This window comes from Massilia sp. TSP1-1-2 (assembly GCF_049896185.1).
Classification (GTDB): domain Bacteria; phylum Pseudomonadota; class Gammaproteobacteria; order Burkholderiales; family Burkholderiaceae_D; genus Telluria_A.
The window spans coordinates 56,320-100,457 of the sequence record NZ_JAFCTU010000021.1; the positions used below are offsets into that span (position 1 = coordinate 56,320).

Genomic DNA, 44,138 nt, shown 5'->3' on the forward strand with positions numbered 1-44,138 from the left:
AGGTCAGGTATTCGCCCATGGGTGCACTAAGTGAGATTTGCTGAAGTAGCTTGCGGTAGTTGCCGAAAGCGTTCACTTCTAGCAGGTCCATGAAGGCCGCCCCCGCAAATGGACCCCAACCGTTGCCGGCAAAGCCTGGAAGAGCGGCGACGACGATTTCCGACAACGCGAGCGTGACGCGCTGGCGCAGGGTGTCGTGCGAGCTGAGCAGTTTGCGCCATTGGCAGGCATCGGCGCCTGCGTCCGTGAAAGCATTGGCCGGCGCCGCATAGCCACCCGCCATCAGCCAGTCCCAGCGCGAGCGGCTGGCCGGCAGCGCGAACTGCTCGTCCAGCCAGCCAGCGTAGCCGAGCGACTGCACCATGGCGATCTGCTCGCGCGTGGCGCCCATCGATGCTTGCGCCAGGAAGCGTGCGGCGTGCTCCGGGGTAACGCTCTCGCGCACCACGGGCGGCGCTGCGGCCCCCGGTGCGGCGCCGCCGCCGCCGCCGCCGCAAGCGGACAGCAGGGCGCCGGTCAACAATGCAGCGGTGGGAACGGCGGCGGGAACGGCACTGTCGGCAGGGCGCTCGGCCAGGTCTTGGCTAGTGGTAATCATCATCAACTCCATCCCAAAAAAAACGTTTCTGTGGATTGATGGTCAATGATTTCCTGGCAACGACCTTTGTGCCATTCGTGAAGTTCGCGTTCAATTGACGATAATCAAGATCGTCACTTCGTAGCCATGCGGACACTTTGCGTATTGGCAAAACTTGCCGGCGAAAAAAAAGCTCACGGCAGTGAGCTTTTTTCCTGCGCCGCGTCACGCCCCTCAGAACGCGGCGCGCAGCCCCAGGTCCAGATGATGGACGTTGGTGGTATTTTCCTTGCGCGACGCATCGGCGTACAGGTAAGTGCGCTTGGATAGCGGATACTCGTAGCCGATCGACAATTGCCGGGTGGCCGAGACGCCCTCCGGCTCCTTGCGCCCGTAGCCGATCAACAACGTGCCGTTGACGATGGTGTAATTGGCGCCCACCACCCAGGCCTTGGTCATTTCATTGGCTGCGATGGTGTGGCCGCGGTCCTGGTGGCTGTAGATGGCCATCAGCTTGAGTGCGGCGAACGGCTTGACCGAGGCGGCGGCCGACCACAGTTCGGACTCGATGGCGTTGCGTTCCACCCCCAGCATGGCGCCCATGTTGCCGCTCTTGTAGGTGGCCGAGATCGAGAACGGATTGGCCGAGGCCGAACTGTTGGCGCCGTATTGGGGCAGCAAGGCCGTGCCGCGCCCGATGATCTGGGCGCCGCCGTTCGCTTCCTTGGCGCCCACCGTGGCGTTGAACTGGAAGCCGCCGAATTCGGGCGTGTTGTACCAGGCCGCGTTCGCGATGCGATTGAAGGAGTTGCCGGCGGCGTCCAGCGGCTGCACGGTGTAGCCCGCCACGGCCACGTCGGTGTAAAAGCCGGCCGGCGACGGCGTGCCGTGGAAGGGCTCGAAGGCAATCACCGACTCCATGTACGAGGTGGTGCCGCGCCCGATGCGCAGCGTGCCGAAGCCGCCCTGCAGGCCGACCCGGCTCTGGCCCTGGAACAGGGGGCGCACGCCGCTTTCCAGCGTGCCGGTGTCCGGCTCGTAGCGAATTTCCAGGTGGACCAGCGCTTTCAAGCCCCCGCCGAGTTCCTCCACGCCGCGAAAACCGAGCGTATTGGCGTCGCGCTTGCCGACGGCGGTGCTGCTGCCGGTCCGCTTGATCAGGCCGGCGTCCACGGCGCCATAGAGGGTAACGTTGGACTGGGCCTGGGCGCTGAGCGCAAACGCGCTCGCCAAGCTGACTGCCAGAAGTGATGTTTTCATGCGCGTCAATCGCCTCTTGTGTGGTTAACCGATGGGAAATAAGTACGGTCCAGCACATAGGAAGTTATTGGAAAGCACAGGCAGGCGGCGAGATTCGACCGCTTCTTTGATTTACCTCAAGGGGAGGTGATCGCAGGGATGGCTTGACTGTCTTTTTCTTGCAAGAAATGATTGGGCGGCATGCGCGGCAGTGTCAGCGTGAAGCAGGTGCCGGCCAGCAGGCTCGAGCCTAGGCTGATGCGACCGCCATGGGCGGCCACGATTTCGCGCGTGATGTACAGGCCGAGGCCGAGGTTGTCGTTGCCGGCATGGTTGCGCTCGCTGATCGGGCGCATCGCAAAGCGCTGGGCCGGCTCGAACACGGTGCGCATGCTGGCCACATCCATCACCGGGCCCATGTTGCGCACCGAAATGACGATCTGCGCGCCGCCATGCACGCTGACCGACACCGGCTCGCCGTCGGCGCCATGCTCGACGGCGTTGCCCAGCAAGTTCGACAGCGCCTGGTTGATGCGCGAGCGGTCCCACACCACGTCCAGGTCGCCGTCCTGCACCAGGTCGATGCGGCGCTCGGGATGAAAGGCGCGCATTTCATCGACCACCAGCATGCATTGCTCGCCCAGCGCATATGGCGCCGGCTTGATCGGAATGCCGTCGCCCAGGTGGCTGGTGGAAAAATCGAGCAGGTCGCCCACCAGTTCGTTGACCCGGTTGGTGCTGGCGAAAATGCTCTTGGCAACGATCTGCTGACGCTCGGTCAGCGCTTCGTCCTGCAGCAGGATTTGCGCACCCATGCTGATCGCCCCCAGGGGATTGCGCACGTCGTGGCCGAGGATGGCCAGGAACACGCTTTGCGATTCGCGCAGCATGCGCGAGTAACGGCCCACCGATTCGGTGAGCGACTGGTCGATCGCTTCGTTAAAGCGCAGCATGTCCTCGACTTCATGGTCGTCGGCGGCAGCGCTCCTATGTTGCCACAAGCGCAACACGCTGGCGCGCACGGCGCGGTATTCGGCCACCAGCTCTTCGATCGCAAAACCGGAATTCATGCGTTCCGAAGCGTGAATTTCCGCAGCCGTATCTTCGCTCACGGCGGGCGCTTTGCCCTGCGACTTGTCGATGCTGTCGCGTTCGCCCTGGTAGGTGTCGAGGTCGGTGCAAATGACCAGCAGCATTTGCTGGGCATGGTCGCGCAACTGCAGCTTGCTCGACGCGCGCATGGGATTGAGCGTGAGGGCGAAGTTTTCCCACTCCTGCAAAATGAGTTCCATGTGTTCACGGATAAATATGGATAGACGCACGGTAATTCTTTCTGGGACAAGCGGGGAGGGCGACGCGGGCATCGACCTGCTAAGCAGCGGGAGGGGATCGGGAAACGATGAGGTGTTGCCGCAGCATACGCTATTCCCGTGCATATGGCACGTGAGCAATAAAAACGTACGACAATGCTGAATAAGAGTCATACTGAAAGACAATTAGTGGTTGATTATTTATTAATGGAAATTACATGAGCACAGACGAGTGCGCCGCACTGCGGGCGAAAATCGCCGGGCTCGAGCAACAACTGGCGCTGCTGCAGGCCGGTTCGCCAGGCGCCGCCCCGCAACAGGATGCTTTCCTGTCGCTACTGACGCACGAGTTGCGCAATCCGCTCGCGCCCATCATCATGGCCAGCAGCATGCTGGCCAAACTGCCGGGCGCCACGCCCGAACTGCTCAAGCTGCAAGCGATCATCGCGCGCCAGGCCGCGCACCTGTCCGGCGTACTCGACGAGCTGCTCGACACCGCCCGCCTGCAGCGCGGCGACGGTGGCGTCTCTTCCGCCGTCCCGGCCACGTTGCCGCTGTGCCGCCCGCTGGCGGCAAGCGGGGCCAAGGCGCGCCGCATCTTGCTCATTGAAGACAACCGCGACGCCAGCGACACGCTGCGCATGCTGCTGGCCGCCGAAGGCCACCACGTCACCGTCGCGTTCGACGGCATTGCCGGGCTGGGGCTGGCGCGGGCGCAAAGCTTTGATGTGCTGGTGTGCGACATCGGCCTGCCCGGCATGGACGGGCTCGAACTGATCGGCCAGCTGCGCCGTTCGCTGGGCATGCCGATTCCGTTCGCGATCGCCATTTCGGGCTTTGGCCGCACGGCCGACCGCGAACGGGCCATCGGCGCCGGCTTCGGCCATTATTTCGTCAAGCCGGTCGACGTCGCGGCCTTGCTGGCGCTGGTCGCCTCCGACGCGGTCACGGGCTTTATCGCGGCCAGCCAACGCCGCTAGTGTCCTGAGTTGGAAGTTCGTTGTATAAATATTCCGACAATCCCCACGATGCTGCGTCAAAAATGCTCGCAAGGCCCCGGCCTTGCTCCGCTTTTGTTCCTTGCCTCATGGCGATTTCGGAACATTTATAAACAACGAACTTCCAACTCAGGACACTCGCTGCGCTCGGGCACCGGCTGACGCGCCGCACCGGCGTTTCCTGCTGGATTTGCCGATGGCGAGCGGCCTGTCACGCGTCAAAAAGCGAGCCCGGCAGTGGGACTAAGGTAGGAATCGCAGCCGCTATTGTCGCGGCGGTTCTCGCCGGGAGTGCCCCATGAAAACGTTTGCCATCCGCTGTGTGCTCGCTGCCTGCGCCACCTTGCTGTGTGCCTGCCAGCGCACAGCCGAGGCGCCGCTGCCGCACGTGGAACAATTGAACCGGCTAAGCGGCCCCACGCGCGACCTGGCGATCGAACTGCGCGAAGGCACCAATATGGCCGCCTCGCCTTCGCCCGACGGCAAGCAGGTGGTGTTCAGCATGCAAGGGGCGCTGTGGGTGATGCCTATCGCCGGCGGCAATGCGCAGCGTATCACTGGCTGGGAGCTGGAGCCGACCTGGCCGGTCTGGTCGCCCGACGGCAAGACCATCGCCTTCCAGAACTACGCGGCCGACGGCAACTATCACCTGTGGACGATTACCCCGGACGGGCGCTCGGCGAGCGAACTGACCAGCGGACGTGGGACGACCGCGAACCGGCCTGGTTGCCCGACGGCAGCGCCCTGGTGTTCGCGTCGGACCGCGGCAATGACCAGCAATACAAGATCTGGCGCCTGACGCTCGATGGCATGGCGCTGGTGCAGCTTACCGAGGGCAAGGGCGCCGAAAGCCAGCCGGCCGTGTCGCCCGACGGCAAGCGCCTGGCGTGGACCGACAGCGCGCGTATTTACACGCAAGCGTTGACCCCGGGCGCCGCGCCGGTGGCGGTGGCGCCCGGTTCGGCCTCGGCCTGGACCCCGAACAGCAAAACGCTGGCCTACCAGAATTTGGCCGGCCAGCTCACGCTTGGCAACCGCGAAGTGACCGTCAACGAAGACATGTTCCCGTTCCCGGTGCGCTTTTTGCCCGACGGGCGCTTCTTGTACACCGCTGACGGCAAGATCCGCCTGCGCCGGGGTGACGCCAGCGACCCGGTCGACCTGGGTTTCGAGGCCACCATGCTGGTGCGCCGGCCAGGTCCGGCGCGCGCGCGCGAACGCGGTTTTGGCAACCGCTCGGCGCGCCCGGTGCTGGGCATCAGCGCGCCGGCGCTTTCGCCGGACGGCACCCGCATCGCCTTTGTCGCCCTCAACGACGTGTGGGTGATGGCGCTCGGCCAAACGCCGCAGCGGCTCACGCACGACCTTGACCGCGACGCCGGCGTGCAGTGGACTAGCGACGGCGGCGCCGTGTATTTTGCCTCGGAACGGGCCAATGGCGGGCGCTTTGCCATCGACCGGATCGACCTGGTGACGCGCGCGCGCACGCGCCTGGCCGCAGTGCCTGGCCAATCGATGGGACACCCCAAAATGTCGCCCTCGGGCCGCTACATCGCCTACACGGGCGAGGCCGGGCAGCTAGCGCTGTGGGACCTGGCCGGGGCGAGCTCGGTGCAGATCGCCGCGGGCGCGGGCAGCGAAGTGAGTGCGCCGTCCTGGAGCGCGGACGAACGGCACGTGATGGTGGTTGCCAACGAGCGCGTCAACAACCGCTTTCGCGAAGGCTACAACAAGCTGCGCGTGAGCGACATTGTCACCGGCGAGCAGCGTTTTTACGCCGTCGGTCCGGCCCCGCGCCAGGTGTCCGAGCGCGACGAGGGCGCCGCCGTGCTCGCCCCTGATGGCCGCCAGGTCGCCTTTATTATGGACTCGGTGCTGTACGTGATGCCGCTCAACGCCGACGCTTCGCCGGCCGGCGCGCCGCGCCAGCTCACCACGGAAACTGCCGACCTGCCATCGTTTTCCGGCGACGGCGCCACCATCTTGTACAAGGCCGCCGACCAGCTCAAGCTGATTGCCGCCGCCGGCGGGCCGGCGCGCCAGGTGCACCAGGTGCACGTTAACCTGGCGTGGACCCAGGCCGCGCCAACGGGCACCTTGCTCATTCGCGCCGGCGCGCTGTGGGATGGCGTCTCGCCGGTGCTGCGGCGCGACGTCGACATTCTGGTCACGGGCAACCGCATCGTGTGGGTGCGCGCGCACCAAGACGGGGCCGAGACGGCGGCGGCGCGTTTCATCGACGCCTCGCAGCTCACCGTGCTGCCGGGCCTGTGGGACAGCAGCGTGCTGCCGGCCGACCGCTTCGGCCCGGCCGCCGCCGCCATGCTCGCCTACGGCGTCACTTCGGCGCTGTCGTCCGGCGGCCCGCTGCACCAGGGCGTGGAACTGCGCGAGGCGCTCGAGGCGGGCGACATGGTCGGCCCGCGCCTGTTCGCCGCGACTGCGCTCTTGGGCGGCAACCGCGTGCTCGAGCTCCACGCGCGCAGCCTGCGCACGAGCGCGGTGGCCGACCTTGAAATTGCCAAGGCGCGCCGCATGGGCGTGGACTTCATGGCGGCCGACGCGCGCGCGCCGGTGGCGCTGATGAACCGCATCGCGCAAGGGGCGCTGGCGCTGGGCGTGCAGTCGGGCGCGGGGGCGGCCGCGCCGGCCCTGATCGCCGGCATCGGCGGCGCCGCGCCGTTGCCGGGCGGGCAGCGCCTCGGCTACGACTGGTCGCGCTCGGTGCTGATGGGGATCGGCTACCAGGATGCGCACACCCTGTACGGCAACGGCGAATTGCGCCTGACCGACACGCTGGCGGCGACCGGCGCGCTGCTCGCCTACGACCCGGCCTTGATGCTCGATCCGCGCATGCTGCTCGCGCCGCCCGACTTCGCCGCCGCCATGCGCACTGCGCGCACGCCGGGCGCCGCCGTCATGGCCGCGATCCGGCGCGACGCCCAGCAGCAGGCCCGGGTGATCGCGGCCGGGGCCTTGGTCAGCAACGGCAGCGCCGGGCCGCCCGGCGCGCCGGGCATTTCGCTGCACCTGAACTTGCGCGCAGCCGGCATGGCGATGACGCGCCACCAGGCGCTGCAGACGGTGACGATCAACGCAGCGCGGCACGCGCGGGTCGGGCAAGACCTGGGTTCGGTCGAGGCGGGCAAGCTGGCCGACCTGGTGCTTGTGCGCGGCAATCCCCTGCAAGACCTGACTGCGGCGGCCAACGTCGAATACGTGATCAAGAACGGCAATGTCTTTACCCAGGCGCAGATCGTGGCGCCATTCCGGATGCCGCCCTGCGCCGACCAGGCGGGCGCTTGTGGCCCGTCGGACGAATAGGAGAGCAGCATGGATCGCCTTGTGAATTGCCCGGTCAGCCGGCGCGTGCGCCTTGCCGCCGGCGCACTGTGCACCTCGCTGCTGACTGCGTGCGTGCTTTACCTGCCGCCGCGCCCGCGCCCGGAACCGGATCTGTCCGCCCATGCCGACGTGTTGCTCGCTACCGAACGCGGCATGCGCAGCGTCGTGTTCGACGCCCACCATGGCTACCTGTCGCTGTCCAATACTACTGGCGGCCCCAGCCTGGTCCTGCGCACCGGTTCCATGGTCAACCGCTTTTCAACCTGGTTGCCGCTCGACCTGGAGCAATGCGCCCTGGGCCCGGCGCGCGGCGGTGAAGCGCTGCGCGCGCCGGCGCTGGCGCGCGTGGACGGCAAAATCTTCCTGTTCCAGAGCACGCCCGGCAGCGCCAAGGAGCATTCGCTGTGCCAGTTCGAGCACGCCATGGAATGGTTCGCCCCGCGCGACGAGGCGCTGCGCGTGTGCACCGGCCTGTACTGCGAACGGCTGTGGATGACGGACCTGCAGTCCCATCGCGGGCAATTGCTGTCGAATGCCGGGGGCGGAATTAATCTGCTGGCCAGCGCCGACGACGCTCGCCACTGGCGCGCGCTGCTGGGCAGCGTGGACCACGACGCCTGCCCGCATTCGGCCTGGCGCATTGTCGGCAACCGGCTGCTCACCGGCGGCGCCTGTCCGGGCGAGGGCGCCTTCCTGCGCGCCTACGCACTGGCGCCGGACGGCGTGAATTTGGCGTCGACCGAACCGCTGCCGATGGCGCTGCCGGCGCTGGAAAACCGGCGCGTGCACTTCATTGGCGAGGCGGGAGGGCGGGTCTTCGCCGGGGTCGAGGGCGGCTTGCTGCGCAGTCTGGACGGAGCGCGCTCGTTCCAGTTCGTGCTGGGCCAGCTGGAGGCGAGCGGCCAGCCGACCATTCTCAGCCTGCTGGCGCTGCGCAACCGGCCCGGGATCGTGCTGGCAACCGGTTTTGTCCAGGCCAGCGGCAAGCCTTTTCTGGCGCTCTCGCGCGACGGCGGCGCGCGCTGGACCGATGTCAGCGCCAGCCTGCCCGGCTACGAGCGCGCCCGCTTCGAAGGCAGTACACGGCTCACGTCGCTAGTGCAGGACCGGCTGGGACGAATTGTCCTGACACTGAATCTGGATCAGGATGCGCGTGGGCGCCTGGTGCTGCTGACGCTGGGAGGGGTAGACTGAACCGGGAATGCAGGAAGGCGGCGATTTTTTCCTGGGTCGCGGCCAGGTAGGGAATGGTCATGTGGTCCGAGCCGGGCACGATTTCGTCGAGGTGCAGGCGGCCGAGCTGGGCGACCAGCAGATCGGTGTGCGAATGGGGCACCACGTCGTCGCTGGCGGCGCGCAGCACATAGGTGGGCGCGGTGAGCGAAGGGGCGTACTTGACCGACTCGAACCGGTGCCGCAGCACGTATTCGACCGGCACCGCGCGGAATTTGCGCTTGGCAATGGCCAGGATCGAATCGTAGGGCGTGATCAACACCAGCGAATGGACGGGACGCTCGAGCGCCACCTGCACCGCCACGCCGGAACCGAGACTGCGCCCGACCACGGCCACGCGAGCGGCGTCCACGTGGTGGCGCTCGGCCAGCCAGTCGAACAGCAGGCGCCCGTCTTCGACCATGTGCTGCTCGGCCGGGTCGCCCTGGGAGGCGCCGTAGCCGCGGTAATTCACGGCCAGTACCGCCATGCCAGGGAACATGCTGGCCGCGTCGCGCACCACCCACGACACTTCTTCGGAGCGCCCGCCAAAGTAGACCACGGCCGGATGGGGCCCGACCACCTGGGGCGTCATCAGCCAGCCGGACAGCTTGGTGCCGTCGTTGGCGCGCAAAACAATCGGGCGCGTCCGATGGCCGCTGCTGCGCGGCTTGTCCACCTCGCGCTTGAGCGTGGGATTGAACACCAGCCGGCGCTGGCTGGCGGCAATGGCGGCAGTCATGCCCAGCCAGATCAGGCTGAGCGCACCCGCGACACCGGCAACTTTTTTCGAATTATTCATATGTGCAACTTTAACCCTCATGAACCCAGCACTATATGCGCAGGTTCATCCAAACGCCAACTCGTGCGTTAGCCTGCATCAGGCGCCGTGCTGGGAACAGGGGTGATATCTTGCTGCCAGCACAGCGTGGTTTCTTCCGCCACCCGATGGCGCAAGCGGCCCCATGGACAAATTTGATGCACATCAACGGAATATTGCCTTGTTCCGTCTACGCTGCACCACCAATCACACAAACAGGGTGAGACCCGCATGAGCGTAAGAAACCTGGAGCGCCTGTTCGCGCCCGCTTCGGTAGCCATCATCGGCGCCTCCGAACGGCACGGCAGCGTGGGCGCGACCGTGCTGCGCAATGTGCTGGCCGGTGCGTTCAAGGGGCCGGTGTACGCGGTCAACCCTAAGCACGCGTCGCTGGCGGGCATGGAATGCTACGCCAGCGTGGCCGCGCTGCCCGAGGCGCCCGATCTGGCCCTCATCTGCACTCCGCCGGCCAGCGTGCCGGCGCTGATCCACCAGCTGGGCGAAAAAGGCACGCGCGCGGCCGTCGTGCTCACGGCCGGGCTGGGGCAGTTGCATGACGAGCAGGGCGCAACGCTCAGGCAAGCCATGCTCGACGCGGCGCGCCCGTTCGTGCTGCGCATCCTGGGGCCGAACTGCGTGGGCATGCTGGTGCCGGCCATCGGCCTGAACGCCAGTTTCGCCCACACCAATGCGCTGCCGGGAAAAATCGCCTTTGTATCGCAGTCGGGCGCCCTGGTGACGGGCGTGCTGGACTGGGCCAATTCGCGCCACATCGGCTTTTCCAAGTTCATTTCGCTGGGCGAGGGCGCCGACGTCGATTTTGGCGACGTGCTCGACTACCTGGCCAGCGACCCGCACACCAGCGCCATCCTGATGTACATGGAAGACTTGCGCCACGCGCGCAAATTCATGTCGGCGGCGCGCGCGGCGGCGCGCGGCAAACCGGTGCTGATCTTGAAAGCGGGCCGCATGGCCGAAGGCGCCAAGGCGGCCGCTTCGCACACCGGGGCCCTGGCCGGCGCCGACGACGTCTACGACGCCGCCATCCGGCGCGCCGGCATGCTGCGCGTGCTCACCACCGAAGACTTGTTTGCCGCGGTCGAAACGCTGGCCCATGCGCGGCCCCTGTTCGGCGAGCGCCTGACCATCATGACCAACGGCGGCGGCCCGGGCGTGATGGCAACCGATGCGCTGGTGGCCAGCGGCGGCAGCATGGCGGTGCTGTCCGCTGACACCTTGCGCAAACTGGACGCCGTGCTGCCTGCCACCTGGTCGCACGCCAACCCGGTTGACATCATCGGCGACGCGCCGGCCGAACGCTATGCGCGCACGCTCGCCCTTTTGCAGGACGATCCGCAGTCCGACGCCATCCTGTTCATCCACGCGCCCACCGCCATCGTGCCCAGCGCCGACATTGCGCGCGCGCTCGCGCCGATTGCCAAGGCGGCGTCGCGCAACATCCTGTCGTGCTGGCTGGGCGGCGACGCGGTGGCCGAAGCGCGCCAGATCTTCGCCGACGCCGGCCTGCCCACTTTTGGCACGCCCGAAGAAGCGGTGAATGCGTATTTACAGATCGTCAATTTCCGGCGCAATCAAGATTTGCTGATGCAGGTGCCTCCCAGCGCCTGCGGCAGCTTCGTTGCCGACCGCGCCAAGGCCGCTGCCATCGTGGGGGGCGTGTTGCAAGCGGGGCGCGACATGCTCACCGAACCGGAAGCGAAAGCTTTGCTGTCGGCCTATGGCATTGCCGTTGTCGCCACCCGCACCGCGGGCAGCGTGGACGATGCCGTAGCCGCCGCCGGCGAGATCGGTTTTCCCGTCGCCGTCAAGATCCTCTCGCCCGACATCAGCCACAAGACCGATGTCGGCGGCGTGGCGCTCGACCTGGACAGCGTGGCGGCGGTGCGCGCGGCTGCCACCAGCATGCTGCGCCGCGTGGCCGAGCTCAGGCCTGGCGCGCGCATCGATGGTTTTTCGGTGCAGCAGATGGCGCGCCGGCCCGACGCCCAGGAACTGATCATCGGCGTGGCTCTCGACCCCGTATTCGGGCCGGTGCTGCTGTTCGGGCAGGGCGGCATCGCGGTCGAAGTGATGGACGACCACGCCGTGGCGCTGCCGCCGCTCAACGTGGTGCTGGCGCGCGACATGATCTCGCGCACGCGCGTGGCCAAGCTGCTGGCCGGCTACCGCAACCGAGCGCCGGCCGACATGGACGCTATCATTCACGTGCTGATGCAGGTCTCGCAAATGGTGGCCGACCTGCCTGAACTTGTTGAACTGGACATCAATCCGCTGCTGGCCGACAGCGCCGGCGCCATCGTGCTCGACGCGCGCGTGCGGGTGGTGCGTGCAGACAAATCGGCCAGCACGATGGACCGCCTGGCGATCCGGCCTTACCCGCGCGAACTCGAAGAGACCATCGAATGGGATGGCACGGCGCTGCTGCTGCGCCCAATCCGCCCGGAGGACGGTCCGGCGCACGTGGCGTTCTTCGACGCGCTCGAGGCGGACGACGTGCGCTACCGGATGTTCGTGCGCGTGCGCGAACTGCAGCCCTCGCAGCTGGCGCGCTTCACGCAGATCGATTACGACCGCGAAATGGCCTTTATTGCAACCCGGCCCGGTGCCAACGGCGCGCCCGAAACCATCGGCGTGGCGCGCGTGGTGGCCGACCCGGACAATGTCGAGGCAGAATTCGCCGTCACGGTGCGCTCGGACCTGAAGGGGCATGGGCTGGGCCAGATGCTGATGGAAAAGCTGATTGCCTACTGCCGGCAAAGGGGTACGCGCGCCATCGTGGGCGAGGCGCTGCCGCAAAATACGCGCGTGATCCGGCTGGTGAAAAAGCTTGGTTTTATGGTCACGCAAAACCCGGCGGACGACACGCTGCATTTGCGCCTGCCGCTGGAGTAGGGTTTAATGTGGGCTTAATTAGGACATACGCAGGGCTTACGCAGGGCTTACATAGGGCTTACGTAGGGCTTACATAGGGCTTACATGGGCATTACGCAGGGCTTACATAGGCATTACGCAGCCCTTACCTGAAGCTTACCTGCAGCGATCTCCCGGCGTCCTGCCGTTTTTGATGCACGTCAAGGATTTTTGAGGTCCTGATCCATACACTCGCTGGATGTTAGATCAGGAGCATCACCCCATGCATGCAAGTTTAATACCCGCAGCTACCTCGCGTCCGCTCGAGTTCGACCCGGTCCTCATTCGCAAACTGGCCAAATCCGGGCCGCGCTATAGCTCCTATCCGACTGCGGACCGCTTCACCGACGCCTTTACCTACCGCGACTACCTGCAGGCGGTGGCCAGCCTGCGCATGCGCGGCAGCGACAAGCCGCTCTCGCTGTACCTGCACATTCCCTTTTGCGACACCGTCTGCTATTACTGCGCCTGCAACAAGATCGTCACCAAGAACCGCGACAAGGCGGCCGTCTACCTCAGCTACCTGAAACGCGAAATCGACATGCAGGGGCGCCTGTTCGGCGGCATGAACCATGTCGAGCAGCTGCACTTTGGCGGCGGCACGCCGACCTACCTGTCGGACGCGCAAATGGAGGAGTTGATGCTGCACCTGCGCCGCTGCTTCCAGTTCGCCCCTGACGAGGTAGGCGAATATGCCATTGAAGTCGATCCGCGCACCGTGTCGGCCGAGCGCGTGCACAGCCTGCGCCGCCAGGGCTTCAATCGCATCAGCCTGGGCGTGCAGGATTACGACGAACAGGTGCAGGTGGCCGTCAACCGCGTCCAGCCGGAGCACGAAACGCAAGCCATCATCGACGCCGCCCGCGCCGCCGGCTTTCGCTCGGTGAGCATTGACCTGATCTACGGCTTGCCGAAACAGGACCTGGCGACGATGGCGCAAACGCTGGCCAAGGTCATCAAGGCGGCGCCCGACCGCATCGCCGTCTACAATTATGCCCACCTGCCGCACCTGTTCAAGCCGCAGCGGCGCATCATCGAGGCCGATTTGCCCAGCGCCGAGACGCGCCTGGCCATGCTGGGCCTGTGCATAGCGACGCTGGGCGCCGCCGGCTACACCTACATCGGCATGGACCACTTCGCCCGTCCCGACGACGACCTTGCCATCGCCCAGAAGCAGGGGCGGCTGCACCGCAATTTCCAGGGCTACTCGACCCACGCCGACATGGATCTGGTCTCGTGCGGCGTGTCGGCCATCAGTTCCGTGGCGGCCACTTACAGCCAGAACGTCAAGACGCTGGACGCCTACTACGACCTGATCGACCGCAACGAACTGCCGATCGAGCGCGGCATTCGCCTGAACATGGACGACGCGCTGCGGCGCACTATCATTCAGATGCTGATGTGCCAGTTCGAGCTGTCGATTTCCGCCATCGAGATGGCGTACCCGATCGTGTTCGCCGATTATTTTGCCGCCGAGCTCACGCAACTGGCGGCGCTCGAGGAGGACGGACTGGTCACGCTGGAGCCGGAGTGGCTCAGCGTCACGGCGCGCGGGCGCATCCTGATTCGCAATGTGTGCATGGTGTTCGACCGCTATTTGTCCACCGGCGCGGCCGGCGGCGCTGGCACCGGCCCGACGCCGGCGCGCCACTCGCGCACCATCTGAGATGGACTTGAACCTGTTTCCCGTGTTTGTCGTCGGCCTGGCCGGCAGCCTGCATTGCGTGGGCATGTGCGGCGGGATCGTGAGCGCGTTTTCGATGGCGCCGGCCGGCCGCAGCGCGTTTCCCGTGGCCGTGGTCACGCAGGCGGCTCCGCGCGCAGCCGACAGCGCGTTGCGCATGGCCGCCTACAACACGGGGCGCATCGCCAGCTATGCGGCGGCCGGGGCGATTGCCGGCGGCCTGGCCGGCGGCGCGCGGACGCTGGCCGGACTGGAAGCGTGGCAAACGCTGGCTTATTGGTTCGCCAACGCCATGCTGGTGCTGCTCGGCCTGTACCTGACGGGCGCCTGGGCCGGTCTGGCGCGCCTCGAACAGCTCGGACAGGGACTATGGCGCAAGCTGCGCCCCTTGATGGGCAAGCTGCTGCCGATCGATAGCCCGTTCAAGATGCTGGCGCTGGGCGCCTTGTGGGGCTGGCTGCCGTGCGGGATGGTCTACAGCGTGCTGCTGACCGCCATGCTGGCCGGTTCCGCCCCGGCCGGCGCCGCCGTGATGCTCGCCTTTGGCCTGGGCACCTTGCCCATGCTGCTGGCGCTGGGCGCGGCGGGCGCGCGTTTGCAGCGCGCCTTGCAGAACAAACATGCCAGGGCTGCGGGCGGGCTGCTGGTGCTCGCCTTTGGCCTGCTCGGCATGCTGCGCGCCGCCGGCGGCGTCTCGCACGGCTGGCTGGACGCCCTTTGCCTGAGCGGGGCGGGCGCATGAACGCGGTGCTGGCGCCGCAGGCGTGCTTTCATTGCGGCCTGCCGTCGCCCGCCGGCAGCACCTGGGCGGTGCGTATCGACGGCGCACTGCAGCCGATGTGCTGCCCCGGCTGCGCGGCGGTCGCGCAGGGAATTGTCGACGCCGGCTTTGCCGACTACTACAGCACCCGCAGCGAGTTTGGCGCCAACAGCGCCGCCGCCAGCCTGATCCCGCCGCAGCTGGCCCTGTACGACGCCGACCCGCGTCTGGCCGAGGGCGGCGACGCCGTATTCTCGGTCGAGGGCATCCGCTGCGCGGCCTGCATCTGGCTCATCGAGCGGCGCATGGCGCGCGTGCCGGGCGTGCTTGGCGCCGACATGAATGTGGCCACCGAGCGCTTGCACGTGCGCTGGGACGGCGCGCAATGCAAACCGAGCGACATCATCAGTTCCCTGCGCGCGATCGGCTACATCGCCTATCCGTATGCAGCGCAGCGCCAGGGCGCGCAGCGCGAGCGCGCGCGCAAAAAGCTGTTTCGCCAGCTGTTCGTGGCCGGCCTGTCAATGATGCAGGTGATGATGTACGCGCTGCCGGCCTATATCGCCGCCGACGGCACCATGGACGCGGGCATGGACGCGCTGATGCGCTGGGCCTCGCTGGTGTTGACCATGCCGGCGCTGCTGTATTCGGCCCAGCCCTTTTTTGCCGGCGCCTGGGCCAGCCTGCGCCAGCGCATGCCGGGCATGGACGTGCCGGTTGCGCTGGGCATCGGCGCGGCCGCCGTCGCCAGCGTCGTGGCCACCGTGCGCGGGCAGGGCGAGGTCTATTTCGATTCGGTCACGATGTTCATCTTCCTGCTGCTGGCCAGCCGCTACCTGGAGCAGCAGGCGCGCCGCAAGGCTTCGCGCGCGCTCGAGCAACTGCAGCACGCCTTGCCCGCGTCGGCCATGCGCCTGGCCGGCTGGCCGGCCTCGCGCCAGGGCCAGCTGGTGGCCGCCAGCGCGCTGTGCGAAGGCGACTTGATCATGGTCGCGCCGGGCGAGCCGGTGGCGGCCGACGGCGTCATCGTCGACGGCGCCACCGAACTGGATCTGGCCCTGCTGACCGGCGAAAGCCGCGCCCAGCCGCGCGCCGCGGGTGCCGAGGTGCCCGGCGGCGCCGTCAATACGGCGCAGCCGATCGTGGTGCGCATCACGCGCGCGGCGGCCGACAGCACCCTGGCCCGCCTGGTCCAGCTGGTCGAAGGCGCGGGCGCGGGCAAGCCGCAGCTGGCGCTGTGGGCCGACCGCATCGCCGCCTGGTTCGTGGCCGCGCTGCTGCTGCTGGCCGTGGTGGTCTTCGTCGCTTGGCAAGTGATCGAGCCGGCGCGCGCCTGGGAAGTGGCGATCGCGGTGCTGGTGGTGTCGTGCCCGTGCGCGCTGTCGCTGGCCACGCCAAGCGCGCTGGCCGCGGCCACCGACCTGCTGGTCGGGCGCGGCGTGCTGATCGTCAAGGCGCACGTGCTCGAGACGCTGCACCGCGCCACCCACGTCATCTTCGACAAGACCGGCACGCTGACCGAAGGGCGCCCGGTGCTGCGCCGTGTGGCCGTGTTTGGCGCCTGCGACGCGGCGCGCTGCCTGGAACTGGCCGCGGCGCTGGAAGCTGGCAGCATTCATCCATTGGCCGCGGCCTTGCGCCGCGCCGCCGGGCAGGGCGATCTGCAGGCCGGGTCGCTGCTCAATGTGCCGGGGCAGGGGGTCTCGGGCGTGATCGAAGGCGTGGCCTACCGCCTTGGGAGCGCCGTATTTGCGGGCGGCGACGACCTCGCGTTCGCAGGGCCCGGCGACGCCAGCAGCGTGTTTTTGGGCACCGGCGCGGGCGCGGGTACTGTGCTGCTGGCGCGCTTTGACGTGGCCGACGCGCTGCGCGCGGACGCCGCCGGCGTCGTGCGCGCATGCCAGGCGCGCGGCCAGCGCGTCATTCTCCTGAGCGGCGACCAGCAGGCCGTGGCCGACAGCGTGGCGCGCCAGCTCGGCATCGACACCGCGCTCGGGGGCCAGCTGCCGGATCAAAAGTTAGCGTACGTACGCGCCTTGCAGGAGCGCGGCAGCGTGGTGGCCATGGTTGGCGACGGCATCAACGACGCCGCCGTGCTGTCGGCGGCCGATGTCTCGGTTGCGATGGGCGGCGGGGCCGCGCTGGCGCAGCTGCACGCCGACTGCGTGCTGCTGTCAAACCGCCTGGGGAGCCTGGATGACGCGGCCAGGGTGTCCGCGCGCGCGTTGCGCGTGATCCGCCAGAACCTGCTGTGGGCCACGCTGTACAATGCGTTGGCGATTCCGGCGGCGGCCTTCGGCCTGCTCAACCCGTGGCTGTGCGCGGTGGGCATGTCGGCCAGTTCGGCCCTGGTCGTCATCAACGCGCTGCGCCTGCGGCGCTGGAAGGATTGACATGGAAGCCTTGTACTTGCTGGTCCCCTTGAGCGTGATCATTGTCGCCTTTGCGGTCTGGATTTTTTTCGGCGCGGCCGACAGCGGCCAGTTCGACGACCTCGATGGTCCGGCCCTGCGCATCCTGCACGACGACGATCTTTGATCATCTGGCCGTTTTTGATTCACATCAAGGATTTATTGTCTCCAGAAAACTACTCTTCTGCTGTCATCGGAGTATTTATCAGGAGAGCGTTTTGGACAAAGCTTTAAATTACAACAACAAGGTCGTCAGGCAGTTCACGATTGCGACCGTCGTCTGGGGCGTGATCGGCATGCTGGCGGGGGTGTTCATCGCCGCCCAGCTGGCCTGGCCAGCCCTCAATTTCAACATCCCATGGCTGAGCTACGGACGCTTGCGTCCGCTGCATACGAACGCGGTCATTTTCGCCTTCGGTATCAACGGCCTGTTTGCCACGTCCTACTATGTAGTGCAGCGCACCAGCCAGGTGCGCCTGTTTTCGGACGCGCTGTCCGCCTTTACCTTCTGGGGCTGGCAGGCGGTGCTGGTGCTGGCCACCATCACGCTGCCGATGGGTTTCACGCGCGGCAAGGAGTACGCCGAGCTTGAGTGGCCGATCGCGCTCTTGATCACGGTGGTCTGGGTCACCTACGCGGTGGTGTTCTTCGGCACCCTCATCAAGCGCAAGGTCAAGCACATCTACGTGGCCAACTGGTTCTTCGGCGCCTACATCATCGCCGTGGCTCTGCTGCACGTGGTCAATGGCGCCTCGATGCCCGTCACGTTCTGGAAGTCGTACTCGGCCTACGCCGGCGTGCAGGACGCGATGATCCAGTGGTGGTACGGCCACAATGCGGTCGGCTTCATCCTGACCGCCGGCTATCTGGGCATGGTCTACTACTTCATTCCCAAGCAGGCCGAGCGTCCGGTGTACTCGTATCGCCTCTCGATCGTCCACTTCTGGGCGCTGATCTTTACCTACATGTGGGCCGGCCCCCACCACCTGCATTACACCGCGCTGCCCGACTGGACCCAGTCGATCGGCATGGTGTTTTCGCTCATCTTGCTGGCGCCTTCGTGGGGCGGCATGATCAACGGGATGATGACGCTGTCGGGCGCCTGGCACAAGCTGCGCACCGATCCGATCCTCAAATTCATGATCGTTTCGCTCTCGTTCTACGGCATGGCAACCTTTGAAGGCCCGATGATGTCGATCAAGACCATCAACGCACTGTCGCACTACACCGACTGGGGCATCGCCCACGTTCATGGCGGCGCGCTCGGCTGGGTGGGCTTCATCACGATGGGTTCGATCTACTATCTGATCCCGCGCTTGTCGGGCAAGAAGGAAATGTACAGCACCTCGCTGATCGACCTGCACTTCTGGGTCGCCACCATCGGCATCGTCCTGTACATCGCCTCGATGTGGATCGCCGGCGTGATGCAGGGCCTGATGTGGCGCGCGGTGAACCCGGACGGCACGCTGACCTATACCTTCGTCGAAGGCGTGAAAGCGACCTATCCGTACTACGTGATCCGGGTCTCCGGCGGCGTTCTGTACCTGACCGGCATGCTGATCATGGCGTACAACACCTTCCAGACGATGCGCGGCACCGTCGGTGCGGACGCGAAGATCCCGTCCCTTTTACCTTCACACGCTTAAACCAGGAGCCATCATGAAATTTTCCCATGCGTGGATCGAAAAGAACCCCTGGCTGCTGATCGGACTGATCTTGCTGGTCATTTCCGTCGGCGGCCTGGTGGAGATCGTTCCCTTGTTCTTCCAGAAGTCCACCACCGAGCCGGTGGCCGGCCTGAAGCCGTATTCCGCGCTGCGCCTGACGGGCCGCGACGTGTACATCCGCGAGGGCTGCTACAACTGCCACTCGCAGATGATCCGGCCGTTTCGTGCCGAGACCGAACGTTATGGCCACTACTCGGTGGCCGGCGAGTACGTCTACGACCACCCGTTCCAGTGGGGCTCCAAGCGCACCGGGCCGGATCTGGCGCGCGTGGGCGGGCGTTACAGCGACGACTGGCACCGCAGCCACCTGGACGACCCGCGCTCGCTGGTGCCGGAATCGAACATGCCGGGCTATCCATGGCTGGCGGCCAACAAGCTGGTGCCTGAAGACGTGCTGCCCAAGATGCGCGCCATGAAGCGCCTTGGCGTGCCGTACTCGGAAGAAGAGATTGCCCAGGGTCCGGCCACGCTGGCCGACAAGACCGAGCAGGATGCGCTCATTGCGTACCTGCAGGGCCTGGGCACCCAGATCAAGACAAGGAAATAAGATGGAACATATTTTCGATAGTGCGAGCAGCATCATGACCGTGATCAGCTTCGTGACCTTCCTCGGCATTTTGCTGTGGACCTTTGCACTGCGCAGCAATGCCGACTTTGCGATCCAGGCGGCGCTGCCGTTTGCCGACGACGCCCTCGATGATGGCGTGCAGGAGAAGCGCCATGTCTGATTTTACCCACGTATTCTGGGACCTGTTCATCGTCGTCATCACGCTGCTGTCCGTGGCCGGCTGCGGCATTTTGCTGTACTCGCAGTCGCTGCACAAAGTTGCGCCCGACGCGCCGAGCGACGGCACCACCGGCCACGTGTGGGACGAAGACCTGTCCGAGTTGAACACGCCGCTGCCGCGCTGGTGGATGTGGCTGTTCTACATCACCATCGTCTTCGCGCTCGCTTACCTGTTCCTGTATCCGGGCCTTGGCAGCTATGCCGGCAAGCTTGGCTGGAAGTCGAGCAGCGCCTACACTGAAGAACTCAGTAAAGCCGATGCCGAATACGGTCCGCAGTTTGCGCGCTTTTCCGGCCAGCCGATCGAGGTGGTGGCGGCCGACCCGAAGGCGCATGCCATCGGCGAGCGCCTGTTCATGACGTACTGCGCCCAGTGCCACGGCTCGGATGCGCGCGGCAACAAGGGTTATCCGAACCTGACCGACAGCGACTGGCTGCATGGCGGCACGCCGGAGATCATCAAGACGACCATCATGAAGGGGCGTCACGGGGTGATGCCGCCAATGGGCGCGGCGGTCGGCTCGGATGACGATATCGTCAACGTTGTCCAATACGTCAAGAGCTTGTCGGGCGCCTCGCACGATCCGATCAAGGCGGTGTTCGGCAAGTCCAAGTTCAGTGCCTGCATGGCTTGCCACACCGCCAGCGGCGGGGGCAACCAGGCCATCGGCGCGCCGAACCTGACCGACAAGGTCTGGCTGTATGGCGGCAGCGCCGACACCATCATGGAAACCATCCGCAAGGGGCGCGACAACCAGATGCCGGCCTTCGAGGACTTCCTGGGCGCCGACAAGGTGCACGTGCTGGCAGCTTACGTGTGGAGCCTGTCGAACGACCCGGCCGGCACCAAATCTGCCAGCATCAGCGCGGCCAGTCCTAACGCGGCCAGCGACAACGCGGCAGTGGCTAAAAAATGAAGCAGTCCAGTCCAAAGGTGATCAAGATGTACGCGGCGCGCGAGGAGATTTATCCGCGCGAGGCGAAGGGCCGCTATGCGACCCTGCGCTGGGCCTGCGTGTGGATCACGCAGATCGTGTTCTATGGTCTGCCGTGGCTGACCTGGAACGATCGTCAGGCGGTCCTGTTCGACCTGGCCGCGCGCAAGTTCTACATCTTTGGGTTGGTGCTGTGGCCGCAGGATTTCATTTACCTCGCTGCGCTGCTGATCATCTGCGCCTGGCTGCTGTTTTTGGTGACGGCCGTGGCCGGGCGCGTGTGGTGCGGCTTTGCCTGTCCGCAGACGGTGTACACCGAAATTTTCATGTGGATCGAGCGCAAGATCGAAGGCGCGCGCAGCGCCCGCATCCGGCTCGATCGCCAACCCTGGACGCTGGACAAGATCTGGCGCAAGAGCGCCAAACACAGCGCCTGGTGGCTGGTGGCGCTGTGGACCGGGATCTCGTTTGTCGGTTACTTTGCGCCCATGCGCTCGATGATGGCGGGCATTGGCGCGCTCAGTCTGGGGCCGTGGGAATGGTTCTGGATCGGCTTTTACGCGCTCGCCACCTACGGCAACGCAGGCTGGCTGCGCGAGCAGGTGTGCAAATACATGTGCCCCTATGCGCGCTTCCAGAGCGCCATGTTCGACAAAGACACGCTGATCGTTACCTACGACCGGGAACGGGGCGAGCCGCGCGGCGTGCAAACGGCCGAACGCACCAAGGGCGACTGCATCGACTGCACCCTGTGCGTGCAGGTGTGCCCGACCGGAATCGACATTCGCAATGGCCTGCAGTATGAATGCATCGGCTGCGCGGCCTGCGTGGACGCTTGCAACGGCGTGATGGACAAGATCGACCTGCCGCGCGGGCTGATTCGCTATTCGACCGACCAGGCCATGGAAAAGGGCTGGTCGGCGCGCCAGATCGGGGCGCACATCGTGCGCCCACGCGTGCTCATTTACAGCGCGCTGCTGGCCCTGATCGGCATCGGCTTTGGCACCGCGCTTGCGCTGCGCACCCCGCTCAAGCTTGACGTCATCCGCGACCGCGGCTCGATGGGGCGCGAAGTGGGCGACGGCGTGATTGAAAACGTGTACCGTCTGCAGGTGATGAACACCGGCGAAACGGCGCATCGCTTCCACATTGTCGTCAGCGGCCTGCCCGGGGTGCGCCTGGCCGACCAGGAAGAAGTGCTGCTCGACGGCGCCAGCACGCGCGCCGTGCCGGTGCGGGTGCAGACCGAACGGGCAGCCCTGACGGGCGGCTCGCATGCGATCATGTTCGAATTGAGCGCGATCGACCAGCCCTCGCTCAAGGTCACCGAAAAAGCCGTATTTATCGTACCGAGATAATGAAGGAGAACCGCATGCAAACTGCTTCCCAACCCAGGCTGCGCACGGCGCCGCCATGGTATGCCCAGCGCTGGCCATGGCTGCTGATGCTCGGGCCGGCCGTGGTCCTGGTGGCCGGCGGCTACACCGGTTACCTGGCCTATACGCGCCAGGACGCGATGGTGGTCGACGACTATTACAAGCAGGGCAAGGCGATCAACCAGGACTTGCGGCGCGACCGCGTGGCCAGCGCCCAGCGCCTGTCGGTGGCGCTGCACTACAACGCCGGCGCGCATGCGATGCAGGGCGAATTGACCAGCTTTGGGCGGCCGGTTACGACCCCGTTCAGGATCGGACTGGCGCATTCGACGTTGCCTGAAAAAGACATTTTGCTCGCCGTGTATCCGGATGCGCAGGGGCGTTTTTCGGCGCCGCTGCCGGCGCTGGAGCAGGCGCGCTGGCAGGTGAATGTGGAAGGGGGCAAGCGCGACTGGCGCCTGGCTGCCGAATGGCAATTTCCGGCCCAGCAGTCGATGACGATCGACGCCGATGCGGCCATTGCGCCATGAGGCAGGGCATGAAGCGCCTGGCGATGGCGGTGCTGTGGCCATCGTTCCTGGCCGCGGCGCTCGCTGAAGGCTTTTTCTTCTCGTGGGTCGAGCCGGAAGCGCTGTCGTCGCTGGCGCCGATGGCGGTCTACAGCATCGGGTTTTTCTTCTTCTGGACGTTTTGCACGCTGGCCGGCTTGCTGACGGGGTATTTGATCGTGGTGCCGGACGATGGAAAGGCGCCGTTTTGAGTCGTTGGGTCCCATGGGGCCCAAGTGACCAACGACGGCTGGCGCGTGAACGCGGGGGCGACGATTGGCGGCAATGGAACGGTTCAACTGAGCCAATGTTCCATGGGTCCGTCGCGTGCGCGACGACGATGTGGGGGGACTGTTACGGGTAGCCTGACTCAGGCCATCGGGCTGCACTGCGCGGTACCGGCGGCCATCGCCTTGAGCATCACCGGGTCGAGCAGCGTCACTTCGCGCTTGTCGACCTTTAACCAGCCCTGCTTTTTGAAGCGCGACAGCAATCGACTGATGCTTTCAATGGTCAAGCCCAGATAATTGCCAATATCTTCACGCGACATGCGCAACTGAAAGCTGGTCGGCGAATACCCGCGCGCCGCGTAGCGCGACGACAAATTGACCAGAAACACCGCAAAACGCTGCTCGGCGCGCATATTGCCCAGCAATAGCATGACGTTTTGTTCACGCGTGATTTCCTGGCTCATGATGCGGTGAAAATGACGCAGCAGCGTCGGCACCTGGCCGAACAAGTCTTCAAGGCGGGTGAACGGAATCTCGCACACTTCGCTATCCTCGAGCGCCACTGCGTCGCAATGGTGGCGGTCGCCGCTGATGGCGTCCATCCCCAGCAATTCGCCGGCCATCTGAAAACCCGTAATCTGTTGTTCTCCGGCCGCATTGACCTGGTAAGTCTTGAAATGGCCGAAGCGAATCGCGTACAAACTGCGAAAAGGCTGATCCATTTGGTACAGGCGCTCGTCGCGCAAAATGCGGCTGCGCTTGCCAATGATCTGGTCCAGCCGACTCAGTTCGCCCTCGTCGAGCCCCATGGGAAGGCATAATTGGTGCATGCTGCATCCTGCGCAGCTTGCTTTCAAGACGTTGATATTTAATACAGCTGCAGGGGGATTCGGTTGATTCATTCAGGCATCATACTTCATCGCAGCTTATCGGGTTTTTAAAAAGCGGACATCCACGTGCAAAACATCGCCCGTCACCTTGGCCTTTTTCGCCTTCTTCGGCTTCTTGACGACCTGGCCTGCCGTATCGGTCAGCGGCACCCGGTGCTCGGGCGAAAAGCCGGGCTCTTCGATGCGTTCCAGGGTTTGCCGCGTGAACATTTCAATGGCGGCGAGCAAGTCCACCTCATCGGCGCATACCAGCGACACCGCCTGGCCCGCATTGCCCGCGCGGCCGGTGCGGCCGGTGCGGTGGATATAGTCTTCGGCCACGGTGGGTAAGTCGAAATTGACCACTTGCGGCAAGTCGTCGATGTCCAGCCCGCGCGCGGCGACGTCGGTTGCCACCAGTATCTTGCACTGGCCCGCCTTGAAACGCTCCAGCGCCCGCAGGCGCGCCGGCTGCGCCTTGTCGCCGTGAATCGCGTCGGCCGCCACGCCATTTGCCGCCAGGGTGTCGACCAGTTGGTCGACACCCTTGCGCGTCTTGACGAACACCAGCACCTGGCCCCAGCGCAGCTTGTGCAACAAATGCAAGAACAGCTCGGGCTTGCGTTTTTTATCGACCGGCACCACCCACTGCCGAATCCGCTGCACCGTGCTGTTGCGCGCGCTAACTTCAATGCTCAAAGGGTTGTTCAAGAGCTTGCCGGCCAGCGCGCGGATCTCGTCGGAAAACGTGGCCGAAAACAACAGGGTCTGGCGCTTGGCGGGCAGGGCGGAAAAAATGTCATTCAGTTCGCGCGAAAAGCCCAGGTCGAGCATGCGGTCGGCCTCGTCGAGCACCAAGGTTTGCAACTGGTCGAACTTGACCGCATTCTGGCGGTACAGGTCGAGCAGGCGCCCGGGCGTGGCCACCAGTACGTCGAGCCCTTTGCGTAGCTTCATCATTTGCGGATTGATGCTCACGCCGCCGTAAGCGACATGGGTGCGCAGCGGCAGGCCGGCGCCATATTCCTTGAAACTGTCGTGCACTTGCTCGGCCAATTCGCGCGTGGGCACCAGCACCAGCACGCGCACCGCGTTGCTGCCCACCTGGCCGCCTTCCATGGTCAGGCGCTGCAGCAGCGGGAGGGCGAAACCGGCGGTCTTGCCGGTCCCGGTCTGGGCTGCGGCCATTACGTCGCGCCCGGCCAGGATCGGGCCGATCGCCTGTGCCTGCACCGGCGTGGCGCTCGTGTAGCCCAGCGCATCGAGCGTGCGCATGAGCGGGTCGATCAGACCGAGGGAAGCAAACGACATGGGCAAACCTTGCAGCGTTGGGAATGGAGCCGACAGTTTAGCCTGTCCGCCCGTGTCCGTCCCACAAAGGTGGGCCAGCGCGGCCGCGACGCTGCATTGCCAGCCTTCGGCTCAAGGCAATGTGGGGAGCGATGTCTCATCACCGGAAATTAGTCTGGCCCATCTGCATCACGACTTGCTGATTTTGGGACATGGAAATTATGGCGACCGCATTCAAAAAGACGCCGGGTATACGCATTCGGCGCGCTCACTGGCTCGCCTGCTCGAGAAACGGGGTCTGCCGAAAGCGTTTGCGGGCAAGGTCATCCTATGGTCGTGTTTCGGCGGCGCGGCCGCTGGCATGGCGCAATCGCTGGCATTCAAATTGTCCTGTCGCGGCTATACGAACGTCCAGGTAGGGGGCTGCCGCTGGATAACGGGCACCATCGTCAACCGTGTGCTGTTATGCCGCAGAAATACCACGCCCGAGCATATAGCCGGTGTGGATGCTCCCGCCGCCATGGAGGACATGATGCGCTACTGCGATAGGACCGTCGACGATGACATTGGCTGGTTTTCCCGCCTCCGTCGGCCCCTGCGGGGTTCTGTCGGATAATGCCGGAAGTCACGGACCGCGCTTGCTAAGCTGCGCCTACGACTACTGACCCGGAACCCCTCATGACCAGCCTCTTTTTCCTGTTTCGCCTCACCGTTTCCTGGATGGTGCTGTATTTCCTGTGCGCCTTGATCGCCAACGACGCGCTGCTGCAACCGATCGGGCGCGACGCCGGCGGCTTTATTGCGGCGACCGGCATGCTGCTCGGCGCCGTGGTCTTGATCACGGCCTTTTCGCACCTGCGCCGGGTGCGCCTGATTACCGGCGAAGTCAACAGCAGCTCGCTGTCGAACCGCCAGCGGCGCCAGATCGAAATCCCGTTCGAAGCGGGAGCCGCCTTCGACCTGGTCGAGGCGGCGGTGCGCGAACTGCCGGGCATCGAGTCGGTCGACAGCGCGCGCGACAGCTTGCAACTGCGCGCCAAGATCAAGCGTATCGACCCTTACAGTGGCGACACGGTGCAAATCCAGTTCACGCGCCACTTGCGCACCCACTTCAACCAGATCCTGGTGACGGTCGCGCCGAATGGCGAGGCCGGCAGCGTGACGCTCATTTGCGAACCGGAGCGCTCAGCCTGGAGCGACTGGTTTTTCGTCGACTTCGCCACCAACCTGGAAAACGCGGAAGCGATCGTGCGCTCGGTTACGCGGCGCGTGGCCGGCCTGCGCCGCGCCGAGCAGGCCAGCGTGGTCCAAAGCGCCACCGAAAAGGAATTGACGGTGGCCAAATTGAGTTTGCTGCACGCCCAGGTCGAGCCGCACTTTTTGTACAACACGCTGGCCAGCGCCCAACTGCTCACGCGCACCGATCCCCCCCGCGCTGACGAGATGCTGGGCAACCTGATTCTATACCTGCGCCATTCGCTGCCGCGCACCGAGGATAGCCTCTCGACCATTGGCGATGAACTCGAACGGGCCCAGGCTTACCTCGACATTCTGAAAATTCGCATGGGCAGCCGCCTGTCGCTGCAGGTCGAGGTCCCCGCTGCGCTGCGCGCCGTGCTGTTTCCCACGATGATGCTGCAAACGCTGGTGGAAAACGCCATCAAGCACGGGCTTGAACCCAAGTCCGGCGGAGGCACGGTGTGGATCCTGGCGCGCACCCACGAGACCGCGGTGGCGGTCACGGTGGCCGACGACGGGCGCGGTTTTTCGGCCGAGGGCGGCGGCACCGGCATCGGACTGCGCAATGTGCGCGAACGGCTGCGCCTGGCCTACGGCAGCGCCGCCTCGTTTGCCATCGTGGCCAATTTTCCCAGCGGGGTCGCGGCCACGATCACGGTGCCCAACACCGCCCTGAACACGATCAAAAAGGGAGCGCAGCATGACTAAGTGCGTAATTGCCGAAGATGAAACGCTGCTGCGCGAGGCGCTGGTGATGCTGCTGGGCGAGGTCTGGCCGGAACTGGACATTGTCGCGGCCTGCGACGACGGCGGCAGCGCGCTGGAAGCGATTGCCCTGCACCAGCCCGAGGTGGCCTTTTTAGACATTCGCATGCCCGGCTTGAGCGGCCTGGAAGTGGCCGCCGCACTGCCCGACGCCAGCCCCGGCACCCAGGCGGTGTTCGTCACCGCCTACGACCAGTACGCAATCGACGCCTTTGACAAGGGCGCAGTCGACTACCTGCTCAAGCCCGTGGCGCGGGCCCGCCTGGCGGCCACGGTGCAGCGCTTGAAAGCGCGCATCGCCGGCGGCGCCGGCGACAGCGCCGCGCTGGCCGCCCTGGTGGAGCGGCTTGGCCGCAGCATTCCCAACAGCGGCAAGGAGCCGCCGCTGGTGTGGCTGACCGCCAGCGCGGGCGCCGAAACGCGCCTGATCATGGTTGACGATGTGGCCTACTTCCAGTCGGACACCAAGTACACGGTGGTGATGACGGCGGGCGGCGAAGCGTTGCTGCGCAAACCGATCCGCGAACTGCTCGACGTGCTCGACCCGGCGATCTTCAAGCAGATCCACCGCTCGACCATCGTCAACCTGCGGGCGGTGGCGTCGATCACGCGCGATGACGCGGGCAGGGGCATGGTCAGGCTGAAAACGCGGCCGGAGACGCTGTCGGTCAGCCAGCCATTCATGTCGCTGTTTCGCAACATGTAATGCGTGTAAGCAGCGGTAACTATGTGTGTTGGCGAACAGAAGTTCATGTTGCCTCTGTTAAACTTCGTGCATGACCAGGAGCGGGCATCAGCCCGCTGCCTGTGGTCAGGCGCCATTGGCGTTTCGTCACTTGCGAAGAGGCACACAATGAAAAAATTACTAATCGCCGCAATGATCATGACGGCTGCGGCCGGCGCGATGGCGCAAAATCTCAGCCTGCAGCTGGGCCAGTCGGGCTACTACGGCAGCATCGACCTGGGTAACCTGTCGCGTCCGCCGGTGATCTACCAGCAGCCGATGATCATCCAGCAAATGCCGCAATACCGCAACGCGCCGCCGATGTACCTGCGCGTGCCGCCCGGCCACGCCAAGAAGTGGAGCAAGCACTGCGCTGCCTACAACGCCTGCGGCCGGCCAGTCTATTTTGTGCAGGACAGCTGGTACAACAATACTTATGCTCCGCAGTATCGCCGCTCGCATGGGGGCGATGGCCACCGCGACGAGAACCGTTACGACAACCGGCGCGACAATGACCAGCGCGGCTTCCGGCTCGACGAGCGTACCAATCACGACAACTACGACAAGCACGAAGGCAAGCACGAAGGCAAGCACGAGGACAAGCACGAAGGCAAGCATGACAAGGGCCACGGAAAAGGCCACGACAAGGACTAAGGCCACCCGCCGTGCGCCGCTCCTGTTGCGGCGCGTAGTAAACTCTCGTCCAATAACGGTGGACGGGAGGATCGCGTGCAGGGTGACATCGTCATTGTCGGAGGCGGCGCCGGCGGGCTGGAACTGGCCTGCAAGCTGGGGCGCAAGCTGGGAGCGGGCAAGGTCACGCTGGTCGACCGGGGCCTGACCCATATTTGGAAGCCCTCGCTGCATGAGGTAGCGGCCGGGACGCTCGACCTGCACCAGGAAGGCTTGTCCTACCAGAAGCTGGCGCATGACAACGGTTTCACTTTCGTCTATGGTGCCCTTACCGCGCTCAATGCGCCGGCGCACAGCCTGACCGTTGGCCCCATTGCCGGCGCAAACGGCGAGTTGGTCTTGCCGCAGCGTACCCTCTCTTTCCATACGCTGGTCATTGCCGTGGGTAGTACCTCGAATTACTTCGGCGTGCCCGGCGCGGCCGAACACACCATTTCCCTCAATGCCACCGAAGACGCAGAACGCTTTCGCCTGCTGCTGCTGACCCGTCTGGCGCAGGCCGATACCCGGCGCGCCGCAGGCGGCCAGGGCGCGGTCGACATCGTCATCATCGGCGCCGGCGCCACTGGGGTGGAGCTGGCCGCCGAACTGCGCCAAGCGAGCGGGGTATACGCCGCCTACGGCTTTGCCCACCTGCGGCCCGAACGGGACGTGCGCATCTTGCTGCTTGAAGGGGCGCCGCGCATCCTGGCGCCGCTGCCCGAGCGCGACTCGGCCCCCGCCCACAAGCTGCTTGAAGAACGCGGCGTCAAGGTCGTTACCGGGTGCCACGTGGCCAGCATCGAAGCGGACCGGGTGCTCGACGCCGACGGCGCCGCCTATCCCGCCAGCCTGTGCGTCTGGGCCGCCGGCATTCGCGCGCCTAGCTGGCTGGCGCAGCTCGGCTTGCCGGTGAATAAGGGCGGCCAGCTCGAAGTGGATGGTACGCTGCGCGTCACCGGCTTTGCCGACATCTACGCACTGGGCGATTGCGCCGCCAGCATGGGGGGCAACGGCAAGCAAGTGCCGCCGCGCGCCCAGGCCGCGCACCAGCACGCCGATTACCTGTGCCGCCAGCTTGCGCGCCGCGCGGCGGGCAAGGCGCCTGACAACACACCCTATGTTTACCGCGACTACGGCTCGCTGGTGTCGTTCGGGCACCGTAATACGGTCGGTAGCCTGATGGGTTCGCTAAAAGGATTGAACTTTTTCATCGATGGCTTTTTTGCGCGGATGATGTACGCAAGCTTGCACCTGATGCATCATGCGGCCGTGCTGGGCGCACTGAAAACGGCGCTGCTGGCGCTGGCGCGCTTTTTAATCCGGCGCAGTTCGCCGCTGGTCAAGCTGCACTGATCAGCGAGGGAGGACATTCAGGCTGGCGCGGCAGGATGATCGCCAGCGCCGTCCCGCCGCCGGGCAGGGCGGTCACGGTGAGCCGTCCGCCCAGGTAGCCGGCGCGCGCGCGCAGCAGGCGCAAGCCGTGGCAGTCGCTTGCCTTGCGGTCGTAGTCGGCCGAACCGATGCCGTTGTCGCGCACGGTCAGCATGATTTCTTCGTCGTTGTCGTCAAGTACCACGTCAACGCCGGTGGCGTGCGCGTGCGCCAGCACGTTGCGCAAACCTTCTTCGCAGGCACGCAGCAGGGCGACGCCCTGGTCGCGCGGGTAGGCCGCGTCTTCGTCAGGCAGGCTGATGCGGGCGGTGATCGGGTGCAGCTTGCCGAACTCGTGCACCAGTTCGCTCAGAGCCGCTTTCACGCCCAAGAACTCCAGCTTGTCGTTCCAGATCGTGATCTGCATCTCGCGGTTGGTGTTGATGATGTTCATCAACAGCGTTTTCATTTGCGCGGTGCGGTTTTGCAGTGTTTTGTCGGCGGGCAGTTGTTGCGTCAGCAGGGCCAGGTGCATGGTGAGCGCCGTCATGGACGAACCCAGGCTGTCGTGCAGTTTGCGGGCCAGATCCCGCCGTTCGTCGTCCCAGCAGGTGGTCAGGTGGCCCAACAGCTCGGCGAGGTCCGCGGTGCGCGCGGCCACCTTGCGTTCAACTTCGGGGTCAAATTGTCCGGGTGCCGGTGCGTTCATGCTCGACTTCGTGAATGTTTCCCAAATCATACAACAGCTCGCATGCGCCTGTCGCCAGTTCAGTGCACGCGTGCGTGAACTGGCGCACAGTCGGCGCCGGCCCGTTTGTCCAAGCTGACGGTAAGGCCCGTCAAGGGCCAACCAGAACCGACCCAAGGGATACGCATGAATGCCAAGACCGTTGACGCCATTTCGATATTGTCAGCCGACCATCGCGAACTACAAGACTTGTTCGAGCAGTATGCGGCGCTGGGCGAAAGCGCAGGCAGCAAAAAGAAGCATCTGGCCGACGATATCTGCATGGCGCTGACGCTGCACACCATGGTGGAAGAAGAGATTTTCTACCCGGCCCTGCGCCCAGCGGACAAGAATGCGGCCGACCTGCTCGACGAAGCGGCGGTCGAACACGCCGGCGCCAAGGACTTGATCGCGCAGATCCAGGACATGGATCCGGACGATGACTTGTACGACGCCAAGGTGAAGGTGCTGGGCGAGCAAGTCGCGCACCACGTCACGCAAGAAGAGAAGGAAATGTTTCCCAAGGCGGAAAAAGCGGGGCTGGACCTGGAGGCGCTGGCTGACGACATGCTGGCGCGCAAAGAGGAAATCAGCGCGACCTTGTGAGTCTTGTTAGCCTTGTAGGCAAGAGCGGGCACAACAAGGCAGCTGCGTTTATTCGGCCGGCAGGATCGCGCATTGGGTGAGCGCTTCGAGCAGGTGGTTGATGTCCACTGGCTTAACCAAATGCATATCGAAGCCTGCTTCGAGCACGCGGCGCTGGTCTTCGGGCAGCCCGTAGCCGGTCAGTGCAATGAGCTTGATGTGGCGCGTACCATCGTTCTTGCGCAGGCGGCGCGCCACTTCGTAGCCGTCGATGCCGGGCAGGCCGATATCGACCAGCGCCACGTCGGGCGGGTGCGCCACGGCCATGTCGACGCCCTGCAAGCCATCGGCGGCGTGCTTGATCGGGTAGCCGCAGGCGGTGAGCATGGTGGCCATCATTTCGCGGCCGTCGTCATTGTCTTCGATCAGCAGCACGCTTGGCTTGCCGGTGTCCAGGTGGGACGGCGACTCGTTCGCCGGGGCGGCCGCCGCCGCGGCGCGCGGCAGGCGGATGGCGAAGGTGCTGCCGGCGCTGGCGCCGCTGCTGTGCGCGCTGACGCTGCCGCCGTGCAGCTCGACCAGCCGGCGCACCAGCGCCAGGCCAATGCCCAGGCCCCCTTGCGAACGGTCCAGCGTGGTGCTGGCCTGCACGAACACATCAAATACATGGGGCAGCAATTCTTCGGAAATGCCCACGCCCGTATCGCGCACGGTCAAGATAATGTCGTCGTCATCGTCCCTGACGGCAATGTCGATGGCGCCGCCCGGTGGCGTGTACTTGAGCGCATTGTCGATCAGGTTGGTGGCGATCTGCTCAAGCCGGGTCGGGTCGCCATCGACCCAGGCTTGCGCCATGTTTGTGTTCAATAAATAGTTGCCCGTGCGGCCGGTGGCCTTGAAGGTGTCGAGGCAGGCCGAGACCAGCGCGGCCAGGTCGACCGGCCGGCGCGCCAGCAGGATCTTGCCGGACATGGCGCGCGACAGGTCAAGCAGGTCGTCCACGATGCGCGACAAGTGCTGGCTCTGACGCTGGATGATCTGGCGGGCGCGCGCGACCGTGTCCGGTCCGGCGCCGGCCAGGCCGATCAGGGCAGCGGCGCTGCTGATGGCCGACAAAGGATTGCGCAGTTCATGGCCCAGCATCGCGAGGAACTCGTCTTTGGCGTGGCTCTTGCGTTCCGCCGCCTGCCGCTCTTCCATTTCGCGGGTGAGGCGCTTGTTGGTGGCGGTCAGTTCGGTGGTGCGCTGGGACAGCTTGTGGGCCTGGCGCTTGAGTTCTTCATTCTTGGTGGCCAGCGCCACGAACACCTGGACCTTGGCGTGCAGGATTTGCGGGATCACCGGGGTGAACAGGAAGTCGGCCGCGCCGCGCTGGTAAGCCTTGAGACGGTCGATTTCATCGGCCAGGAAGGCGGTCACGAAAATGATGGGGATATCGGCCGAGCGGGTGCGCTGGTGGATCGCTTCGGCCGTTTCAAAACCGTCCATGCCGGGCATATTGACGTCGAGCAGAATGACGGCAAAATCGTGCAGCAATACCTGGCGCAGCGCCTGCTGCCCCGAGCGCGCCGAGATGACGTCGTAGCCCGATTCTTCCGCCCATTGATCAAGCAGGCTGGTCAGGGCCAGCAAGCTCGCGGCGTCATCGTTGACCACGAGAATTTTCGGTTTTTCTATTTTTGGCACGTCGTTCCTGTACTGCACGGTCAAGTTTTGTTGGGTCCGCTTGTCTCAGCTCACAGGATAGCAGAATCGTGAAATTTCCTCTGTGAAAACTCCCGTGAATCGTGCCGCAAGTACATTTCCTCCTATCATATCCACGCAGGAAAATGCAGTCCAAACGGACCGTGTGCATAAGGATACATGGCTAGGTTCGCTGGCGCACATACGCGCCGTGCTTGTTGTGCGATAGTCAAGTCAGTTTAGGGACATCGCCCCACCGGGCAGCACTTCGAGAGGACAGAAAATGAATATCAATACCGTAGTCGACAATGAGTTCGCAGGAAAATGTTTCCGCGATATTTGCAACGCACCGCTTTCCGCCATGCGCGGCTTGAGCACCGGGGACGCCAAGGCCTTGCACGCCGCTTTCGGCATCACCACCATCGGGGACCTGGCCGAGCTCAAGTTCGTCAAGTGGGCCACGGCCATCAAGACCTTGGCTGCCGAAGAATGCGATACGCCCGAGCAAGTGGCCAAGGAAGCGCTGCTTGATGACGCGGTCGAAATGACGTTCCCGGCGAGCGACCCGATTTCCGTCGACTCCGGCATTACGCGCATTGAAGTGCCGCCCGACATGGTCGATGCCAGCACCGATCACCAGCACGCCAAAGAAGTGGAAGCAAGCACCGAAAAAGGCAAGGGCAAGTCGGCGTAAGCTGATCGTGCAGCATTAAAAAAGCGGGCTGCGGCCCGCTTTTTTAATGGTAAATGACCTGCGCTGCCCTTGTATGCAGCGCTCTTGTAGGCAGCCTGCGTTAGCGCCGCTGGCGGCCTGGTCATTCCAGCGCCGCAAGCGACTATTGGTGTCAGCGGTGGGGCGCCAGGTTAACTTTTTTTTGGGGAGGCGGCAGGGGCGCCGGTTGCGTGGAGGTGGCGCAGAACCGGTTCTTGCCGCCGCGCTTGGCTTCATACAGCGCGTAATCGGCAATGCTGATCAGGGACTCGACATTCTCGGCGTCATCGGGATAGATGCTAATGCCAATGCTGGTGGACAGTTGCAAGGTGAGGTCATTGATGAAAAACGGTTCGGAAACGGCTTCGACCAGCTTGGCCGCCGGCCCTTGCGCATCGGCCAGGCTGTGCACTTCACCCAGCACGACCATGAATTCATCACCGCCCAGCCGGGCCACCGTGTCTTCCTTGCGCGACGCCGCCACCAGCCTTTGTGCGACGATTTTCAGCACTTCATCGCCGTAAGCGTGCCCGTAGGTATCGTTGATGGCCTTGAACCCGTCCAGGTCCAGGTACATGATGGCCGCCTTGTGGTGGTTGCGGCTGGCATGCTGGAGCGTGGTTTCGATACGGTCTTCCAACAGGCGCCGGTTGGGCAGCCCGGTCAGCGGATCGTGCAGCGCGAGCGCTTGCTGCGTCTTGCTGTACTGCGCCAGCTCCTTGTACAGCAAGCGCACTTCCAGCATGTTGTGGATGCGCTTATGCACCTCGAGCAAGTCGAACGGTTTGCTGATGAAGTCGCGCGCGCCCGCTTCGAGTGCGGCTATCTTGAAACTCGGTTGCGCGGTGAGCGCCAATACGGGCAAGTAGCCACCCTGTTCAATTTCTTTCAAGCCCTTCATGACCTGAAAACCATTCAGGCCAGGCATTTGCAGGTCGAGCAAGATCAAGTCGTAACAGTGCTGGCGGTGCAGTGGGCAGACTTGTTCAGGGAGCATAGTCGAGCTGACGCAAACATAGCCTTCTTCCCGCAAAATCTCTTCCATCAATTCGATATTGTCAGCTGAATCATCGACCACAAGAATCTTCGCGTTCAGTATTTCGTCTCGGCTTGGCATACGGCAATCTCGTTTAAAGCGGAATGGGGGAGCCGCGTAACATTGGGGCACCGATTCACTATCAATCCACATAGTGTATCAGCACCAGGAATATTTCTTGTAGGACAGCGCCGCGTAGGACGGTAGGAGGCCGATTCCTTAGCTATTTATTATGACTAGGCGCCATCGCCGCCACCGTGGCTATCAGCTCGCTTGGCTCGACCGGCTTGGAGATGTGCGCCCCGAACCCCGCTTCGAGCGCGCGCAACCGGTCTTCAGAGCGGGCAAAGGCCGTCAGCGCCACCGCTGGCAGCAAGCCACCGTGCGCCGGACCCAGGGCCCGCACCCGCGCCAGCAATTCAAAACCGTCGACGTCGGGCATGCCCAGGTCGCTTACCAGCACGTCCGGCATTTCCTCGGCAATGGCAGCGAGCGCCTGAGCGGCGCTGCCGGCAGTGCGCACGATGGCGTGGCAGTCCGACAGGATACGGTTGATCAGCTCGCGCGCGTCGGCTTCGTCGTCAACCACCAGCACGCGCAAGCCGGCCATGTCGCGCTGCAAAATGTCGGCGGCAAGGGGCGAGGGTGAGCGATACGCCGGCCGGTCCGGGCGCGACGACAGGCTTTGCCGATTGGCCGACGGCAGCGTGAGCGTAAAGCTGGCGCCGCGCTCCTCGCCTTCGCTGTCGACCCGCACGGTGCCGCCATGCTGCTCGATCAAGTGCTTGACGATCGACAGCCCCAGCCCCAGGCCGCCGTGCTTGCGCGTGGTCGAGGCGTCGCCCTGGCGAAAGCGCTCGAACACATGGGCCATGAATTCGGGCTTGATGCCCACGCCGTTGTCTTGCACGGCAATTTCGACATAACCGTCCAGGGCGCTCAGCAAAATGTCCACGCGTCCGTCGCGCGGGGTGAACTTAATTGCGTTCGACAACAAATTCCAGATGACCTGTTGCAGCCTGGCCGGGTCGCCGGCAATCGGACCGACGGCCGGGTCGTAGTGCTTTTCAAGGCGGATATTTTTCGCGTCCGCGGCAGGGCGCACCGTTTCGATGGCGGCATCGATGAACACCGACGGCGCCACCGTCTGCATGTCGAGCAGCACCTTGCCGGACGTGATGCGGCTCATGTCGAGCAAGTCCTCGATCAGCTGCGCCTGGGCGCGCGCATTGCGCTCGATGGTCTGCAGGCCGCGTTGCAGGTCGGCCGTGTCGCGGCTGCCGCGCCGCAGCACCTGGGCCCAGCCCAAAATGGCCGAGAGCGGCGTGCGCAATTCGTGCGACAGCGTGGCCAGAAATTCATCTTTCATCTGGCTGGTGCGCTCCGCTTCAGCGCGCGCCGAGCGTTCGCTTTCAAGCAATACCTTGCGTTCTTCGGCGGCGCGCTGGGCCGCTTCGTACAAGCGCGTGTTGTCAATCGCCACTGCGGCCTGGGCCGCGATGCCGCCGACGATGCGTTCGGTGCGTTCAGTAAATATGCCCGCTTCCGGATGGCCGAAAAACAGGTTGCCGAGTACTTCGCCCGAGCGCGCAATGACCGGCACGGCCAGGTAGCTGCGCACGGCAGGCGCGCAATCGGCCGCGCCGCCGGTGCTGCCGTCGCTGTTGCCATCGCCGTTGCCATCGCACTTGCTGAAAAATGGTTCCGCCTGGCGGTAGCGATCGTCCTGGGTGATGTCGGCCAGGCGCGTGACGCCATCGCCTTGCAAACCGGGTTCGAACAAGGTGCTGCCGTGCGCTTGCCCGAACGGGTCGAAGCCGGCCGGCGCGGTGCCGCTGACGGTATGCAGCGTAAACAGGTCGCCGTCCGGATCCTTGCCATGATAGAAAAAGGCGCCGAAGCGCGCGCCCGAGACGCCCGTGGCGGCGTCGGTGACCGTTTGCAGCAGCGAGCGCAAGTCGCGCTGCGAAGCGAGCGCCGTGCCGGTGCTGTTGAGTAGCTCAAGCACGTTCGATTCTTCGCGCAGCGCCTGCTCCACGCGCTTGACCTGGTCGACGTCGGTATTGGTGCCGAACCAGCGCACCACGTGGCCGAGGCGGTCGCGCACGGCGTTCACGCGCGTGAGGAACCAGCGGTACTGGCCGTCGGCGCCGCGGATCGGATATTCCATCTCGAACGGATTGCCGGTGTGCAGGGACTCGTGCCAGCGCGCCAGCATTTGCGGCAGCACGTCCGGGTCCTGAGTCGCTTGCCAGCCCCAGCCGACCACCTGCTCGGGCGTGGTGCCCGTGTAGTCGTACCAGCGCTCGTTGAACCAGACAATGGCGCCATCGGCCTGCGCCATCCAGGCCAGCTGGGGGATCGAATTGGCCAGTGCGCGCAGCACTTCCTCGCTCTCGCGCAACGTGTCTTCGGCGCTCTTGCGGGTGCTGATGTCTTGCACCACGCCCGTCATGCCCAGCACCGCGCCGGCGCCGTCGCCGTCGCTTTCGTTGTCGTAGTCGATGCGGCCCACCACGCCGATCCAGGCCGCCTCGCTGCCGTCGCCCGCGTGTTTCAGCCGGCATTCGATGTTCAGGTCGGTGCGCTCGGCCACGGCCTGCAAAAATTCGGTGCGCGCCGCCTCGTGGTCAGTGTCGTGCATGCGGTCGCGCAGCGCGCTCCACGGCATCGGCGTTTCCGGCGCCAGGCCGAAGATTTCAGCCGCGCGCGCGCCCAGCGTGACCCGGTCGCTGGCCGCGTCCCAGCGCCAGTCGCCCAGGCGCCCGGCCGAGAGCGCTACTTGCAGGCGGTTGCTGCCGTCTTGCAACGCTTTTTCGTCGGCGCGCCGCTTGCTGATATCCTGGATATAGATCGTCAACCCTTCGGGCGACGGGTAGGCGCGCAGGTCGAACCAGCAATCGAGCTGCGTGTAGAGCAATTCGGCGCTGACGGTCTGCTGCGCGGCGACGGCGCGCTGGCAGTGTGCCTGCATGGCGCTGCCGCGCAGTGCCGGAAAAGCGTCCCAGATCGACTGGCCCAGCAGGTCGGCGGGGCGCTGGCCGCCGGCGCCCAGCAGTTGCAGCGCGCGCGCATTGATGTACGTGATGCGCCACGCCAGGTCGACGGCGCAAAAGCCGTCGGTCAAGCTTTCGAGCATGTTTTCCATACGCGTCTTTGCGCGCTTGAGTTCGTCGCGTGCCTCAAGCAACTCTTGCTGCGCGCGCTGGCGCGCGACCAGCACGCTGTTGGCGTTGCGCAGCGCTACCGAGCGCATTTGTTCGATTTCATCCATGTCTTCGTTCATGCGCGCTCCTCGATCCGGGCCGCGGCCAGCGCGGTGCCTTCGACGCGCGCGCCGATCTTGGCGAAGGCCGTGTCGCGGGTGGTCGATTTGTCGTCGCAAAACGGTGAGAAGCCGCAATCGTCCGTGGTGCCAAGCTGGGCCAGCGGAATGATGCGCGCGGCCTGCAGCACGCGCGCGCAGACCTCCTCGGCGCTGTCGATGTGGGCATTGAGCGGATCGATGACGCCGACAAACACGCGTTGGGACGGCTTGAGGTAGCGGGCGATGATCTTGAGCACGCGCTGCGGATCGGCTTCGCCGGCCAGTGCAATGTAGAAATTGCCGACCTTTAATTCAAACAGGCTGGGCAGCAGTTCGGCGTAGTCGATATCCAGGCTATGGGTCGAGTCGCGGTCCCCGCCAGGGCAGGTGTGCACGCCGATGCGGGCGCGCTCGGCGGGCGAAAAACGGGTCAGCGCCATGTTGTTGAGGTCGATAAAACTGTTGAGCAGCTCGCCGCTTGGATCGAGCTTCATGGCAAGGCGTCCTTCGGTGAAATCGATTTGCACCTTGTGCGCGCCGCGTGCCAGGCAGCGCCGCACCTCGGTTTCGTGCTCGGCCAGCAAATCGTGAAGGAATTGCTCGCGCGGATAGTCGGGCAGGCCCTCGGGCGGGTACATCAGCGACAGCGCGGACGGCGAAATGACCGCTTGCTTGACCGGCGCGCGCGCGTAGCGCTGGGCGGTGACGAGGTATTCGTCGGCGTAGCGCTGGTAGCTGAACGGCCCGCTCGTCAGGCGCGGCATGCGCCGGGTATGGCCGGCCGCGAAGGGGATCTGGAAGCCGTCGGGCGCCATATTGCGCGCGCCGTGCACGCAATAGGTCCAGAAGTTATGGTATTTGCGCTGTTCGCCGTCGGTAATGACGGGCGAGCCGGTCGCCTCGAAGCGCGCGACGGTGTCGCGCACGGCCGCCTCGTACATGGCTTCGAGCTGGGGGCCGGCAACATCATCCTGGTTGGCCGCGGCGACGAGCTCCGCGGGCCGGGGAATGCTGCCGATCGGTTCAGTAGGAATGATCATCAGTGTGCTTCGGTCAGGAGCCGGAAGGCGCAACGCAGGCCCACCGGCACGGGGCCACGCCTGCCGGCCGGCCCGGGTCCAATTCTAGCCCAGGGCGCCAGGATTGACTCACACACTTGGCATGGCGCTGGCGCGCGCCAGCGCCGCTTGCAACTGCTCGATTTCATACGGCTTTTGCAAGGACTGGAAGGGGAACTCGACATGGCGCAGCAGCGCTTCACCGTAACCGGAGGCAAAAATAACCTGCATTGACGGGTGCTCGGCGAGCGCCTTGCGCGCCAGGTCCACGCCCGACATGCCGGGCAGGCTGACGTCCGAAAACAGCACGTCGAAGCTGGCCTGCCCGAGTTGCTCGAGGGCGCCTTCGGCATGGCCTACGCCGAGCGCTTCATGGCCGAAGGCCTTGAGCATTTCGCACACCAGGTATTGCGAATCGAGGTTGTCTTCCACCACCAGCACGCGCAGCGCCTGCGCAACCGGTGGCAGGGCCGGCTCGGCGCTGCGCGCCACGGCGCACAACACGCCCTGGACCACGCCCTGCTCGTCGCGCAGCGGGGTCAGGTGCAGGTCGCACAGCAACTGTGGGTGAGTGCCGGTGCCCGACAGCGCGAGCGCCTGCTGCAGGTGCAGCGCTTCGCCGTTGGCGGCGCGGGCAAAGGCGTTGGGCGCGGCGGCCAGCGGCGCGGAAATGGGCGCCGCCGCGTTGCCGCCGGGCGCGGGCGGATGCTGCGGACCGGCCAGTTCGGCATACGCGGCATTAAAGGCGGCGATGCGGCGCGGACCCCATAGCAGCAACATGGGGGAGGGCGCGCCGAGCATGATCTCCATGGAAAGGCGCAGCGTGTGCGGCCAGGCGGCGCTATCGCCGAGGTCGGTGGAAAGCCAGTCGAAAGCTGCCGCCAGCCCCGCGCTTGTGCTAGGTGCGAGCATTGGTTGCCTGTATCATCAGTTGGAAGTTGTAGAAGCGCAAATATTTGACTATCGTACACCAAGCGCGACTTTTCGTCCGTTTCCGAGGCAACATCCACCCCGGGGTAGATGGCGGCGGGGGTGGGCAAAAAAAAGCCCGCTCAGGGAGCGGGCTAAATCTATTTTTCTTTGAGGAAGAATAGAGGAGACAGACGCATCATGCCAAAATGCAAGGCGCGTTGCTAATTTATCTTTGTGATGTCAGGTATGGGATGAGCGTATAACGCCGTCCGCAAGCGGGGAACAGCATGGCCACCATTATCACGCACCGGAAAGTCAATATCGTCATCCTTGGGCCGGACGAGCCGATCGCCAGCCATTGCGGACCGGGCGACATCGCCATTTGCGCCAGGGCCGATGGCTGGTGGAACAGCTTCATCGATGCCGACGGCGCCGTCGATACCTACGACGCACCGTATCCTACCTACAATGAAGCGTTGTGGGCAGCCAAGGCGGCTGCGGAGTACGGCGTGCTGTAGCAGCCGGGCAGGGGCGCGCCCGGTTGCGCGATTGTGCCTGCTACTTGCTTGACAATTGCACGGCGGATGCGCGGCAGTTCGGTGGCAAATGCAGGCCGATTGCTCGATGGTCGCTCGATGCTTGCTCAAAAAATGAAATATTCACCGTTTCGGCCCCGTCGCCAAACGTGCGCTCTTTATGCACAGCAGAAAATGTTTTACGATAACAAGAACGTGCACATATCTCATCCTTTCACACCAGGCGCGCCGTCTTCCCAGGCGCGAAGGTGCGTTCGCTTGAGTGGCGAGCGCGCACCGGGGCGGCGCCGGACCGTGCTGGGATTGGCGATCGGCGCGCTGCTCGCCGGCGTACCGGTCCTGACAAGGGCGCAAGCGGGTACGACCACGTCGCTCGAGCGCAAGGTCAAGGCAGCCTTCCTGTACAAGTTTCTTGGCTACACCGACTTTCCCCCTGGTGCGCTGGGTGAGGCGGGTGCGCCCCTGGTGATCGGCGTCGTCGATGCCGACGAACTGGCCGCCGAACTGACGCGCATCGTCAGCGGGCGCACGGTTGGCGCGCATCCGATCACGGTCAGGGTGCTGCGCGAGCAAGATGCGCCCGGCGGCGTGCACCTGCTCTTTGTCGGCGGCGCCGACGCGCTCAAGGTGCGCAACGTGCTGCGTTCGCTCGCGCCGGCGCCGGCGCCGGTGCTGCTGGTCACTGAAGCGGAAGACGGCTTGCGCCAGGGCAGCGTCATCAACTTCAGGATCGTCGAAGAGCGCGTGCGTTTCGACGTCTCGCTGGGCGCGGCGGAAAAAAACAGCGTCAAGCTCAGTTCGCGCCTGCTGACAGTGGCCAACCAGGTATACAAGGCCGCGCCATGAGCTGGCAAGACAGCAAGCACCCTGACAGCGGCTCGGTGCGCAGCAAGCTGATATTGATGGCGGTCGCAACCACGTTCGTGGCGCTGTTCGCCTCCTCGCTGGCGATGCTGCTGTACGACCTGCGCACCTTCAAGCAATATTGGGTTGATGAACTGATGACCCAGGCCGACCTGATCGCCAGCGTTACCGCGCCGGCGCTCACCTTCAACGACGCCAGGAGCGCGCAGCAAAATCTGGCGGTGCTGCGGGTGCGTCCCCAGATCCTGGCCGGCGCCATTTACGGCGCCAACGGGGCGCGCTTCGCTTCCTACGCCCAGGGATCGCGCCTGGTCAGCTATCCGCCGCGCCCCGGGGCGCCCGGTTACAGCATCGACGATGGCGAACTGGTCGTCTATCATCCAGTCATCGACAACGGCGAGGTGCTCGGCACAGTCTACCTGCGCGCCCGCTACGGCCTGGTCGAGCGCCTGCTGAACTATGCCGCCATCCTGGGCGCGGTGCTGCTCGCGTCATTGGTGCTCGCCGCGCTGGTTGCTTCGCGACTGCAACAAGGCATCACGGCCCCTTTGCTGGCGGTGACGGGGGTGGCGCGCGAAGTGATGCAGCGGCGCGACTTCAGCCTGCGCGTGCCGGGCCACAGCGGCGGCGAGATCGAGGTGCTGGTGGCCGCCTTCAATGACATGCTGGCCGAGATCGGCAAGCGCGCGCACGCCTTGCAGGAAGCGAACCTGACGCTCGAGCACGAAATGCAGGTGCGTCAGCAGGCCGAGGAAGCGCTGCTCGTGGCCGACCGCCGCAAGGATGAGTTCCTGGCCACGCTGGCGCACGAATTGCGCAATCCGCTGGCGCCCATTCGCACCGGCCTGGATATTTTGCGCATTCGCAGCGGCGACGCTACCGCCACCCAGAAGGCGACCGACATCATGGAGCGCCAGCTGCGCCAGATGGTGCGCCTGGTCGATGACCTGCTTGACGTTTCTCGCATCAATACCGGCAAGTTTGCCATCAAGATGGGGCGGGTGGAACTGAAAGCGGTCGTCAATGACGCACTTGAGGTGGTGCGCTCGTATATTGAGGTGCACGGCCACGAGCTGGTGATCGAATTGCCCGACCGTCCGGTGTTCCTGCACGGCGACGCCACGCGCCTGGCGCAGATCTTGTCGAACCTGCTCAACAATGCCGCCAAATACACCAACCGCGGCGGTCGCGTCAGCCTGGCCGCGCGCGTCGAGGAGCACAACTTGATCGTCAACGTGGCCGACAACGGCATCGGCATTGCGCCCGACATGCTGCACCACGTGTTCGACATGTTCGTGCAAGTCGATTCAACGCTCGAGCGCACCAACGCCGGCCTGGGCGTGGGCCTGTCGCTGGCGCGCCGCCTGGTCGAACTGCACGGCGGCAGCATCGAAGCCCACAGCGCCGGCCTGAATCGCGGCAGCGAATTCGTGGTGTGCCTGCCGATTGTAGTCGAGCCGGAATTGCCTGCCAAGTCGGTCCCGGCCGCCTTCATGAGCGCGGAAACCTTTCGCATCCTGCTGGCCGACGACAATATCGACTTCGTCAACAGCATCGGCGCCTTGCTTTCAGCTATGGGACACAGCGTCGTGATCACCCATAACGGCCCCGATGCGCTGACCGCTGCTGCGCGCTTTTGCCCCGATTACGCGTTTCTTGACATCGGCCTGCCGCAAATGTCGGGCTACGACCTGGCGCGCGGCATCCGGCGTCTGCCCAGCGGGGCGATGACGATGCTCATCGCCGTCACCGGCTGGGGCCAGCAAAAAGACCGCCAGCTCGCCTTCGAGGCCGGCTTCGACCATCATATGGTCAAGCCGGTGCGCTTCGAGCAGATTGAGGAAATCCTCGGCAACCGCACCGTGGTCAAGAAGGTGCGGACCTGATCGAGAACCCAAGCTGCCTTGCGTTCTCGATGGCGCTCGTGCAGCCTTACTGCTCATTGGCGGCCTTGCGCCGGCGTCCGAGCAAGCCCACCACGCCCAGGCCGGCCAGCAGCATGCCATAGGTGGCAGGCTCGGGCACGGGGTTGAGCATGACGGCGCCGCCAAAGCTGCCGGAGGTGTCGGACAACATGGTGCCGCTGACCATCAGGTAGTAGCTGCCTTCGGCAAGGTTGTTGGCGCTGACGGTCCAGACGTCCTGCGCGCCCGAGCTGCCGCTGCCGGCGCTAATGAGCGAGCCGGCCGACGAGAACAGTCCGAATGCCGTGATATCCAGGCCGGTGGCGGCCGTGCGGCTCACCGAGGACACGATGGCGTCCAGGTTCAGCGGCACACCCGAAACATTGAACACGAAATGGTCCATGAAGGTGTCGCCATTGTTGTTGGCCGCGAAGGAGTCGCCGAAGTAGGCGCTGTTGTCGAGAACGGCGAGCGCCTGCGGCCCGTTGGAGATATCGTCGGCGTGGGCCGCCGGTGTTCCAAGCGACGCGGTGGCCAGCACCAGCGCAGCGATCAGGGATGTCGAATTTTTCATAAGTTACCTCGTTTAAAGACAGCCGCCCGAGGGCAGCCGGTTAATCAAGCGTCGGGGTATCTCATGCTAGCAAAGAGGCGTTCAAAATCGGACCGCCTGCAGCGTGTGCGCCACGCCATGCGCCTTGGTGCCGGCGGGCAGGAAATTGCTGTTGGAAGCGCTGCGGCCGGCGCTGTCATAGGAGAGGAGACGCGAAGTGCTGACCGGCCCGCAAGCTTGCCCTGCGTGGGTCGGTTCACGCCTACGCGCAGTCGCGTCGCCATCCTGTGCCGAGCACGCTAGAGGCGACTTGCAAAGAAAAAAGGCCTGAAGATTGCTCTTCAGGCCTTTGGTCTGGTGTTGTTGGTGCGGCTGGCAGGAATTGAACCCACGACCCCTTGGTTCGTAGCCAAGTACTCTATCCAACTGAGCTACAGC

Annotated in this window: 39 protein-coding genes and 1 other annotated feature (1 of these 40 running past the window's edge); of the genes, 26 read left to right on the forward strand and 13 right to left on the reverse strand. The window is 64.8% G+C overall.

All coding sequences use genetic code 11. The features are described 5' to 3' along the window. From ACP7BV_RS17820 to ACP7BV_RS17830, 3 genes are all read right to left on the reverse strand, one after another. Positions 1-601, reverse strand: the 5' portion of a protein-coding gene (locus tag ACP7BV_RS17820; protein WP_426105712.1) for a DUF1800 domain-containing protein. It extends 1,094 nt beyond the left edge of the window; only the first 601 of its 1,695 coding nucleotides appear in the window; it begins with the start codon at positions 599-601; the stop codon falls past the left edge of the window. A gap of 210 nt (positions 602-811) precedes the next feature. Further along, complete coding sequence (locus ACP7BV_RS17825; RefSeq protein ID WP_426105714.1) at positions 812-1,837, reverse strand: porin; 1,026 nt, start codon at positions 1,835-1,837, stop codon at positions 812-814. A gap of 116 nt (positions 1,838-1,953) precedes the next feature. After that, positions 1,954-3,108, reverse strand: a complete 1,155-nt coding sequence (locus ACP7BV_RS17830) for a sensor histidine kinase (protein WP_426105715.1) — start codon at positions 3,106-3,108, stop codon at positions 1,954-1,956. A gap of 236 nt (positions 3,109-3,344) precedes the next feature. Between ACP7BV_RS17830 and ACP7BV_RS17835 the strand changes: the two genes are divergently transcribed. The 4 genes from ACP7BV_RS17835 (at position 3,345) to ACP7BV_RS17850 (ending at position 8,663) form a co-directional block, all read left to right on the forward strand. Continuing rightward, on the forward strand, positions 3,345-4,106 hold the full coding sequence (locus ACP7BV_RS17835; RefSeq protein ID WP_426105717.1) for a response regulator: 762 nt from the start codon (positions 3,345-3,347) through the stop codon (positions 4,104-4,106). 316 nt (positions 4,107-4,422) lie between these two features. Then, positions 4,423-4,923: a TolB family protein gene (locus ACP7BV_RS17840; protein WP_426105718.1), complete on the forward strand. Its 501-nt coding sequence runs from the start codon at positions 4,423-4,425 to the stop codon at positions 4,921-4,923. A gap of 2,120 nt (positions 4,924-7,043) precedes the next feature. Beyond that, a complete protein-coding gene (locus ACP7BV_RS17845) occupies positions 7,044-7,448 on the forward strand; it encodes an amidohydrolase family protein (protein WP_426105764.1) in 405 nt (134 codons plus the stop codon). 9 nt (positions 7,449-7,457) lie between these two features. Next, on the forward strand, positions 7,458-8,663 hold the full coding sequence (locus ACP7BV_RS17850; protein ID WP_426105719.1) for a hypothetical protein: 1,206 nt from the start codon (positions 7,458-7,460) through the stop codon (positions 8,661-8,663). Here ACP7BV_RS17850 and ACP7BV_RS17855 read toward each other — a convergent pair. Next, positions 8,557-9,483, reverse strand: a complete 927-nt coding sequence (locus ACP7BV_RS17855) for an alpha/beta hydrolase (RefSeq protein WP_426105721.1) — start codon at positions 9,481-9,483, stop codon at positions 8,557-8,559. The genes ACP7BV_RS17850 and ACP7BV_RS17855 overlap by 107 nt on opposite strands. Before the next feature lie 249 nt (positions 9,484-9,732). Here ACP7BV_RS17855 and ACP7BV_RS17860 point away from each other — a divergent pair, with 249 nt between their 5' ends. The 12 genes from ACP7BV_RS17860 (at position 9,733) to ACP7BV_RS17915 (ending at position 22,872) form a co-directional block, all read left to right on the forward strand. After that, positions 9,733-12,414, forward strand: coding sequence for a GNAT family N-acetyltransferase (locus ACP7BV_RS17860; protein WP_426105722.1), 2,682 nt, complete (start codon positions 9,733-9,735; stop codon positions 12,412-12,414). Between the two features lie 241 nt (positions 12,415-12,655). After that, complete coding sequence (gene hemN, locus ACP7BV_RS17865) at positions 12,656-14,098, forward strand: oxygen-independent coproporphyrinogen III oxidase (RefSeq protein WP_426105724.1); 1,443 nt, start codon at positions 12,656-12,658, stop codon at positions 14,096-14,098. Position 14,099: 1 nt separating this feature from the next. Then, on the forward strand, positions 14,100-14,858 hold the full coding sequence (locus ACP7BV_RS17870) for a sulfite exporter TauE/SafE family protein (protein ID WP_426105725.1): 759 nt from the start codon (positions 14,100-14,102) through the stop codon (positions 14,856-14,858). Further along, positions 14,855-17,269, forward strand: a complete 2,415-nt coding sequence (locus tag ACP7BV_RS17875; RefSeq protein ID WP_426105727.1) for a heavy metal translocating P-type ATPase — start codon at positions 14,855-14,857, stop codon at positions 17,267-17,269. The genes ACP7BV_RS17870 and ACP7BV_RS17875 overlap by 4 nt, the downstream gene beginning before the upstream one ends. A 1-nt stretch (position 17,270) precedes the next feature. After that, a complete protein-coding gene (gene ccoS, locus ACP7BV_RS17880; RefSeq protein WP_426105729.1) occupies positions 17,271-17,414 on the forward strand; it encodes a cbb3-type cytochrome oxidase assembly protein CcoS in 144 nt (47 codons plus the stop codon). 91 nt (positions 17,415-17,505) lie between these two features. Next, positions 17,506-18,933: a cytochrome-c oxidase, cbb3-type subunit I gene (gene ccoN, locus ACP7BV_RS17885; RefSeq protein ID WP_426105730.1), complete on the forward strand. Its 1,428-nt coding sequence runs from the start codon at positions 17,506-17,508 to the stop codon at positions 18,931-18,933. Positions 18,934-18,946: 13 nt separating this feature from the next. Continuing rightward, positions 18,947-19,561 (forward strand): cytochrome-c oxidase, cbb3-type subunit II, encoded by a 615-nt coding sequence (gene ccoO, locus ACP7BV_RS17890; RefSeq protein WP_426105732.1) that lies wholly within the window; start codon positions 18,947-18,949, stop codon positions 19,559-19,561. A 1-nt stretch (position 19,562) separates the two neighbouring features. Continuing rightward, complete coding sequence (locus ACP7BV_RS17895) at positions 19,563-19,742, forward strand: cbb3-type cytochrome oxidase subunit 3 (protein WP_426105734.1); 180 nt, start codon at positions 19,563-19,565, stop codon at positions 19,740-19,742. After that, a complete protein-coding gene (gene ccoP / locus ACP7BV_RS17900; RefSeq protein WP_426105735.1) occupies positions 19,735-20,718 on the forward strand; it encodes a cytochrome-c oxidase, cbb3-type subunit III in 984 nt (327 codons plus the stop codon). The genes ACP7BV_RS17895 and ccoP overlap by 8 nt, the downstream gene beginning before the upstream one ends. Further along, positions 20,715-22,094 (forward strand): cytochrome c oxidase accessory protein CcoG, encoded by a 1,380-nt coding sequence (ccoG, locus tag ACP7BV_RS17905; protein WP_426105736.1) that lies wholly within the window; start codon positions 20,715-20,717, stop codon positions 22,092-22,094. The genes ccoP and ccoG overlap by 4 nt, the downstream gene beginning before the upstream one ends. A 14-nt stretch (positions 22,095-22,108) precedes the next feature. Then, positions 22,109-22,642: a FixH family protein gene (locus tag ACP7BV_RS17910; RefSeq protein ID WP_426105737.1), complete on the forward strand. Its 534-nt coding sequence runs from the start codon at positions 22,109-22,111 to the stop codon at positions 22,640-22,642. 8 nt (positions 22,643-22,650) lie between these two features. Beyond that, complete coding sequence (locus ACP7BV_RS17915) at positions 22,651-22,872, forward strand: hypothetical protein (RefSeq protein ID WP_426105739.1); 222 nt, start codon at positions 22,651-22,653, stop codon at positions 22,870-22,872. A gap of 158 nt (positions 22,873-23,030) precedes the next feature. On the opposite strand, the gene fnr is transcribed toward ACP7BV_RS17915, so the two are convergent. Then, positions 23,031-23,792 carry a fumarate/nitrate reduction transcriptional regulator Fnr gene (fnr, locus tag ACP7BV_RS17920; protein WP_426105740.1) on the reverse strand — a complete coding sequence of 254 codons (762 nt, stop codon included), beginning with the start codon at positions 23,790-23,792 and terminating at the stop codon, positions 23,031-23,033. A 24-nt stretch (positions 23,793-23,816) separates the two neighbouring features. Beyond that, positions 23,817-25,070: a DEAD/DEAH box helicase gene (locus ACP7BV_RS17925; RefSeq protein WP_426105742.1), complete on the reverse strand. Its 1,254-nt coding sequence runs from the start codon at positions 25,068-25,070 to the stop codon at positions 23,817-23,819. Between the two features lie 52 nt (positions 25,071-25,122). On the opposite strand from ACP7BV_RS17925, the gene ACP7BV_RS17930 reads away from it, so the two are divergent. From ACP7BV_RS17930 to ACP7BV_RS17950, 5 genes are all read left to right on the forward strand, one after another. Then, positions 25,123-25,665 carry a hypothetical protein gene (locus ACP7BV_RS17930; RefSeq protein WP_426105743.1) on the forward strand — a complete coding sequence of 181 codons (543 nt, stop codon included), beginning with the start codon at positions 25,123-25,125 and terminating at the stop codon, positions 25,663-25,665. A gap of 62 nt (positions 25,666-25,727) precedes the next feature. Next, a complete protein-coding gene (locus ACP7BV_RS17935; RefSeq protein WP_426105745.1) occupies positions 25,728-26,996 on the forward strand; it encodes a sensor histidine kinase in 1,269 nt (422 codons plus the stop codon). Continuing rightward, entirely contained in the window at positions 26,989-27,759 is a 771-nt protein-coding gene (locus tag ACP7BV_RS17940; RefSeq protein WP_426105746.1) for a LytR/AlgR family response regulator transcription factor, read from the forward strand. Before ACP7BV_RS17935 ends, ACP7BV_RS17940 begins: the two co-directional genes overlap by 8 nt. A gap of 147 nt (positions 27,760-27,906) precedes the next feature. After that, positions 27,907-28,431 (forward strand): hypothetical protein, encoded by a 525-nt coding sequence (locus ACP7BV_RS17945; RefSeq protein WP_426105748.1) that lies wholly within the window; start codon positions 27,907-27,909, stop codon positions 28,429-28,431. Between the two features lie 75 nt (positions 28,432-28,506). Then, a complete protein-coding gene (locus ACP7BV_RS17950; protein ID WP_426105749.1) occupies positions 28,507-29,805 on the forward strand; it encodes an NAD(P)/FAD-dependent oxidoreductase in 1,299 nt (432 codons plus the stop codon). Here the strand turns inward: ACP7BV_RS17950 and ACP7BV_RS17955 are convergent. Next, positions 29,792-30,532: a sensor histidine kinase gene (locus tag ACP7BV_RS17955; RefSeq protein ID WP_426105750.1), complete on the reverse strand. Its 741-nt coding sequence runs from the start codon at positions 30,530-30,532 to the stop codon at positions 29,792-29,794. The genes ACP7BV_RS17950 and ACP7BV_RS17955 overlap by 14 nt on opposite strands. A gap of 165 nt (positions 30,533-30,697) precedes the next feature. On the opposite strand from ACP7BV_RS17955, the gene ACP7BV_RS17960 reads away from it, so the two are divergent. Beyond that, the gene (locus tag ACP7BV_RS17960) at positions 30,698-31,156 is read left to right on the forward strand and encodes a hemerythrin domain-containing protein (RefSeq protein WP_426105751.1); all 459 of its coding nucleotides are present in this window, start codon (positions 30,698-30,700) and stop codon (positions 31,154-31,156) included. 48 nt (positions 31,157-31,204) lie between these two features. Here the strand turns inward: ACP7BV_RS17960 and ACP7BV_RS17965 are convergent, their stop codons facing one another. After that, positions 31,205-32,821 carry a response regulator gene (locus tag ACP7BV_RS17965; protein WP_426105752.1) on the reverse strand — a complete coding sequence of 539 codons (1,617 nt, stop codon included), beginning with the start codon at positions 32,819-32,821 and terminating at the stop codon, positions 31,205-31,207. Positions 32,822-33,101: 280 nt separating this feature from the next. Here ACP7BV_RS17965 and ACP7BV_RS17970 point away from each other — a divergent pair, with 280 nt between their 5' ends. After that, the gene (locus ACP7BV_RS17970; RefSeq protein ID WP_426105753.1) at positions 33,102-33,512 is read left to right on the forward strand and encodes a hypothetical protein; all 411 of its coding nucleotides are present in this window, start codon (positions 33,102-33,104) and stop codon (positions 33,510-33,512) included. 151 nt (positions 33,513-33,663) lie between these two features. Here ACP7BV_RS17970 and ACP7BV_RS17975 read toward each other — a convergent pair whose 3' ends face one another. From ACP7BV_RS17975 to ACP7BV_RS17990, 4 genes are all read right to left on the reverse strand, one after another. Further along, on the reverse strand, positions 33,664-34,647 hold the full coding sequence (locus tag ACP7BV_RS17975) for a diguanylate cyclase domain-containing protein (protein ID WP_426105754.1): 984 nt from the start codon (positions 34,645-34,647) through the stop codon (positions 33,664-33,666). 142 nt (positions 34,648-34,789) lie between these two features. Further along, the gene (locus ACP7BV_RS17980; protein ID WP_426105755.1) at positions 34,790-37,852 is read right to left on the reverse strand and encodes an ATP-binding protein; all 3,063 of its coding nucleotides are present in this window, start codon (positions 37,850-37,852) and stop codon (positions 34,790-34,792) included. Next, entirely contained in the window at positions 37,849-38,913 is a 1,065-nt protein-coding gene (locus tag ACP7BV_RS17985) for a 5-methyltetrahydropteroyltriglutamate--homocysteine methyltransferase (RefSeq protein WP_426105756.1), read from the reverse strand. Before ACP7BV_RS17985 ends, ACP7BV_RS17980 begins: the two co-directional genes overlap by 4 nt. Positions 38,914-39,021: 108 nt before the next feature. Next, positions 39,022-39,843, reverse strand: a complete 822-nt coding sequence (locus tag ACP7BV_RS17990; protein WP_426105757.1) for a response regulator — start codon at positions 39,841-39,843, stop codon at positions 39,022-39,024. A gap of 126 nt (positions 39,844-39,969) precedes the next feature. Further along, positions 39,970-40,073: a sequence feature (Trp leader region), on the reverse strand. Between the two features lie 57 nt (positions 40,074-40,130). Here ACP7BV_RS17990 and ACP7BV_RS17995 point away from each other — a divergent pair. The 3 genes from ACP7BV_RS17995 (at position 40,131) to ACP7BV_RS18005 (ending at position 43,129) form a co-directional block, all read left to right on the forward strand. Then, entirely contained in the window at positions 40,131-40,361 is a 231-nt protein-coding gene (locus ACP7BV_RS17995; RefSeq protein ID WP_426105758.1) for a hypothetical protein, read from the forward strand. A gap of 276 nt (positions 40,362-40,637) precedes the next feature. Next, the gene (locus ACP7BV_RS18000) at positions 40,638-41,225 is read left to right on the forward strand and encodes a YfiR family protein (RefSeq protein ID WP_426105760.1); all 588 of its coding nucleotides are present in this window, start codon (positions 40,638-40,640) and stop codon (positions 41,223-41,225) included. Beyond that, positions 41,222-43,129, forward strand: a complete 1,908-nt coding sequence (locus ACP7BV_RS18005; RefSeq protein WP_426105761.1) for a hybrid sensor histidine kinase/response regulator — start codon at positions 41,222-41,224, stop codon at positions 43,127-43,129. The genes ACP7BV_RS18000 and ACP7BV_RS18005 overlap by 4 nt, the downstream gene beginning before the upstream one ends. 46 nt (positions 43,130-43,175) lie before the next feature. On the opposite strand, the gene ACP7BV_RS18010 is transcribed toward ACP7BV_RS18005, so the two are convergent. Next, complete coding sequence (locus tag ACP7BV_RS18010) at positions 43,176-43,721, reverse strand: FxDxF family PEP-CTERM protein (RefSeq protein ID WP_426105763.1); 546 nt, start codon at positions 43,719-43,721, stop codon at positions 43,176-43,178. Positions 43,722-44,138: the final 417 nt, after the last annotated feature.

Excerpts from the sequence above, each read along its gene's own strand:
- fnr (WP_426105740.1), bottom strand. The coding sequence starts at position 23,792 with ATGAATCAACCGAATCCCCCTGCAGCTGTATTAAATATCAACGTCTTG.
- ACP7BV_RS17970 (WP_426105753.1), top strand. The coding sequence starts at position 33,102 with ATGAATATCAATACCGTAGTCGACAATGAGTTCGCAGGAAAATGTTTC.
- ACP7BV_RS17875 (WP_426105727.1), top strand. The coding sequence starts at position 14,855 with ATGAACGCGGTGCTGGCGCCGCAGGCGTGCTTTCATTGCGGCCTGCCG.
- ACP7BV_RS17985 (WP_426105756.1), bottom strand. The coding sequence starts at position 38,913 with ATGATCATTCCTACTGAACCGATCGGCAGCATTCCCCGGCCCGCGGAG.
- ACP7BV_RS17870 (WP_426105725.1), top strand. The coding sequence starts at position 14,100 with ATGGACTTGAACCTGTTTCCCGTGTTTGTCGTCGGCCTGGCCGGCAGC.
- ccoG (WP_426105736.1), top strand. The coding sequence starts at position 20,715 with ATGAAGCAGTCCAGTCCAAAGGTGATCAAGATGTACGCGGCGCGCGAG.
- ACP7BV_RS18010 (WP_426105763.1), bottom strand. The coding sequence starts at position 43,721 with ATGAAAAATTCGACATCCCTGATCGCTGCGCTGGTGCTGGCCACCGCG.
- ACP7BV_RS17925 (WP_426105742.1), bottom strand. The coding sequence starts at position 25,070 with ATGTCGTTTGCTTCCCTCGGTCTGATCGACCCGCTCATGCGCACGCTC.
- ACP7BV_RS17940 (WP_426105746.1), top strand. The coding sequence starts at position 26,989 with ATGACTAAGTGCGTAATTGCCGAAGATGAAACGCTGCTGCGCGAGGCG.
- ACP7BV_RS17850 (WP_426105719.1), top strand. The coding sequence starts at position 7,458 with ATGGATCGCCTTGTGAATTGCCCGGTCAGCCGGCGCGTGCGCCTTGCC.
- ACP7BV_RS17910 (WP_426105737.1), top strand. The coding sequence starts at position 22,109 with ATGCAAACTGCTTCCCAACCCAGGCTGCGCACGGCGCCGCCATGGTAT.
- ACP7BV_RS17945 (WP_426105748.1), top strand. The coding sequence starts at position 27,907 with ATGAAAAAATTACTAATCGCCGCAATGATCATGACGGCTGCGGCCGGC.
- ACP7BV_RS17915 (WP_426105739.1), top strand. The coding sequence starts at position 22,651 with ATGAAGCGCCTGGCGATGGCGGTGCTGTGGCCATCGTTCCTGGCCGCG.
- ACP7BV_RS17860 (WP_426105722.1), top strand. The coding sequence starts at position 9,733 with ATGAGCGTAAGAAACCTGGAGCGCCTGTTCGCGCCCGCTTCGGTAGCC.
- ACP7BV_RS17990 (WP_426105757.1), bottom strand. The coding sequence starts at position 39,843 with ATGCTCGCACCTAGCACAAGCGCGGGGCTGGCGGCAGCTTTCGACTGG.
- ACP7BV_RS17830 (WP_426105715.1), bottom strand. The coding sequence starts at position 3,108 with ATGGAACTCATTTTGCAGGAGTGGGAAAACTTCGCCCTCACGCTCAAT.
- ccoO (WP_426105732.1), top strand. The coding sequence starts at position 18,947 with ATGAAATTTTCCCATGCGTGGATCGAAAAGAACCCCTGGCTGCTGATC.
- hemN (WP_426105724.1), top strand. The coding sequence starts at position 12,656 with ATGCATGCAAGTTTAATACCCGCAGCTACCTCGCGTCCGCTCGAGTTC.
- ACP7BV_RS17840 (WP_426105718.1), top strand. The coding sequence starts at position 4,423 with ATGAAAACGTTTGCCATCCGCTGTGTGCTCGCTGCCTGCGCCACCTTG.
- ACP7BV_RS17975 (WP_426105754.1), bottom strand. The coding sequence starts at position 34,647 with ATGCCAAGCCGAGACGAAATACTGAACGCGAAGATTCTTGTGGTCGAT.
- ACP7BV_RS18005 (WP_426105761.1), top strand. The coding sequence starts at position 41,222 with ATGAGCTGGCAAGACAGCAAGCACCCTGACAGCGGCTCGGTGCGCAGC.
- ACP7BV_RS17835 (WP_426105717.1), top strand. The coding sequence starts at position 3,345 with ATGAGCACAGACGAGTGCGCCGCACTGCGGGCGAAAATCGCCGGGCTC.
- ACP7BV_RS17855 (WP_426105721.1), bottom strand. The coding sequence starts at position 9,483 with ATGAATAATTCGAAAAAAGTTGCCGGTGTCGCGGGTGCGCTCAGCCTG.
- ACP7BV_RS17980 (WP_426105755.1), bottom strand. The coding sequence starts at position 37,852 with ATGAACGAAGACATGGATGAAATCGAACAAATGCGCTCGGTAGCGCTG.
- ccoS (WP_426105729.1), top strand. The coding sequence starts at position 17,271 with ATGGAAGCCTTGTACTTGCTGGTCCCCTTGAGCGTGATCATTGTCGCC.
- ACP7BV_RS17960 (WP_426105751.1), top strand. The coding sequence starts at position 30,698 with ATGAATGCCAAGACCGTTGACGCCATTTCGATATTGTCAGCCGACCAT.
- ACP7BV_RS17955 (WP_426105750.1), bottom strand. The coding sequence starts at position 30,532 with ATGAACGCACCGGCACCCGGACAATTTGACCCCGAAGTTGAACGCAAG.
- ACP7BV_RS17845 (WP_426105764.1), top strand. The coding sequence starts at position 7,044 with ATGGCCGCGATCCGGCGCGACGCCCAGCAGCAGGCCCGGGTGATCGCG.
- ccoP (WP_426105735.1), top strand. The coding sequence starts at position 19,735 with ATGTCTGATTTTACCCACGTATTCTGGGACCTGTTCATCGTCGTCATC.
- ACP7BV_RS17825 (WP_426105714.1), bottom strand. The coding sequence starts at position 1,837 with ATGAAAACATCACTTCTGGCAGTCAGCTTGGCGAGCGCGTTTGCGCTC.
- ACP7BV_RS17935 (WP_426105745.1), top strand. The coding sequence starts at position 25,728 with ATGACCAGCCTCTTTTTCCTGTTTCGCCTCACCGTTTCCTGGATGGTG.
- ACP7BV_RS17995 (WP_426105758.1), top strand. The coding sequence starts at position 40,131 with ATGGCCACCATTATCACGCACCGGAAAGTCAATATCGTCATCCTTGGG.
- ACP7BV_RS17895 (WP_426105734.1), top strand. The coding sequence starts at position 19,563 with ATGGAACATATTTTCGATAGTGCGAGCAGCATCATGACCGTGATCAGC.